Origin of the sequence: Aliiroseovarius sp. PTFE2010, assembly GCF_049943335.1 — a bacterium.
Taxonomy (GTDB): domain Bacteria; phylum Pseudomonadota; class Alphaproteobacteria; order Rhodobacterales; family Rhodobacteraceae; genus JBNFVY01.
Genome location: NZ_JBNFVY010000003.1, coordinates 225,908 through 280,905, shown reverse-complemented (window position 1 = coordinate 280,905; position 54,998 = coordinate 225,908). Strand labels below are relative to the sequence as shown.

General features: G+C 58.2%; 62 protein-coding genes (2 of these 62 running past the window's edge). 39 read left to right on the top strand and 23 right to left on the bottom strand.

What is annotated here, in order from left to right:
- The 8 genes from ACP2AV_RS07400 to ACP2AV_RS07365 form a co-directional block, all read right to left on the bottom strand.
- Positions 1–4: the beginning of a hypothetical protein gene (locus tag ACP2AV_RS07400; RefSeq protein WP_426372058.1), read on the bottom strand. Its footprint begins 257 nt before the window's first position; only the first 4 of its 261 coding nucleotides appear in the window; the start codon lies at positions 2–4; the stop codon falls past the left edge of the window.
- A 233-nt stretch (positions 5–237) separates the two neighbouring features.
- Positions 238–519, bottom strand: a complete 282-nt coding sequence (locus ACP2AV_RS07395; protein ID WP_426372057.1) for a hypothetical protein — start codon at positions 517–519, stop codon at positions 238–240.
- The gene (locus ACP2AV_RS07390) at positions 516–764 is read right to left on the bottom strand and encodes a hypothetical protein (protein ID WP_426372056.1); all 249 of its coding nucleotides are present in this window, start codon (positions 762–764) and stop codon (positions 516–518) included. The genes ACP2AV_RS07395 and ACP2AV_RS07390 overlap by 4 nt, the downstream gene beginning before the upstream one ends.
- Before the next feature lie 15 nt (positions 765–779).
- The gene (locus ACP2AV_RS07385; protein ID WP_426372055.1) at positions 780–2,387 is read right to left on the bottom strand and encodes a type IV secretory system conjugative DNA transfer family protein; all 1,608 of its coding nucleotides are present in this window, start codon (positions 2,385–2,387) and stop codon (positions 780–782) included.
- On the bottom strand, positions 2,387–2,674 hold the full coding sequence (locus ACP2AV_RS07380; protein ID WP_426372054.1) for a hypothetical protein: 288 nt from the start codon (positions 2,672–2,674) through the stop codon (positions 2,387–2,389). Before ACP2AV_RS07380 ends, ACP2AV_RS07385 begins: the two co-directional genes overlap by 1 nt.
- 9 nt (positions 2,675–2,683) lie before the next feature.
- Positions 2,684–2,854 (bottom strand): hypothetical protein, encoded by a 171-nt coding sequence (locus tag ACP2AV_RS07375; protein WP_426372053.1) that lies wholly within the window; start codon positions 2,852–2,854, stop codon positions 2,684–2,686.
- A gap of 25 nt (positions 2,855–2,879) precedes the next feature.
- On the bottom strand, positions 2,880–3,011 hold the full coding sequence (locus tag ACP2AV_RS07370; protein WP_426372052.1) for a hypothetical protein: 132 nt from the start codon (positions 3,009–3,011) through the stop codon (positions 2,880–2,882).
- A 21-nt stretch (positions 3,012–3,032) separates the two neighbouring features.
- Positions 3,033–3,380: a hypothetical protein gene (locus tag ACP2AV_RS07365; protein WP_426372051.1), complete on the bottom strand. Its 348-nt coding sequence runs from the start codon at positions 3,378–3,380 to the stop codon at positions 3,033–3,035.
- Between the two features lie 127 nt (positions 3,381–3,507).
- Here ACP2AV_RS07365 and ACP2AV_RS07360 point away from each other — a divergent pair, with 127 nt between their 5' ends.
- Positions 3,508–4,005 carry a hypothetical protein gene (locus ACP2AV_RS07360; protein WP_426372050.1) on the top strand — a complete coding sequence of 166 codons (498 nt, stop codon included), beginning with the start codon at positions 3,508–3,510 and terminating at the stop codon, positions 4,003–4,005.
- 2 nt (positions 4,006–4,007) lie between these two features.
- On the opposite strand, the gene ACP2AV_RS07355 is transcribed toward ACP2AV_RS07360, so the two are convergent.
- A complete protein-coding gene (locus tag ACP2AV_RS07355) occupies positions 4,008–4,454 on the bottom strand; it encodes a hypothetical protein (protein ID WP_426372049.1) in 447 nt (148 codons plus the stop codon).
- A gap of 101 nt (positions 4,455–4,555) precedes the next feature.
- Here ACP2AV_RS07355 and ACP2AV_RS07350 point away from each other — a divergent pair, with 101 nt between their 5' ends.
- The 8 genes from ACP2AV_RS07350 (at position 4,556) to ACP2AV_RS07315 (ending at position 16,453) form a co-directional block, all read left to right on the top strand.
- On the top strand, positions 4,556–5,122 hold the full coding sequence (locus ACP2AV_RS07350; RefSeq protein ID WP_426372048.1) for a helix-turn-helix domain-containing protein: 567 nt from the start codon (positions 4,556–4,558) through the stop codon (positions 5,120–5,122).
- 556 nt (positions 5,123–5,678) lie between these two features.
- Positions 5,679–5,864 carry a plasmid-related protein gene (locus tag ACP2AV_RS07345; protein WP_300424421.1) on the top strand — a complete coding sequence of 62 codons (186 nt, stop codon included), beginning with the start codon at positions 5,679–5,681 and terminating at the stop codon, positions 5,862–5,864.
- Positions 5,851–8,628, top strand: a complete 2,778-nt coding sequence (locus ACP2AV_RS07340; RefSeq protein WP_426372047.1) for a class I SAM-dependent DNA methyltransferase — start codon at positions 5,851–5,853, stop codon at positions 8,626–8,628. The genes ACP2AV_RS07345 and ACP2AV_RS07340 overlap by 14 nt, the downstream gene beginning before the upstream one ends.
- A gap of 3 nt (positions 8,629–8,631) precedes the next feature.
- On the top strand, positions 8,632–10,689 hold the full coding sequence (locus tag ACP2AV_RS07335) for a pseudomurein-binding repeat-containing protein (protein ID WP_426372046.1): 2,058 nt from the start codon (positions 8,632–8,634) through the stop codon (positions 10,687–10,689).
- On the top strand, positions 10,682–11,875 hold the full coding sequence (locus ACP2AV_RS07330) for a GIY-YIG nuclease family protein (RefSeq protein WP_426372045.1): 1,194 nt from the start codon (positions 10,682–10,684) through the stop codon (positions 11,873–11,875). The genes ACP2AV_RS07335 and ACP2AV_RS07330 overlap by 8 nt, the downstream gene beginning before the upstream one ends.
- A 3-nt stretch (positions 11,876–11,878) precedes the next feature.
- Positions 11,879–13,153, top strand: coding sequence for an SIR2 family protein (locus tag ACP2AV_RS07325; RefSeq protein ID WP_426372044.1), 1,275 nt, complete (start codon positions 11,879–11,881; stop codon positions 13,151–13,153).
- Positions 13,140–15,191: an ATP-binding protein gene (locus ACP2AV_RS07320; RefSeq protein WP_426372043.1), complete on the top strand. Its 2,052-nt coding sequence runs from the start codon at positions 13,140–13,142 to the stop codon at positions 15,189–15,191. The genes ACP2AV_RS07325 and ACP2AV_RS07320 overlap by 14 nt, the downstream gene beginning before the upstream one ends.
- Positions 15,192–15,553: 362 nt before the next feature.
- Positions 15,554–16,453, top strand: a complete 900-nt coding sequence (locus tag ACP2AV_RS07315; protein ID WP_426372042.1) for an ArdC family protein — start codon at positions 15,554–15,556, stop codon at positions 16,451–16,453.
- Between the two features lie 50 nt (positions 16,454–16,503).
- Here ACP2AV_RS07315 and ACP2AV_RS07310 read toward each other — a convergent pair whose 3' ends face one another.
- The gene (locus ACP2AV_RS07310) at positions 16,504–16,683 is read right to left on the bottom strand and encodes a hypothetical protein (RefSeq protein ID WP_008891788.1); all 180 of its coding nucleotides are present in this window, start codon (positions 16,681–16,683) and stop codon (positions 16,504–16,506) included.
- Between the two features lie 371 nt (positions 16,684–17,054).
- Between ACP2AV_RS07310 and ACP2AV_RS07305 the strand changes: the two genes are divergently transcribed.
- Both ACP2AV_RS07305 and ACP2AV_RS07300 read left to right on the top strand, forming a co-directional pair.
- Positions 17,055–17,303 carry a hypothetical protein gene (locus tag ACP2AV_RS07305; RefSeq protein ID WP_426372041.1) on the top strand — a complete coding sequence of 83 codons (249 nt, stop codon included), beginning with the start codon at positions 17,055–17,057 and terminating at the stop codon, positions 17,301–17,303.
- Positions 17,300–17,584: a hypothetical protein gene (locus ACP2AV_RS07300; protein WP_293958875.1), complete on the top strand. Its 285-nt coding sequence runs from the start codon at positions 17,300–17,302 to the stop codon at positions 17,582–17,584. The genes ACP2AV_RS07305 and ACP2AV_RS07300 overlap by 4 nt, the downstream gene beginning before the upstream one ends.
- A 6-nt stretch (positions 17,585–17,590) precedes the next feature.
- On the opposite strand, the gene ACP2AV_RS07295 is transcribed toward ACP2AV_RS07300, so the two are convergent.
- Complete coding sequence (locus ACP2AV_RS07295; RefSeq protein WP_426372040.1) at positions 17,591–19,018, bottom strand: relaxase/mobilization nuclease domain-containing protein; 1,428 nt, start codon at positions 19,016–19,018, stop codon at positions 17,591–17,593.
- Positions 19,015–19,398 carry a plasmid mobilization relaxosome protein MobC gene (gene mobC / locus ACP2AV_RS07290; RefSeq protein WP_426372039.1) on the bottom strand — a complete coding sequence of 128 codons (384 nt, stop codon included), beginning with the start codon at positions 19,396–19,398 and terminating at the stop codon, positions 19,015–19,017. Before mobC ends, ACP2AV_RS07295 begins: the two co-directional genes overlap by 4 nt.
- A 358-nt stretch (positions 19,399–19,756) precedes the next feature.
- On the opposite strand from mobC, the gene zrgA reads away from it, so the two are divergent.
- From zrgA to ACP2AV_RS07260, 6 genes are all read left to right on the top strand, one after another.
- A complete protein-coding gene (gene zrgA / locus ACP2AV_RS07285; RefSeq protein WP_426372038.1) occupies positions 19,757–20,467 on the top strand; it encodes a zinc uptake protein ZrgA in 711 nt (236 codons plus the stop codon).
- Between the two features lie 13 nt (positions 20,468–20,480).
- Positions 20,481–21,182 carry an ABC transporter ATP-binding protein gene (locus tag ACP2AV_RS07280; RefSeq protein WP_426372037.1) on the top strand — a complete coding sequence of 234 codons (702 nt, stop codon included), beginning with the start codon at positions 20,481–20,483 and terminating at the stop codon, positions 21,180–21,182.
- On the top strand, positions 21,179–22,429 hold the full coding sequence (locus tag ACP2AV_RS07275) for an ABC transporter permease (RefSeq protein ID WP_426372036.1): 1,251 nt from the start codon (positions 21,179–21,181) through the stop codon (positions 22,427–22,429). Before ACP2AV_RS07280 ends, ACP2AV_RS07275 begins: the two co-directional genes overlap by 4 nt.
- Positions 22,430–22,434: 5 nt before the next feature.
- Complete coding sequence (locus ACP2AV_RS07270) at positions 22,435–22,950, top strand: DUF3299 domain-containing protein (RefSeq protein ID WP_426372035.1); 516 nt, start codon at positions 22,435–22,437, stop codon at positions 22,948–22,950.
- A gap of 2 nt (positions 22,951–22,952) precedes the next feature.
- The gene (locus ACP2AV_RS07265; protein WP_426372034.1) at positions 22,953–23,453 is read left to right on the top strand and encodes a DUF3299 domain-containing protein; all 501 of its coding nucleotides are present in this window, start codon (positions 22,953–22,955) and stop codon (positions 23,451–23,453) included.
- Between the two features lie 151 nt (positions 23,454–23,604).
- Positions 23,605–24,525 carry a glycosyltransferase gene (locus ACP2AV_RS07260; RefSeq protein WP_426372033.1) on the top strand — a complete coding sequence of 307 codons (921 nt, stop codon included), beginning with the start codon at positions 23,605–23,607 and terminating at the stop codon, positions 24,523–24,525.
- Between the two features lie 20 nt (positions 24,526–24,545).
- Here ACP2AV_RS07260 and ACP2AV_RS07255 read toward each other — a convergent pair whose 3' ends face one another.
- Positions 24,546–25,115 carry a YcbK family protein gene (locus tag ACP2AV_RS07255; protein ID WP_426372032.1) on the bottom strand — a complete coding sequence of 190 codons (570 nt, stop codon included), beginning with the start codon at positions 25,113–25,115 and terminating at the stop codon, positions 24,546–24,548.
- A 378-nt stretch (positions 25,116–25,493) separates the two neighbouring features.
- Here ACP2AV_RS07255 and ACP2AV_RS07250 point away from each other — a divergent pair, with 378 nt between their 5' ends.
- The 4 genes from ACP2AV_RS07250 to ACP2AV_RS07235 are packed head-to-tail and all read left to right on the top strand — an operon-like array spanning position 25,494 to position 29,752.
- On the top strand, positions 25,494–27,098 hold the full coding sequence (locus tag ACP2AV_RS07250; RefSeq protein ID WP_426372031.1) for a L,D-transpeptidase family protein: 1,605 nt from the start codon (positions 25,494–25,496) through the stop codon (positions 27,096–27,098).
- A 48-nt stretch (positions 27,099–27,146) separates the two neighbouring features.
- On the top strand, positions 27,147–28,244 hold the full coding sequence (locus ACP2AV_RS07245) for a UDP-3-O-(3-hydroxymyristoyl)glucosamine N-acyltransferase (protein ID WP_426372030.1): 1,098 nt from the start codon (positions 27,147–27,149) through the stop codon (positions 28,242–28,244).
- Between the two features lie 33 nt (positions 28,245–28,277).
- Entirely contained in the window at positions 28,278–28,544 is a 267-nt protein-coding gene (locus ACP2AV_RS07240) for an acyl carrier protein (RefSeq protein ID WP_426372029.1), read from the top strand.
- The gene (locus ACP2AV_RS07235) at positions 28,541–29,752 is read left to right on the top strand and encodes a beta-ketoacyl-[acyl-carrier-protein] synthase family protein (RefSeq protein ID WP_426372028.1); all 1,212 of its coding nucleotides are present in this window, start codon (positions 28,541–28,543) and stop codon (positions 29,750–29,752) included. The genes ACP2AV_RS07240 and ACP2AV_RS07235 overlap by 4 nt, the downstream gene beginning before the upstream one ends.
- Positions 29,753–29,807: 55 nt before the next feature.
- Here the strand turns inward: ACP2AV_RS07235 and ACP2AV_RS07230 are convergent, their stop codons facing one another.
- Positions 29,808–30,440: an invasion associated locus B family protein gene (locus ACP2AV_RS07230; protein ID WP_426372027.1), complete on the bottom strand. Its 633-nt coding sequence runs from the start codon at positions 30,438–30,440 to the stop codon at positions 29,808–29,810.
- Between the two features lie 454 nt (positions 30,441–30,894).
- Here ACP2AV_RS07230 and ACP2AV_RS07225 point away from each other — a divergent pair, with 454 nt between their 5' ends.
- Positions 30,895–32,421 carry a helicase HerA-like domain-containing protein gene (locus tag ACP2AV_RS07225; RefSeq protein ID WP_426372026.1) on the top strand — a complete coding sequence of 509 codons (1,527 nt, stop codon included), beginning with the start codon at positions 30,895–30,897 and terminating at the stop codon, positions 32,419–32,421.
- A gap of 173 nt (positions 32,422–32,594) precedes the next feature.
- On the opposite strand, the gene ACP2AV_RS07220 is transcribed toward ACP2AV_RS07225, so the two are convergent.
- Genes ACP2AV_RS07220 through ACP2AV_RS07205 form a run of 4 tightly spaced genes read right to left on the bottom strand, consistent with a single transcriptional unit; the run spans position 32,595 to position 36,535 of the window.
- Positions 32,595–33,896 (bottom strand): HlyC/CorC family transporter, encoded by a 1,302-nt coding sequence (locus ACP2AV_RS07220; RefSeq protein ID WP_426372025.1) that lies wholly within the window; start codon positions 33,894–33,896, stop codon positions 32,595–32,597.
- Positions 33,893–34,870, bottom strand: a complete 978-nt coding sequence (locus tag ACP2AV_RS07215; protein ID WP_426372024.1) for a tyrosine recombinase — start codon at positions 34,868–34,870, stop codon at positions 33,893–33,895. Before ACP2AV_RS07215 ends, ACP2AV_RS07220 begins: the two co-directional genes overlap by 4 nt.
- Positions 34,867–36,348: a hypothetical protein gene (locus tag ACP2AV_RS07210; protein WP_426372023.1), complete on the bottom strand. Its 1,482-nt coding sequence runs from the start codon at positions 36,346–36,348 to the stop codon at positions 34,867–34,869. Before ACP2AV_RS07210 ends, ACP2AV_RS07215 begins: the two co-directional genes overlap by 4 nt.
- Before the next feature lie 52 nt (positions 36,349–36,400).
- Positions 36,401–36,535 carry a hypothetical protein gene (locus tag ACP2AV_RS07205; protein ID WP_426372022.1) on the bottom strand — a complete coding sequence of 45 codons (135 nt, stop codon included), beginning with the start codon at positions 36,533–36,535 and terminating at the stop codon, positions 36,401–36,403.
- A gap of 135 nt (positions 36,536–36,670) precedes the next feature.
- On the opposite strand from ACP2AV_RS07205, the gene ACP2AV_RS07200 reads away from it, so the two are divergent.
- Positions 36,671–37,219: a shikimate kinase gene (locus ACP2AV_RS07200; protein ID WP_426372021.1), complete on the top strand. Its 549-nt coding sequence runs from the start codon at positions 36,671–36,673 to the stop codon at positions 37,217–37,219.
- Positions 37,216–38,334, top strand: coding sequence for a 3-dehydroquinate synthase (gene aroB, locus ACP2AV_RS07195; protein ID WP_426372020.1), 1,119 nt, complete (start codon positions 37,216–37,218; stop codon positions 38,332–38,334). Before ACP2AV_RS07200 ends, aroB begins: the two co-directional genes overlap by 4 nt.
- Here the strand turns inward: aroB and ACP2AV_RS07190 are convergent, their stop codons facing one another.
- Positions 38,335–38,874, bottom strand: a complete 540-nt coding sequence (locus ACP2AV_RS07190; protein ID WP_426372019.1) for a GNAT family N-acetyltransferase — start codon at positions 38,872–38,874, stop codon at positions 38,335–38,337. It lies immediately after the preceding gene.
- A gap of 73 nt (positions 38,875–38,947) precedes the next feature.
- Positions 38,948–39,457 carry a single-stranded DNA-binding protein gene (gene ssb / locus ACP2AV_RS07185; protein ID WP_426372018.1) on the bottom strand — a complete coding sequence of 170 codons (510 nt, stop codon included), beginning with the start codon at positions 39,455–39,457 and terminating at the stop codon, positions 38,948–38,950.
- Positions 39,458–39,613: 156 nt separating this feature from the next.
- Here ssb and ACP2AV_RS07180 point away from each other — a divergent pair, with 156 nt between their 5' ends.
- Positions 39,614–40,201, top strand: coding sequence for a lytic transglycosylase domain-containing protein (locus tag ACP2AV_RS07180; RefSeq protein WP_426372017.1), 588 nt, complete (start codon positions 39,614–39,616; stop codon positions 40,199–40,201).
- Positions 40,202–40,300: 99 nt separating this feature from the next.
- Positions 40,301–40,822 carry a hypothetical protein gene (locus ACP2AV_RS07175; RefSeq protein ID WP_426372016.1) on the top strand — a complete coding sequence of 174 codons (522 nt, stop codon included), beginning with the start codon at positions 40,301–40,303 and terminating at the stop codon, positions 40,820–40,822.
- An 82-nt stretch (positions 40,823–40,904) separates the two neighbouring features.
- Here the strand turns inward: ACP2AV_RS07175 and ACP2AV_RS07170 are convergent, their stop codons facing one another.
- Positions 40,905–41,702, bottom strand: coding sequence for an AraC family transcriptional regulator (locus ACP2AV_RS07170; RefSeq protein WP_426372015.1), 798 nt, complete (start codon positions 41,700–41,702; stop codon positions 40,905–40,907).
- Between the two features lie 124 nt (positions 41,703–41,826).
- Positions 41,827–42,720: a tRNA (adenosine(37)-N6)-dimethylallyltransferase MiaA gene (miaA, locus tag ACP2AV_RS07165; RefSeq protein ID WP_426372014.1), complete on the bottom strand. Its 894-nt coding sequence runs from the start codon at positions 42,718–42,720 to the stop codon at positions 41,827–41,829.
- A gap of 76 nt (positions 42,721–42,796) precedes the next feature.
- On the opposite strand from miaA, the gene pyrH reads away from it, so the two are divergent.
- The 13 genes from pyrH to lpxB all read left to right on the top strand — a co-directional run bounded on the left by pyrH (position 42,797) and on the right by lpxB (position 54,781).
- Positions 42,797–43,531 (top strand): UMP kinase, encoded by a 735-nt coding sequence (gene pyrH, locus ACP2AV_RS07160; RefSeq protein ID WP_426372013.1) that lies wholly within the window; start codon positions 42,797–42,799, stop codon positions 43,529–43,531.
- A gap of 111 nt (positions 43,532–43,642) precedes the next feature.
- Positions 43,643–44,203 (top strand): ribosome recycling factor, encoded by a 561-nt coding sequence (gene frr, locus ACP2AV_RS07155; protein WP_426372012.1) that lies wholly within the window; start codon positions 43,643–43,645, stop codon positions 44,201–44,203.
- A gap of 37 nt (positions 44,204–44,240) precedes the next feature.
- Complete coding sequence (gene uppS / locus ACP2AV_RS07150) at positions 44,241–44,960, top strand: polyprenyl diphosphate synthase (protein WP_426372011.1); 720 nt, start codon at positions 44,241–44,243, stop codon at positions 44,958–44,960.
- Positions 44,957–45,631: a phosphatidate cytidylyltransferase gene (locus tag ACP2AV_RS07145; protein WP_426372010.1), complete on the top strand. Its 675-nt coding sequence runs from the start codon at positions 44,957–44,959 to the stop codon at positions 45,629–45,631. The genes uppS and ACP2AV_RS07145 overlap by 4 nt, the downstream gene beginning before the upstream one ends.
- 3 nt (positions 45,632–45,634) lie before the next feature.
- Positions 45,635–46,810 carry a 1-deoxy-D-xylulose-5-phosphate reductoisomerase gene (dxr, locus tag ACP2AV_RS07140; RefSeq protein WP_426372009.1) on the top strand — a complete coding sequence of 392 codons (1,176 nt, stop codon included), beginning with the start codon at positions 45,635–45,637 and terminating at the stop codon, positions 46,808–46,810.
- A gap of 9 nt (positions 46,811–46,819) precedes the next feature.
- Positions 46,820–48,154, top strand: a complete 1,335-nt coding sequence (gene rseP / locus ACP2AV_RS07135) for an RIP metalloprotease RseP (RefSeq protein ID WP_426372008.1) — start codon at positions 46,820–46,822, stop codon at positions 48,152–48,154.
- A 137-nt stretch (positions 48,155–48,291) separates the two neighbouring features.
- Positions 48,292–48,423 carry a hypothetical protein gene (locus ACP2AV_RS07130; RefSeq protein WP_426372007.1) on the top strand — a complete coding sequence of 44 codons (132 nt, stop codon included), beginning with the start codon at positions 48,292–48,294 and terminating at the stop codon, positions 48,421–48,423.
- A gap of 298 nt (positions 48,424–48,721) precedes the next feature.
- Positions 48,722–50,947 (top strand): outer membrane protein assembly factor BamA, encoded by a 2,226-nt coding sequence (gene bamA, locus ACP2AV_RS07125; protein ID WP_426372006.1) that lies wholly within the window; start codon positions 48,722–48,724, stop codon positions 50,945–50,947.
- On the top strand, positions 50,947–51,501 hold the full coding sequence (locus ACP2AV_RS07120; protein ID WP_426372005.1) for an OmpH family outer membrane protein: 555 nt from the start codon (positions 50,947–50,949) through the stop codon (positions 51,499–51,501). The genes bamA and ACP2AV_RS07120 overlap by 1 nt, the downstream gene beginning before the upstream one ends.
- Positions 51,502–51,571: 70 nt before the next feature.
- On the top strand, positions 51,572–52,030 hold the full coding sequence (gene fabZ / locus ACP2AV_RS07115; RefSeq protein WP_426372004.1) for a 3-hydroxyacyl-ACP dehydratase FabZ: 459 nt from the start codon (positions 51,572–51,574) through the stop codon (positions 52,028–52,030).
- 5 nt (positions 52,031–52,035) lie between these two features.
- Positions 52,036–52,833, top strand: coding sequence for an acyl-ACP--UDP-N-acetylglucosamine O-acyltransferase (lpxA, locus tag ACP2AV_RS07110; RefSeq protein ID WP_426372173.1), 798 nt, complete (start codon positions 52,036–52,038; stop codon positions 52,831–52,833).
- Complete coding sequence (locus ACP2AV_RS07105) at positions 52,830–53,633, top strand: LpxI family protein (protein WP_426372003.1); 804 nt, start codon at positions 52,830–52,832, stop codon at positions 53,631–53,633. The genes lpxA and ACP2AV_RS07105 overlap by 4 nt, the downstream gene beginning before the upstream one ends.
- Positions 53,633–54,781: a lipid-A-disaccharide synthase gene (gene lpxB, locus ACP2AV_RS07100; protein ID WP_426372002.1), complete on the top strand. Its 1,149-nt coding sequence runs from the start codon at positions 53,633–53,635 to the stop codon at positions 54,779–54,781. The genes ACP2AV_RS07105 and lpxB overlap by 1 nt, the downstream gene beginning before the upstream one ends.
- A gap of 104 nt (positions 54,782–54,885) precedes the next feature.
- Here the strand turns inward: lpxB and mnmA are convergent, their stop codons facing one another.
- On the bottom strand, positions 54,886–54,998 hold the 3' end of the coding sequence (gene mnmA, locus ACP2AV_RS07095; protein ID WP_426372001.1) for a tRNA 2-thiouridine(34) synthase MnmA. 1,030 nt of this gene lie beyond the right edge of the window; 113 of the gene's 1,143 nt are visible here — the last part of the coding sequence; its start codon lies off the right edge, out of view; the stop codon is at positions 54,886–54,888.

The following is a 54,998-nucleotide window of genomic DNA, read 5'->3' as shown; positions in this document are numbered from 1 at the left end:
TCATGAGGGCAAACTCCTCCCTCTTCAGCAATGCCGAGCATGCTGATCATGTTGATGTCATGTTTGGATAATAAAGCACTGCGTCACCCAAGCCGGGTGATTAAGGCGATAATTCGCTACAGCAATGCTGCATATCTATATACTTAAATTATACCTTAGAAAAACTCTGAAACGCAAACTCACAGCGGCTTTCCGAGCTATTTGTATGGTCGGTTATTGACCCTGCCAGTGATTTATTCAGCGTTCTTTTGAAAACCGCGCCACAGCAAAACCATTCAATCGCGCAAAGCTATGCTGCACCTCAACGGCGTCATGCGCAGAGCTGAGCGAGGTCCGCAACAGAGCGATGCGGCGGTCTATTTCCTCGTCTGAATTTTTCCGAACCGATTGCACGTTGATGCCGCTCGGCGATAGATGCGCCTGAGCTGAAGGCTTGGTCCGCTCACGGAGCCTTTGCAACAATTCCGCTTTAGTGGCGATTGCGGGATTAACGTTATCTTCCCGATTGGCATTGCTCACCGATCTCGCTCGTCTCTTTCGCGCCTGCGCGGCTTCTCGCTCTTGGCATCGTCCAAACGTTCCTTCGGCGTCCGCAAGACGATACGGCCATCGACCGGCACAGCGTCCAATTCAATTGTGTGGCCTTCACCGTCCTTATGCGGAAAAGCTGCGCCGACGCGGTTGAAGTAGGATTTATCATCCGCTCCGTCCTTCACATGGAAGGCGGTATAGCTGGGACGGTTTTTCTCATTACGGTCAGTCATGGATTTCTTCTCCGATTAGGTCGGGCGATAGCCCTCGACATAGGACCAAGTGCCGGTGGCGTATTGGGGGTAATGCGCAAACTGCGACGGCACTTTTTCCGTGATGATCCTCGCATGGCGCTGCCCCCATCTTGAGGGGATAGAGACGGAATCGTGCGGCGGGTGGAATGGATTGGCTAAGAACCGACCCGCAAAATCACTGTGCGTGTAGTAGGGATGCTTTTCAGCATAGATGGGCTTGAGGTCTTTGCCCGATACGAACAGGATTTGCCGATCCTCAGGCATCGCCAGCACTTCTTCAGGCATCATCAGTGCACGGGCTTGCTTGGTCCGGTGATCCTCAGCGAAGGCGTGGTACTTCATATCGGCATAGGCAGAAAATGGATCGCCGCCGTTCATGATGCTCATTGCCGCTTGGCGTTTCTGACGACGCGCATCTGCTTGCCGCAGACCGTCATCGTATTCGAGGGTTTCAGTGCCAAGCATCGAGGATACCATTTGCGCGGTTTGGTAATCGCGCACGCCAAAGAACTGACGTAATGCTGCGGAACCCATAAAGCCTTGCAGGGCCGGTGCGCCGAAGTTGCGCACAATCTGGCCAACGTCCTGAAACAGCGCCCAGGTGCGCACGCCCGCCCCGCGACCAAACGTAAATGCGCGCAGCAAAGCTTCGAAGTTCCCGAGCTGTCCGGCTTCATCGACGATCATGTTGATCGGCGGCGCGGAAGGCGCGCGAGATTTATAAAGCATCTGAACCGTGAACATGGTCCGCAGAATCGGCGACCAGAGTTGCACATACTCAATCGGTACATTGATCATCCAGCTTGAGGCTTGGTGCGGATTGCACGTATCGGCAAGGCTGGCATCCGCCCGCTCAAGGGAGGATTGCAGCATCGGATCGTCGAGGAAGTTCAGATACGCATAAAGCTCGCCGATGATGCTGCCGAACTCCTTCTCGCTCTCTTGCTGCTTGGTCAGCATTTCACTTGCGGTGCGGCGGACACTGTCCATTGACGAGCGCAGCATAAATTCAAGACAGTCCGCCCATCGAGACGAATCTGATTCAATCCAGTTGATCACGCGGTACAAGGCAGGAAACGTGACGCCGCCGTCGCGCTCGACCAGCATCTTGAGAAGATTCTCGACCCACTCGCGGGCACGAAGCTCGAAGTAGCGACCGCTTGATGAGCCGGAGGCCGGGATCAGGCTCTCGGCAATAAATTTACAGTCCGCATGAAAATGGGGATCGTCGAGCTTGAGGATATCGAGCGGGTTTATCCGGTGCTGCGGTAGGCCGCGCATACCGGTCGGATTCCAGCAGTACAGAAAGCTCCGCGCCATGACGAAATTGACCATCGTTACCGAGGCAATTTCACCGCGCGGATCGAGGATGAAGTTGCGATTGCCCGCGTTGCGGGCGATTGCCAATGCGAGAAGATCGCGCATCTTGCCCGAACCCGCGCCAGCAATCGTGATGATCGGCGCATCGGTCTCAAGGCAGATTGGCTTATTGCCGGAGTAGCCGACCTGAAGGCCGTTCTCGCTAAGCAATCCGGCGCGAGCCAGGTTTCGTTGATCGGACCAGGCTGCTGAGCCGTAGCGGTTCTCTTCATTGCTGAACATCAGCGGGCTCCTTTGAAGATACGATCATGCTGCGCCATGATCGCGGTTTTCTCAGGCACGGTGAGAACGTGCTCATGTCCATCGGGGTGAAAACTCTTGATGAAATGCGCCCGTATCTGGCGTGGCTTAACGGTCGGATGAAAGGCGTTGATCATCCATATCCAGACACACACCTTCACGTCCGATGCGATGTCGGATTTGGGCGATCCAGGCGCAAAGTGCTGTTTGAACCGCTCAAAGATCGGCTGCATTTCTGGCTCGACGAAATCTATTTGAAGTGACTGCACTGGCCGCTCCTATGAACCGAATAGCCACATGGCGACCCAGATGAATGGCACAGCCATTATGATCCCCCCGATGACTTCCAGAAGGGGATGAAGCCGCCTTTCAGCTTCACTGCGTAGCTCCTCGAATTCATCTTTCAGAACTAGATATCCGCGATAAAGCACACCTAGAAATTCATCCATTCTACTGCTCCTATTGGTTGCTGGTTTATCCGAAATATACCTGCGCCAATCCGACGAAAATCTTTCCCCAGATCATCGCCCCAAGGCTGCAAATGAGGACGATCTTGAGGTTCTCGAATGTGAGGCGACCTTTGGGGCGTTCGTTTTTTTGATCCATGATCGGGTGTCCTTTTGTTGTTCAGAGAAAGCGGGTCGCAACGGCAAGGCCGCCCATGACCAGCGCGGTTGAGATTGAAGCGCGTGAAATGAAGAAGACCAGAGCGGCGCAGACGAGGCCCCAGACAATGGCCGTAGCGTCTTCGACACCGTAGCCGTAATGGCTGACGGCGAAGGCCTGAATCCAGCCAACCGATTTGCTGTAAAGCGGCGGTGCGCCGAAAAAGGTGACGACAATCGCCAGCGTGTTCGCGAGGCCTCGTATGGACGACATGAAAATCGACCGGCCCGCATCTTGGTGTTTTCTGATGAGTGACATGCGTAGACCTTTGGTATTGCCGTCGAGCTTGAATGCCGACGACTGAACCATGCCAAACTCACGATCCCGAGCTGGGGGGATTACGCCCAGAATCTTTTGAACAGCAGAGTTGCAACTATCGCCGTCAGGCTTGCCAACCGGCGGTGAGAACGGCGATCATGACCACCGGAGGCACGGCATGGATGTGAATTTTTTAGAAAGCGAAGACGAGCGGAGCCCGCTCGATTTCGAAAGCATCAGCAAGGCTGAGATCGAAGTTTTAGGACTGATCCCCGAGCTGTGTCCGAGGCTCAATAGTGCCTACTGCCGTTACATGCGCATGGTTGGCTACATTTCTTGCAGCGATGAAGCCGAAGAACGACAGAAGGCGGCGGACAAGGAAAAGTTCTCGCCAACGCTAAAGGACTGGCCTGACGCCGACCCGGCTCATAATGCAAATTTGTGCGCTCTATTCATGCACAACTTTTGTGACCTCCCCTTCGATCAAGCTTATGCATGGCATCGCCGCGTGGAAGCACAGGAATGGCGACAGGGCTTAAAGCGCGTTAACGGCGTGACGGTATCTGAGCAATACGCGGCGCGAATGGAGGCTGAAACCAATAAGCTGACGACAGCGGCGCTGGTTAAAGAGGATGGGACAACCACTAGGATCGATGCCGTTGATGTTCCGTTTTAGCGTCATTTTCGGATGACGGGTGGACGGTTGTCGTTTGCGGCACGGATACCCCACATGCTGGCTTCGAACGGAAAGCGTGTGGACAGTATGGTCGCCAGAACGCGGATGCGCTCGCGTGACTCTTCGCGCAGGCGCGGACGAACCCCGGTAGGAACAGGCGAACAAACATAGTCGCGCATCCATTCACGAATGCTGTCCAAGTCAAACGCTTCGGTGTCGAGGTACACCTCATGCCCTTTTTCTGTGATCCGGCCCCGATAGTCGCGGTAGAGATCGATCAAGTAGTCGAGCCAGTGATCGGGGCTGATATTCAGGCTTGCCGTGAAGGCTCGCAGATCGACCAGAAAATCCGGATTCTCCATCCTCTTATCAGAAATGAGGGTGGTTACTTCCTTACGGCAGAATCCAAGCACGAAGCAGTTCGCACAGAGATGCATGTTGACCTCCATAACTTAGCGGTTGCCCTTGGCGCTTGTGCACCTTGGCGATGTCCGCGAAGCTAGGAGACGAGGCCGGAAGCGGAGTTCCGGAAAGTTACGGAATCTGAGTGATGAGCTTTGGGCAAATTTTCGGGAATCTGGTCAAAACCAGACGAGGCATTGAAGGTCTGACACAGCAAGCACTCGCTGTAATGGCCTTCGGCGAAGAGAGCTATAAGACCCGGATATCAGAGCTTGAGAATGGCCGTATCGCTAAGCCTCACCCCAAGACAGTAGACGCGCTCGCAGTCGCATTGAATATCACTGACGAAACGATCAGCGGGCTGTTGAACCAGCAGCCGCATCCGTTGATCTACGACAATATGTGCGACTTCTTTGGGCTCGACGGGAATCGCAGCATGGAGTTTGAACTTGCGTTCGCTGAAGGACATGACAAGGCGGTGCTATTTCATGATCGACGGCTTCGGGTCGATATCAAGCGATCAGAGTATTTCGTGGAGGAACAAGCATTGGTGTTTCTCGCATCAGACGGTCGGAGACGTCCGGTAGGTATGGAAATCGATCCCAAAATGGCGTCGTTGGCATCGCAGTGCCGAAGGGTTGTTTTGATCCATCTATCCGAAGGCAAGCACGAAAAACTGAGCGAAGTTGAATACCCATTAAAAATCGTTCGCTAGCAATACTTTAAGCTGATACCGCCATAAGTCCGACCCGCAAGATGTGCGGTGTACTACACCGCAATCTTGGCAAGGGAGCCCGCTGCGCGCTCCCGTTGCATCCCTCCGGCCTTGGCTCTTCCAGGGCATTGAACCCATCCAGAGCCATCAGAACGTTTCGCCGTTCCATCACTCGCGGGAGACTTCGCTCTCCCTGCACCCATCGATCAAAGGGGCTATCGCGCCTCCTTTGAAATCCACTCGTCAGGGTAATGGCCCCCGACACCTGCCAATCAGGGGAGCGTTCCTGCTCCCACCGATACCCCCATGACCATTTCATGGAGACCAACCCTGCGCGGTTTGGATGCCGATCAGGTCTGTCGCGACCCGATACCTACGACCAAGAGCCTACCCGTGCTCTTTGGATACATGGGCCAGCCTTGCGCAGGTTGGATATGCGCCAGCATTTCGCCGCTGGACTACGACCAAGGAGACGCCCTTGGATGCGGGTGTGGTCTGTGGAGGAATCCTCGAAATACCGTTGGCACATTGTGTATCCAACGGCTACACTCATCACATGAAAGACTCAGGACTGCGCATCAGGGTCGAGCGTCAGCTCCGCGAGAAGTTCCTCGAACTTTGCCGCGAGCAGGACAGGCCCGCATCCCAAGTGATCCGAGAGTTCATGCGTGAGTATATCGAGCGCAACGAGCAGACCATAGCCAACGATAAAAACAAAGGACGAAACCTTGAACGCCGTTGAGATCGAAGAGGCCATATCCAAGCTTGCCGAGCAGCCGTTCGACGCCGAGGAGTTCCCCTTCGCGTTCTTGGAGGCGTTCGGCAACAAGGCTACGACGATCAAACGCCTACGTTCCGGCACGTCCAACAAGTCGGATGTTGGCGGCGTTCTTCAGACCAACAACATCCACCTCAAGGTCGCTGAAGATGGCACGGTTGCAGATGCCCTTGCGGCCCTGAAGAGTAGCCCCGCCACGACGAAGGCCCGCGCAAAATTCATCCTCGCCACCGATGGGAAGAACTTTCAAGCGGAAGACCTGAACAGCGGCGAGGTCATCGTCTGCGATTACCCAGACTTTCCCGACCATTTCGGATTTTTCCTTCCGCTCGCGGGCATCAGCACCGTCAAGCAAATCCGCGAGAGCGCCTTCGACATCAAGGCGACGGGCCGTCTCAACCGTCTCTATGTCGAGCTTCTGAAGGACAACCCTGACTGGGGCACAGCGGATCGCCGACACGACATGAACCACTTCATGGCGCGGCTGATCTTCTGCTTCTTCGCGGAGGACACAGACATCTTCACGGAGGCTGATCAGTTCACGGCCACCATCGAACGGATGAGCGAGAAAGACAGCTCGAACACGCATGAGATTATCAGCGAGCTGTTCCGATCCATGAACACAAAATTTGCAGACCGCGAGAAGGAAGGTATCGCCCGCTGGGCCAACAGCTTCCCCTACGTGAACGGCGGGCTTTTCTCCGAAAGCGTTGACGTACCTCGCTTCAGCAAGATCGCACGGTCTTACCTTCTGCATATCGGCAATCTCGACTGGAAAAAGATCAATCCTGACATCTTCGGATCAATGATCCAGGCCGTCGCCGATGATGAGGAACGCGGGGCGCTTGGTATGCACTACACCAGCGTTCCGAACATCCTAAAGGTACTCAACCCACTCTTTCTCGATGACCTTCGTGAGAAGCTTGAAGAGGCGGGTGACAATGCCCGCAAGCTTCTCAATCTTCGCAACCGCATGGCCAAGATCAGGGTCTTCGATCCCGCTTGCGGATCAGGCAACTTTCTCGTCATTGCGTACAAGGAGATGCGCGCCATAGAGGCCGAGATCAACGAACGACGCAATGAGTTGGATCAACGTTCCGAAATCCCGCTGACAAATTTCCGAGGGATTGAGCTACGCGATTTCCCTGCCGAAATCGCGCGGCTGGCACTCATCATTGCTGAGTATCAGTGCGATGTTCTCTATCGAGGCCAGCGCGAAGCACTTCGTGACTTCCTCCCGCTCGACGCCATGAACTGGATTACGTGTGGGAACGCCCTGCGGATCGACTGGCTGAGCATCTGCCCGCCTACCGGAACGGGGGTGAAGATGCAGGGGGATGACTTGTTCAGTACGCCGCTTGATCAAGCTGAAATCGACTTCGAGAATGAAGGTGGAGAAACCTATCTCTGCGGCAATCCACCTTACGCAGGAAGCTCGAAGCAAACGGCTGAGCAAAAAAGTGACGTCAGTCATGTGTTCGAATCCAGTACTCGCACTTGGCGATCTCTTGATGTTGTTGCTTGTTGGTTCAAATTGGCGACGGACTTTCTGCGACACACTCCTGGTTCATTTGCCTTTGTGAGCACGAACTCCATCTGCCAAGGCGAGCAAGTTCCGATTCTTTGGCCAATGATATACCAATCTGGCATGGACATAGACTTTGCCCACACTTCATTCAAATGGGCTAATCTAGCGAGCCATAATGCAGGTGTAACTGTCATCATTGTGGGGGTTGCACAAAAGAATACCTCCCAGAAGAAACTATTCTACGAGAGCAATACTGGTCAAACTGAGGTGCGCATTGTTGATAATATAAACGCCTATTTGATTGCAGGAAAAAGAGTTATTGTTTCTGCAGTCTCAAAGGCTGCCGACGAGCGAGGCTTCATGATCCGTGGAAATATGCCAACTGACGGCGGCAATCTTTTGTTGAGCGAAACTGAAAAAGAGTCTCTCGAAGAAAATCATCCCGATGCATCATGTTTTATCAAGAAGTTCATCGGTGCCCAGGAACTCATAAGTGGGCTATCACGGTATTGCATCTGGATAGAGGATCAGGAAGTGGAGTTTGCTAACTCCATTCCTGCGATCGCAAGCAGAATCGATAAAGTTCGGGAGATGCGGCTGAAGAGCTCGGCATCTACCACACGTGATTATGCAATCTACCCCCACAAATTCCGGCAGATACAAGGCATTTGCGAACAAGACTCAATAGTTGTTCCGCGAGTCACGTCTGAAAGCAGAGAGTACCTTACTGCAGGATACTTTGATTCTAACACTATTGTTGGCGATAGAAACTTTACAATTTGTGACTCGCCTCTTTGGAACTTTTCTCTTATTTCATCGAGATTACATTGGGTTTGGATGGGCGCAATATCGGCCCGTTTGGAGATGCGCCTCTCGTATGCAAACACCTTAGGTTGGAACACTTTTCCTGTCCCGACACTGACTTTGAAGAACAAAGAAGACCTGACCCGCAGCGCGGAGGACATTCTATTAGCCCGTGAAGCGCACTTCCCTGCGACAATCGCCGACCTCTACGATCCTGAAAAGATGCCATCTGATCTTCGCGCGGCGCACGAACGCAATGACGAAGTGCTTGAGCGAATCTATATCGGTCGCCGCTTCAAGAACGACACGGAGCGATTGGAGAAGCTGTTCGAACTCTACACCAAGATGACGGCTGCGAATGATTTGAAGAAAACGAATACACGAATGAAAGCATAACCGATGAGCAGCAAGGAAACCGCCCCCTCCGTATCCGTTACCTACGCCCAGAATGGCAATTCGACCAAATCGAACGAGCTGGGTATGCGACCGATGCAGGAGCGCGCCTACGAGAAGCGCGGCGAGCAGTATCTGCTGATCAAGTCACCGCCTGCATCAGGCAAGAGTCGTGCGCTGATGTTCGTGGCGCTGGACAAGTTGCATAATCAAGGACTGCGCAAGGCCATCATCACCGTTCCCGAGAAATCCATCGGGTCGAGCTTTGCCGACGAGCCGCTATCCAAGTTTGGTTTTTGGGCCGACTGGCATGTCGAGCCGAAATGGAACCTTTGCAACGCGCCAGGATCAGACGGCAGCAAGGCTGACTCGGTTGGTTCATTCCTCAAGGGCGAGGATCAAGTGCTCGTCTGTCCCCATGCGACGTTCCGAAACGCCGTCGAAAAGTTCGGCATCGAGGCGTTCGACGATTGCCTCGTCGCCGTGGACGAGTTCCACCACGTTTCCGCCAACCCCGAAAACAAGCTTGGCGCACAGCTCGGGGAGTTGATCGGGAGGGACAAAGTTCACATCGTAGCCATGACGGGATCATACTTTCGAGGCGATGCGGAACCCGTCCTTATGCCGGACGACGAAGCAAAATTCAGGGAAGGCACAGTCACATACACTTACTATGAGCAGCTCAACGGCTACAAATATCTGAAGCAGCTCGACATCGGCTATTTCTTCTATTCGGGCGCGTATGCGGATGACATTGTCAAGGTTCTCGACCCGCACGAGAAGACCATCATCCACATCCCGAGTGTCAATTCGCGCGAAAGCACGAAGGACAAACACAGGGAAGTCGAGCACATCATCGATGAGTTAGGCGACTGGCAAGGCACGGACCCCGCGACGGGCTTCCAGTTGGTCAAGACATCGGACGGGCGCATCCTGCGCATTGCCGATCTGGTCGATGACGAAGCCGCCAAGAGGGACAAGGTTTCGGCGGCGCTTAAAGACCCCGCCCAGAAGAACAACCGCGACCACGTTGATATCATCATCGCCCTTGGCATGGCCAAAGAGGGCTTTGATTGGGTCTGGTGCGAACACGCGCTGACGGTCGGGTATCGCGCCAGCCTAACCGAGATCGTTCAGATCATCGGACGCGCAACACGCGACGCGCCAGGAAAGAGCCGCGCCCGCTTCACAAACCTGATTGCCGAACCCGACGCATCGGAAGATGCCGTTACCGAAGCTGTAAACGATACGCTCAAGGCCATCGCGGCAAGCCTGCTAATGGAGCAGGTTCTCGCGCCTCGCTTCAACTTCACCCCGAAGCGCCCTGACAGCGGTCCTGTCGAGGGCTTCGACTATGGCGAAGGTGGCTACAAGGAAGGCGAATGCAATGTCGGCTTCAACGAAGAGAGCGGCCAGTTCCAGATCGAGATCAAAGGTCTGACTGAGCCGAAGAGCGAAGAGGCCGAGCGCATCTGTCAGGAGGACCTGAATGAAGTGATTGCCGCCTTCGTGCAGGACAAGCCGACTGTGGAGCGCGGTATGTTCGACGAAGAGCTTGTGCCCGAAGAGCTGACGCAAGTCCGAATGGGCAAGATCATCAAGGACAAATACCCCGAGCTGGATGACGAAGATCAGGAAGCCGTCCGCCAGCACGCCATCGCCGCTCTCAACTTGACCCAGAAGGCCAAAGAGGCGGCGCTCAAGGATGACGACGGCGAGGATAAAGCCAACACGGCTCTGATCGACGGTGTGCGGAAGTTCGCGATGGATGTTCGTGAACTCGACATCGACCTGATCGACCGCATCAATCCGTTCAGTGAAGCCTACGCGATCCTGGCCAAGACGATGAGCGAGGAAAGCCTCAAACAGGTCGCGGCCATCATCTCCGCGAAGAAGGTCCAACTTACGCCTGAAGAGGCGCGTGATCTGGCCAAGCGAGCGCTAAAATTCAAACAGGAGCGCGGCAGGCTGCCGTCAATCACCTCGCCAGATGCGTGGGAGAAGCGCATGGCCGAAGGTGTAGCCTATTTGGCTCGCATGAAATCCGAGGCTGCTGATGGCTAAGCAGTTCACTGAAGAAGACGATGCGCTGCTTGCCGAACTCGGGGTCGAGGTCGAGGCCAAGAAGGTTACTGCGAGAACGCCGCAGGAAGAACGTGTCATCGCGGGGTTTGAAGAAATCCAACGCTTCGTCGAAGAGCACGGTCATCCACCGCAGCACGGTGAAGACAAGGACATCTTCGAACGGCTTTGCGCGGTTCGTCTTGATCGGTTGAAAGAGCTTGGCGAGTTCAGGCAGCTTCTCGAACCGATTGACGCACACGGATTGCTGGACGCTAGCGGTCCAGTCGTCGCTTCTATCGACGACGATATAGATGACGAAGCGCTTCTGGCCGAACTCGGCGTCGAGGCTGAAACTTCGGACATCACCGAACTGCGTCATGTGAGGTCCAGCGCCGAAAAGAAGGCGGCGGAAGAGATTGCCAATCGCCAGAAGTGTGAAGACTTCGAGAGGTTCAAACCGTTGTTCGAGCAGGTTCAGAACGAACTTGATACAGGCATGCGAACAACACGGCCCTTTGAGCGCAAGGCCGAGATCGCGCCAGGACGTTTCTTCATTGTAGGAGGACAAAAGGCCTATGTTGCCGAAATGGACGAAGCGTTCCTGACGGCGCAAGGCATGACGGATGCGCGTTTGCGCGTGATCTTCGACAACGGAACCGAGAGCAATATGCTGATGCGCTCGCTACAGAGGGCGCTTCACAAAGATGATGCAGGCCGTCGGATTACAGACTCATCCGCAGGACCGCTCTTCGCCGACCATACGGCTGATGGGGATGAGGCTAGCGGCACGATCTATGTACTCCGCAGCAAGTCTGATCTTCCGATAGTGAAGGAGCATCGCAACGTGCTTCACAAGATCGGCGTAACAAGTGGAAAGGTCGAGCGGCGCATCGCCAATGCAAAGATTGACGCCACGTTCTTGCTCGCTGATGTCGAGGTCGTTGCGACCTATGAACTCTACAATATCAACCGAACGAAGCTCGAAAACCTGATTCACCGCATCTTCGATCCGGCCCGTCTCGACATCGAGATCAAGGATCGCTTTGGCAATCCTGTTGTCCCTCGCGAGTGGTTTCTTGTCCCATTGGCAGCCATCGACGAAGCCGTCGAAAAGATCAAGGACGGGTCCATTACCACCTTCAAATACGATCCCAACTCCGCAACCCTAGTAAAGAGAGCGGGGTGAAAGATGAAGTTTCGCAAGGGAAGCCGCAATGAATTCGAAAAACTCAAGGACGAGAGTTCTTGGGAAGACAAAGCTGAAATCATCCAGCGGCAAATGGCGGAAGTCTTCGGTTCCAAGAATCTCTCCTTCCTGATGGGGTCAGGTTGTTCGTCTTTGCGACATGAGGACGACGATCTGGGGATTCCTACGATGAAATTCCTGGCAGAAGAATTTCAAGCGCTACTCGCCGCTGACGATGAAGCAGGGCAGGCTTTCGTCAACGCGGCGCAAAAGGCAGAACTCTACGAAAAGCTCGGAATCGACCTTTCCTCTGACGACGTGAAGGGCAATTTGGAGCAAATGATGGCTGTCTTGATGAATGCCCATCAGTTCTGCCAGACAAGTGATAAGGATGAGCTGAATACCGTCGCTGCTCTAGTGGAAAGTATCATTGTCGGCATCAAGAAGTTCGTTCTTCACAAATGCACTACAGGGCCTTTCTCCAACGGTAACGATAGCGTCGTCGCGCTCTATCGTAGGTTCTACCAGTCTTTGACGACTCGCGCGCGGGGCCTCGCGCCTCCTTGGGTCTTCACTACCAACTACGATCTATTCAATGAACGTGCGATGGACCGTTCAGGCATCCCTTACTCGAACGGATTTTCGGGAACGGTCGAACGTCGTTTCAACCCTGCCACCTACCGGCTGGCGCTAGCGGAACAGTTGGACATCACCTCCCGCCGCTGGGCTGCCGTTGATGGTTTCGTGCACTTCTGCAAGCTGCATGGCTCCGTCAACTGGACTGAAGAGGATACTGGGCTCTTTCCCATCCGCGAGTCGCATGCGCCACTCGATCCTTCCAAGGATCGAGTCATGATCTATCCCACGCCATCGAAACAAACGGCAAGCTTCGGCTCACCGTACGCGGATATGTTTCGCGAATTCCAACGACAGGTCGTGCAAGACCAGAGCGTCTTGATGATCTTGGGCTACAGCTTTGGAGATGAGCACGTTAACAACATCATCTTCCAAGGCCTTACCTTACCTGGTTTCAGAGTCATCGCCCTTATGGACCCCGAGACGAATGACATCACACGTGAACTTGCAGCGCTCGGCGACCCGCGCATCTGGTTCATTTGGGGCGACGGAAAAGAAGCAGGAACAAAGGCGCATTACTTCGATGGCGTTGTTAATCATCTCATGCCCACCAGCGCCGATCAGAAGATCGACCAGACGATAGAGAAGGCGTTGCAAACGCTTCTTGCCAAGCCGCAGGATACTGAAGATGGCCAGGGATGATGCAAGTCGCGCCATCGGGAAGATCGTCAGCGTCTCTGCTGACCGTTTGGTTGTCGAGCTGCACGGCGGTAGTGACAACTTCACTATCGTAGGCTTTGACGATATCCACTACGTGGCAACCCTCGGCTCATATCTCACGGTTCCGATGCAAGCTGAATATGTGGTTTTGGAGGTCGTCGGCCTTCGCGAAAAGGATAGTGCACAGCCCCACGCATCTCAGACTGAATTGGACAAGGCTTCTTCCGCCAAATTCCTTGACGTGATTCCGATAGGCTCGATGCCGATACAGGGAGGGAGTTTTCGCTTCGGCGTTTCCACATTTCCTCCGCTTTATGCGGATGCCCTTTACGCGCGGGACGAAGACCTCGACCGTATATTCAACGTCGAACTCCCATCTGAAACCGAGACGAAAACGGACGCAGCGGGCGTCGAGCAACAAGGCAATGTTCCGCATAATATTGAAATTGGCACGTCGGCTGTCTTCAAGGGCTATCCTGTCAAATCACGCCTTGATGAGCTGTTCGGCGGTCATGTAGCGGTGCTTGGCAACACGGGAAGCGGAAAGTCCTGTACCGTTGCGTCTATCTTTCAGTCTGTTTTCATGAAGCCCGAAGCGTTTGCACCGCTGGGCGCGGCGTTCGTGATTTTTGACGTGAATGGGGAATATCGTCGAGCGCTTGATAACGTCCCTGCCTGGATCAAGTCATGTTATCTCAAGGCGACTGAGCCGGACATGCCGATCCTTGACCCTTCTGAGAAGAGGCAGGAGGCGGAGATCAAAGACAGATTCAAGTTGCCGCACTGGTTCATGAGCGTCGATGAATGGGCTTTGCTTTTGCGCGCGAGTGAAAAGTCGCAACTGCCCGCTTTGCGGACAGCACTCGGTTTGACGACCCTTTTTCAGGAGACGCCTGAACAGGAAGTGGTTGATGGTGCGGGAGCCGGGAATGATCTCAATGCAATTCGGAATCACGTCTTAGCAAAGATCATTCTGTCTATCTTGCACAGCGACTCCAGCTCTCCGAGTAAAGCAGACCGCATCCAAGCGCTGCTGAATACGTTCTCGACAGATGAGATTTCGAAAGAAACAGTCTCGTTAGGTCTGACTGTCTACTACGGGCAATTTCGCGATGGGCAGCATCAGGAAACGACAGCCAACTATGATGCGCTCCTAGAACTTCTCAAAGGGCATGAACAAGATGAACCCGTGCTTCCAGGTTACGGGAATACGCCGTTTTCCTTCGAGCGGCTTCAAGCCGCGCTCGACCTTGCGCTGTTCTATGAGGAAGCGAATGGAAACAAGCAAATTCGCGAATATTGCTCGCAGTTGGTTACACGGCTGAAATCTGTGATCGATAACCCCGACTATGAGTTTCTACGAGCTGACGTGGGCGCGTTGCAAGATCATGACCGTGAGCCCACCCACTATGTGAATCGTCTGCTAGGGATCGAAGTCGATGATGGGCGCTATAAGAAGGAACGTCAGATTTGCATCATCGATCTCAACGACGCATCGGACGAAATTGTCGAGCTTGCCTCAGCCGTTGTTGCCCGTCTGATTTTTGATCGTATGCGCCGTGCTGATCCCCGTAACGCCATGCCTGTTCATCTGATATTGGAAGAAGCGCACCGATATATTTCGGAGAAACCAAGTCGCTTCGCTATTGATGCGGGCATTACGTTCCAAAGGATTGCCAAAGAGGGCAGAAAATACGGTGCTTTCTTGATCGTGGCCTCTCAGAGACCAAGCGAGCTTTCGAAAACGGTTCTCTCCCAGTGCAACAATTTTATTATCCACCGCATTCAGAACCCTGACGATCTCTCCCAGATCAGGCAAATGACCCCTTTCATTTCGGAGACAGTACTGAGGCGACTACCTTCCTTACCAAAGCAGCATGCACTCATTTTTGGCAACTCAGTCAATATTCCTACTACGTTCCGTGTGCGCGATGCAGATCCGACACCTTACAGCAACGACACGCAGGTCAGGGACATCTGGTATGTGCCGACCGATCCAGAAGTCAGTTGGACGGCGTAGGTCTTTCAAAGCCGTTGGGATACAGGTCGCTCAATTTTTTCCAATACGCATCCTAACGGATCGGGCTCTCGTGAACCGAGCCAGCCGACTGTCTCGGCCATTCGGCTTCGATCCCTTGCGCAACATCTGACAGCCCTCGCGGGCTGACCTCTTCCTTTTGGTTTCGAGGGCCTGCGGCCCCGTCCTCCGTCAAGACCAAGCCCTTCGCTATGGCTTCGGGCGAAAGCCATGGCCCGTGGCTCGGCTGCGCCTGCGCCCGCACCTCTTCCATGGCTTTCGGTCTGGACGGCCGTCCCCCCGCTCATTGGCGCGGGCCTAGTCCGGTTGCATGCGCAACCGACTACCCAAGAAAGGGGACAAAGATGAAAACCGACATTTATGAAAGGGTTACCAACAAGATCATTGCCGACCTTGAGCAAGGCGAGCTGACATGGCTGAAGCCATGGAGCGCGGGCAACATGGAAGGCAAGATCACCAAGCCGCTACGCCATAACGGCGTGCCCTATAGCGGCATCAACATACTGATGCTTTGGGGAGCCAGCATCGAGGCGGGCTATTTCTCACCGTACTGGATGACCTTCAAACAGGCGAAAGAGCTTGGCGCTCACGTAAAGAAAGGCGAGCGGGGCAATCTCGTTGTCTATGCGAACACGATCACCAAAACCGAAGAGCAGGACGACGGCAGCGAGGAGGAGCGTAAAACCCCCTTCATGAAGGGATACAACGTCTTCAATGTCGACCAGATCGAAGGCTTGCCCGAGCACTACTACACCAAGCCGAAAGTGATCATCGATCCCGCGCGGCGTATCCAGCATGCGGAGGAATTCTTTACAAGCACGGGCGCGGACATTCGCCACGGTGGCAACTCGGCCCACTACAGCGGCGGCAGTGACCATGTGCAAATGCCGTACTTCGAGACCTTCAGAAGCCCGCAAAGCTACTATGCGACCTTGGCGCACGAGCTGACCCACTGGACCAAGCACCCCAAGCGCCTTGACCGTGAATTCGGGCGCAAGCGTTGGGGCGATGAAAGCTATGCGCGCGAAGAGCTTGTTGCCGAGCTTGGTGCAGCATTTCTATGCGCTGACCTTGAACTCGCGCCCGAACCGCGCGCCGATCATGCGGCCTACATACAGAGCTGGCTCAAGGTTTTGCAAAACGACAAGCGCGCGATCTTCAGCGCCGCCGCCCATGCGCAGCGTGCCGCCGATTTCCTGCACGGGCTTCAGCCTGTCATCGAACAAGTGAGCAACGTCGCGTGACCATCGGGAAAAATTCGCGGCTGGCCTTCGGGCCAGCCGCGTTGATGGCCTTAAAGACCTGGCGGGCGGACCGCCAGTTCGGCCTCAATATTGTGCAGCGATGCCAGCGCATTGCTGCGTTCAATCGATCCGCGAGGAGCGGAAGCAAAGGCGTTGAAAGCCTCGCGTAAAAGAGCATGCAGCTCGGCTGTGCTGCGCGATGCTGCATCGAAGCGTGTGATGAGTCTCATCGTCACCTCCTGCTGATTGTCAGGAGGCCCCGAACCGTTCAGGGCCTTTCGGCCCTCGCACCCATCATCCTCGGCCAAGAGAAGGCGCTGATGGATCGGGGTAACGCACTAGAAATCAATCGGAAGGTGGCGCTGAAAAACGCGTGAACAGGCATTCGGTATCGGCAGTCAGCGCAGCATGAACGGACCTTTGCCCGCGCATGGCTTGCAGCAATTCGCCTTTCCCCTGACCGAATGCGGATCGCGCATCAATATCCTGCCCGCACCAGCTCGGCGGTGGCCTCACCCGTGTTGGACATGACGCGGCGATCCTTTGCCTTCGGTCTTATCGGGGGGCGTTAGCAAGCCAACCCGAACAAAGGAGATCAATCATGGCACGCAACAACACCCAAACCGCGCAGGAGCGCACACGCGAGTTCCGTGTACCGGAGTTTCTGGCGTGGCACGTTACCCAGAAAGGCGACAAATCCTTCTGGAATAAAGTCGGCGCAGCCTGGATGCACAAGGACGCTAAAGGCTACACACTTCAGCTCGAATCCCTGCCTGTCGGCGGTCGCATCGTCTTGCGCGAGCCGCTGGAAGACAAGGCTTCACCTGCAAACGACGAGGGGCGCTCATGAGCGCCCCAGTCACCAGTCAGATCGACTGGCGCGGTGTCGTGATAAGCATCAGCTATCATCGGCATCAGTGGTCGACGTTCGACCACATCGAAGTCAACGTCATCGGCGATGGGATAATCCCCATCACCGAGACAGGCTATCGCTCTCACTATCTGCATAGCGATGTCACAGACGAGTATGGCGGTGCCGTTGCCTACGTGCTCGCGTGGCTTGAGCACGAAGCGCAGACCCCGCAATGGAAGAAGCGCGAAGAAGCCGCGCGTCAGCTTTCATTGTTCTAGCGATGGTTATCGGTCGAGATCAGGACCGTCATAGGACGGTCCTTCTCTTTTTTGCTCGCGCAGTTTGCGCAAGCGGTCCTGAGCCGACGTTGTGGAACGCGTCTGACACTCGGACTTGCGCTCTTTGAGCTTGTCGAAGCGTGGACGCTCGGGCTGCTTTTTCGGTTCGGCCCGCAGCGTGTCCAAGCGCTCGAAGACGGTCTTTGCCTTGGGCTCTTCACCACGACGCATCAGGCGATAGTTGGAAGCATCGTGATGCAGGGCGCGCAGGGCTTGGGCATGTTTGGTGCGCGCAGCATTTACTTCCTTTTGCAGATCACCGCGCTCGTGCAGTTGCGCATTGATCGTCATTTGCCGCTGATCCTGATCGCGGCGCAGCGCCCACATCACTTCAAGCTGGTTCTGCTTTTCTAGCTGAGCCCGCTTGCCTGTCAGACGATCCCACAGGCCCATCATGCCTTTGCGGAAGCGATCCGCTCTTGTGCGGGCTTCAGCTTCAAACCGCGCCTTCTGGCGTGCGTCCAGCTTGGCGCGTTCATTAGCGTGCGCCTTCGCCATCTCCACTCGGCGCGCATTCAGTTGATCGATTTCGGCACGGGCGGACGCGCGCGCTTCATCAACATGCGATTTGATGCGCGGAAGAATATCTTCGGCAATGCGCTTGCGGGTCTCCTCAACGCTGTTCAATGCGTCGGGCTTTCCAAGACGGGCGTGCAACTCTTTCGCTTTCTTGCCCGTCGCCCGTGAGATCGAAATGACTTCACCTTCGAAGGTGACAGCCACATGGCCGCGCCGATCCCCGCGCGCCAAATAGAAGCCGCGCTCTTCGAGAGCGTGCGCGAAGGTACGAGCTGAATCCGAAGTCGCCCAGGCTTCCTGTATCAGTTCTTTCAGTTCGCCCGCATGGCGTCCGATCCGCTTGGCCTGCTGCCATTCATCAAGCGAGAAGTTGCGTGGGTCGCGGTCCTTCGGATCGATCAGGCCGCGCGGCATTTGCCAGCCGTTCTCAAGATAGAGCTGGCGCGAGACTTCCCGAAGCTTGTTCTTGTAGAACGACATCGGCTTGGCGGTCATCTTCTCGGGGTCGATCCGGCTCCATACCGCATGACAGTGCCGCCGTCCTTCCTTCTCGTGAAAGACGACGACGCGCGGCTGGCCCGTCAGGCCGTTTTTCTCTTCGATGGCTTCCAGTGCTTTTTCGAAGGTGCGAACGTGGACACGCTCGTTCTCGGGCGGATTCAGAGACACCGAAAACATGAACTGTCGGCACTTTGTGCCCTTTGCGATGGCTTCGGCCTCGCGGAGCGCGCCAACGACATCATCGGACATGAAGCCGCGAATATCGTGCAGCTCGACATGCTCGTTTTCTTCGGTCTTGAGGAGATGCAGGCCGAGCTGCTTTGCGCCGCTTCGTTGTGATCCTTTCAGGATCATGACGGCTCCACATCGGTACGATGGCCGAGCGCGCGAAGAAGCTCCCGCCGCATCAGCGCCACGTCGGCGCATGCGCGCCGAATGTCGCGTTCCGTATCGGGGAGAACGGGAAGCGTACCGAGATTTGCCATCTTGGCGAGCTGGTTCAGATTATTGGCGATCCTCGATTGGCCAAGCATGGCCAGTACCTGCGCCAGCTTCTGCTCATCCTTGATCGGGCGGCGAGACCGAGCCCGTGCACGTTTCTTCTTGAGCCCCTGACCGTCGAAGACCTTGCGGCGGATATACGCCCCAAACGGCATGTCGCCAGCCAGCTCTTCAAGCCTAGCGCGTTCTTCAAAAGTCAGTCTGAGGGAAAAGGGAGGTGTCTTTGTCGTCATCGCGCCACCCTGCAAATGTCCCGTTCGGGGGCATTTGCAGGGATTTGGATTGCGCTAAGCACCTGATTCCATTGAGCGAGAATATCGAACAAGGTGTTCGAACTTTCTCCTCCTAGGTGCGCCATTCCCTCTCGTATGGCAAACTTCGACAGCGTTCAGGCTTTTGCAACGCCGGGCCGCGGGGCCGGTGGTGTCGATTTCCGCTTGCTGGATGTTATGTGATAAAATAACATTATAGGGCGTGACTGATCCGGGGCCGCAAACCGGCCGATGGCGCTTGAGCATCATTTCGATCACCAACATCGATGCTTCGGATCGCATGAATCGAACCTGAAAATTTTTAAAAGCCGAGATGAGAATGAAACACACGATTTTTCTGGTCGCCGCCCTGAGCGCCACGCCGCTCGTCGCCCAAGAGACCCGCGAAATGGCAGCCCATGAGCACGGGGTGAGCAAGTTGCAGGTCGCAATTGATCACCAAACAGTCGAAATGACTTTCCTTGCCCCCGGGGCGGATATCGTCGGCTTTGAATATGAGGCCAGCACTGACGCTGACAAGGACTCCATCGATGCGGCCATTCGTGTGCTGGCGGCCCCGGAAAACCTGGTGACTCTGCCCGGATCAGCGGCTTGCCGCCTGTCCGAAGTGGTGGCGCAATTGCTAACCGGAGACGCGCATCACGATGACGACGACGAAGATGACCACGCTCACCATGACGATCATGCGCATGACGAAGATGATCACGCCGACCATGACGATCATGCCCATGACGAAGATGATCACGCCGATCATGACGATCATGCACATGATGAAGAGGATGGCCATTCGCATGATGAAGAAGATGACCACGCGGACTCCGGGCACGACACTGGGCACGACACTGGGCACAGCGAATTCCGCGCTCGGTATGTTTTTAATTGCGAACACCCAGACGAACTTTCGAGCATCGACTTGCCGTTTTTCACAAAGTTTGAAAATGCGCGGGAAATCGAAGCAGAATATGTTACGCAGGCCGGCGCAGGCAGGGCTGAGATTGACCGGTCCAAGCCGACCCTTGAATTCAAGTGAGGCCTTCTGAGGTTTGAAATCGTCCGATCAGATCCTGACACTCGATAAGGTCCGGTTCCGATGGCCGGGGCGGGCCACGTTTTCTCTGTCGATTCCGGATTTTTCCCTGGGGCGCGGCGAAAAGGTCTTGCTCTTGGGGCAAAGCGGAGCGGGCAAGACGACGCTATTGTCATTGATATGCGGGATTGTGGTGCCGGACATGGGACGGATTGTGCTGGACGGGGTCGATTTGGCGGGCCTGTCCGGCGCGAAAAGGGACCGTCTGCGCGCCGAGCAGATCGGCGTCATATTCCAGCAATTCAACCTGCTGCCCTTCGGCACAGTCGCGGACAATATCCTATTGCCCTTGCGATTTGCGCCGCAGCGCAAGAAACGGGCCGGCGACGGGCGCGCGACGGCTGAGGGGCTGTGCCGCGCGCTTGGTTTGCCAGATGATGTCATGGGGCAGCGCGCCGCGTCGCTCAGTGTTGGCCAACAGCAGAGGGTCGCAGTGGCCCGGGCGTTGATCGGTCACCCCCCGCTTGTGGTGGCCGATGAACCCACATCATCACTGGACGCTGATAGCCAACAGGCGTTTCTGGACCTCATGTTCGGCCAGATGGCGGGCACGGGGGCGTCCTTGTTGATGGTCAGTCACGATCCGCAGTTGGCGAGCCGGTTCGACCGTGTCGTCAATCTGACCGACATCGCCACTGCCCAGCGAGAGCCGGCATGATCGTGCGCTTGGCATTGGCATCGCTCTGGGCGCGTGCGCTGACGGTTGGAATGACCGTTTTGGCCATTGCGCTGTCCGTGGCCCTGTTTGTAGGCGTGGAAAAAGTGCGGACCGGGGCCAAGGCCAGTTTCGCCGATACCATTTCCGGGACCGATCTGATCGTCGGGGCGCGATCGGGATCGGTTCAGTTGCTGCTGTATTCGGTGTTTCGGATCGGCAATGCGACGAACAACGTGACCTGGCAAAGTTACCGCGATATCGCAACCCGGCCCGAGGTGGATTGGATCGTCCCGATTTCACTTGGGGATAGTCACCGGCAATTCCGGGTGATGGGAACGACGACCGCGTTCTTTGATCACTACAAATACCGAAACAAAAGGTCGCTGGCCTTGGCAGACGGCGCTGTCATGGCGGACCTTTTCGACGCGGTGATCGGGGCGGATGTGGCCAGCACACTGGGCTATTCGGTCGGTGATCCGATCGTCGTCGCACATGGCATCGCGTCATTCTCGACGCATGACGACCAGCCGTTTCGCGTGTCCGGGGTGCTGGAAAAGACCGGTACGCCGGTTGACCGGACCGTGATTGTCAGCTTGGAGGCCATCGAGGCAATTCACGTTGATTGGCAAGGCGGGGCCAAACGGCCTGGCGCCGCAACCCCCGTCGAGCAGATAAGGCAGATGGACCTGACCCCAAAGGCCATCACCGCAGCTCTGGTCGGGGTCAAAAGCCCGCTTCAGACCTTTGGCTTGCAGCGGGCGATCAATAACTACGACGAAGAGCCGCTCCTGGCGATCTTGCCCGGGGTCGCCCTGCAAGAGCTTTGGGGTATTGTCGGTCTTGCTGAAACGGCCCTGTTGGCCGTGTCGGCGATGGTGGTTGTCACGGCGTTGATCGGGATGATGGCCACAGTCTTTTCCAGCCTGAATGAACGGCGCCGCGAGATGGCGATTTTTCGGGCCATGGGGGCCAGCCCGGTGACCGTGTTCGCATTGCTGATCCTTGAGGCGGTTTTCATGGCCGCGTTCGGTGCGCTCTTTGGGCTCGGTTTGCTTTACGTGGGGTTGGTGATCGCTCAGCCAGTGCTGGACAGCGCGCTCGGGCTGTGGTTGCCGATTGAGCCGCCATCATGGCGCGAAGCATGGATCCTTTTGGGGGTGGTCGTTGCTGGCGCCATTGTGAGCCTTGTTCCCGCCTTTCGTGCCTATCGGATGTCACTGAGCGACGGTATGATGGTGCGGACATGACACCGATGAAACTGACACGACCCACACTGACACGGCGCAAATTGATCGCAGCGGCATGCCTTTGGCCCGTGGCGCAACCCCTGCGCGCCGCCGAGGCCCGCCAGATCATGTGGGAGGATCTGATCCCCCCAGGCGTGCCCTATTCCGAAATCATCGGCGAAGGCGACATGGACGTCGTCAACGACACCTGGAATCCGATTTACGATGACAATGGGGTGAAGCTGAATGACGCCTTGCACGGCGTCTATATCAAGATGCCGGGGTTCATCGTCCCGTTTGAACTGGATGCCAGGGGTGTGACAGATTTCGTGCTGGTGCCTTATCAGGGGGCCTGTATCCACACCCCGCCGCCGCCTGCAAACCAGTTGGTGCTGGTGAAATCCGACCAGCCGTGGCCCGTAGACAACCTTTGGGACGCGGTTTGGGTGACCGGGCGGCTCAGCACCCAGTTGCAATCAACGTCATTGGGGCAGACGGGCTACGCCATGCGCGCCGACAAGATCGAGATCTACGAATGGTAGGGATGGCGTCGCGCCGTGGGTTTCTGACAGGGCTGGTTTGTCTTTCCGTGGCCCCATCCGTAGCGGCGGCGGAGGACGAGGTAATCCAGTTGGATTGGCCCGATTTGCTGCCAAAAGATGCACCGCCTTCCCCCCCTGTCTTCGGGGGGCTGATCGATCACGATCAACCCGCCATGAGCGTTCAGCAACCCCCATCCAGCGGGTTGAGGGCTGACTGGAATGGCAAGATCGTACGCTTGCCGGGCTTTGTAGTTCCGCTGGACCACAAGGGATCAGGGGTTGTTGCCTTTCTGCTGGTGCCGTTCGTGGGGGCCTGTGTGCATGTGCCGCCACCCCCGGCCAATCAGCTGGTTCTGGTTACCAGCGCCGTTCCATATGAGGCAAAGGGCATGTTCGACCCGGTCTTTGTGACAGGTATGTTCGGGGCCGCGTCAACGAATACACAGCTGGCACAGGTCGGCTACGCCCTGTCTGCGGACAAGATTGAACCGTATCACGAATAGAGAATTTGCGCGGTTGCGCGCTGCCTTGCGGTGCAACGCAGGGTGGTCAAGCTGCGCCTTGCGTGGCACAACCGATGGCGAAACGGTCTGAACCAAACCTACGGAACGCCCCTTGCCGACTGATCCCAACACGCCGGTTGTCCTTGTTCTCATGGCGACGTTAAACGGGGCGGACTGGATCGGCGCGCAAATCAGATCGATCCTTGCGTCCCAAGGGGTCTCGGTTCGGATCGTGATATCCGATGACGGATCCCGTGACGACACTCTGGAACGCGCGCAAGAGGCCGGGGCAGGGGCCGTGAGCGTGCTACCATCGCCCGGCGGTCTTGGGGCCGCCCAGAACTTCCTCCACCTGATCCGACACGCCGATCTGTCCGGCGCCGACTATGTTGCCTTGTCCGATCAGGACGATATCTGGAAACCGGAAAAACTGGCGCGGGCCATATCCAAATTGGGGGCCGCCGATGCCTATTCCTGCGATGTTACTGCGGTCTGGCCAGATGGCCGCGAGAAATACATCCGCAAGAGTTATCCGCAAAAGCGGTACGATCACCTGTTTGAATATGGCAGCGCGGGCAGCACATTCGTCTTTCCGATAAAGTCAGCGCTCCGGTTGCGTGCGCTGCTTGACGACATGGCCCCGCGCGACTTGGCCCGTGTCGATTCCCACGATTGGTTGCTCTATGCCGCGCTGCGCCAGGATGGGCTACGCTGGGTCATCGATCCGTGGTCCGGGGTTCAGTATCGCCAACATGGCAGCAACCATAGGGGGGCCTGGGATGGGGTGGCGGCGCTGCGCGAGCGGGTTGAGCGCGCAAGAAACGGCTGGTTTCGTTGCCAGGTCCTGTCGATTGCAAGCCTGACCCACGCGGATTGCCCTGTGGTGGACTATATGCGCACGCCGAAATTATCAAAGATCGGCGTACCCATGCGATATTTTCTGGCCTGCCGAAGACGGCCTCGCGATGGGTGGGTGCTTTTGCTGCTCTTACTTCTGGCGGGGATGTTTCCGCGCATGGCAACGCGCACCTACGTGCAAAACGAAACGCCCGCCAAAGGCGGGCGCGCATAGAGCCAGTCTGGAGAAGGGGATCAGCCGTTCCAGCTGCGCACGGCGCCACAATCCATGTGGACAAAGTTGGACCCGCGATAGGTGCCCACGCCGCCAGCATGACAGGCTTTGGCCGCCTTTGACATCTGGTGGATCGACCGGGAATTAAGCCGCAGGTCAGCCGCTTGCCCCTGCAAGTGCAGCGAATTCTTGGCAACTCCGCGCGAGCGCGAGCGTAGCATCGCATTGGTCTTGGGCGAACGATAACCGGACAGCAACAAATACGGCTCATCGGTGTCCATCATTGCGTGGCTTGCGGCCATGATGTCGATCGTGCGCGCATCCATCGACTTGGTATCGCCGGTGCGCCAGTCACGCATGAAATAGTTTACCTCGCGCAGCGCATCCTTGATGTATTTGCCTTCGACCCAATAGATCGTGTCGATACTTTCACCGGTTCGTCCGGAATACATCTTGATGCGGCGCACATCGCCCCCGCCACGGAGAAAACCGGCGGCATTTGCAAATGTCGGAGCTGCGGAAACGGCGGTCGCTGCGAATGCTGCAAGAACGCCCCGGCGTGTCATGGAGAAACTGTTGTGATCTGTCATGTTTCTACTGAAAGTGTCCCGTTGTTGCCTGCCTTGGAACCGCTTGAACGCGGTTTCGTGGTCACCTCATCCCCTAGGTGCGAATAATCTATTGCATATGAGTGGTTTTGGTCCAAGCCCTGCCTCCACGCTCCGTGATCAATCACATCTATTTGAGCGATTTATTGCTTATTTTTGGTTATGGTCGGGTAAACGATGGCAGAAAAATGGCGAAAAAGGTGCCGATTTGCAGCTGCCGCCCTGCGATATGTGGGAAATACGTTGCAGAAGAGAAAGAAATGTGGCGGGGGCCCTGTCGTCGCTGCATCGTTTTAGTAGGACAATTTCAACGAACACGGTCTACATCAATAAAAAGGCCAACAGACGCACGAGGTTTTCATGTTTCGCAATAAGCTGTTTTCGATCATCACGATGGTCGCGCTGATCGCCGGTGTCTTTGCGGCGCCGGGTGCGCAGGCGCAGACCCAGGTGACGGCATTCATGCAGTCCGTGGCGGCCGCTGCTGCGTCGGATCGGGATGTCGCCGCCTTTTATAAGGCCAACGGATACAAGCCGATCTGGACCGGATCTGGTGGCCGCGACAGGGCGCGGCGACAGGCCCTTTTGCGTGAAATCGCGAAGGCTGACGATTTTGGCCTGCCTGGGCAGTCATACGAAACCGACCTTCTGAAGGCCAATATGCGCGCCGTGTCGTCCGAGCGTGACTTGGCCCTCATCGAGGTTGAACTGTCCAAGTTGTTCCTGCGCTATGCGCGCGACATGCAAACCGGGGTGCTGGTTCCTTCGCGTATCGATAGTGGACTGGTGCGCAAGGTTCCTTATCGCGACCGGGCGCAGTTGCTTGCCAATTTCGCGAAATCTTCGCCGGCCAGCTATTTGAAATCGTTGCATCCGCAAGCGCCTGAATTCCGGCGCTTGCTGAAAGGCAAGATGGATCTTGAAAAGACATTGGCCCGCGGTGGCTGGGGCCCCAAGGTTCCGAGCAAGAAACTGGAACTGGGTCAATCTGGCCCGGCTGTTGTCGCGTTGCGCAATCGCTTGATGGCGATGGGCTACATGCGCCGCTCGGTGACACAAACGTATGACGCGGATATTCAGAAGGCAGTGCAGCAGTTTCAACTGAACCACGGCCTGAACCCCGATGGTATCGCCGGACCGGGCACGCTACGCGAAATTAATGTTGACCCGGCCAAGCGGCTGGCTGGCGTTCTCGTCGCCCTTGAACGCGAACGGTGGATGAACATGCCGCTTGGCGAGCGACATGTGCGGGTGAATCTGGCCGATTTTTCCGCCAAGATCATCGACAATGATAAAGTGACGTTTGAGACCCGTGCCGTCGTCGGGGCCACCGACAGCGATCGTCGAAGCCCCGAGTTTTCGGATGAAATGGAGCACATGGTCATTAATCCGACGTGGAATGTGCCCCGCTCGATTGCCGTCAAGGAATACCTTCCGTTGATGCAAAAGAACCCCTACGCGGCCGGGCATCTGCGGGTTATTGACCGTCGCGGCCGGTCCGTGTCACGCGATGCAGTTGATTTCACCCAGTTCACAACGGCCAACTTTCCCTTTGATCTCAAGCAGCCACCATCGGATGGCAACGCATTAGGTTTGGTCAAGTTCATGTTCCCGAACCGCTACAACATCTATTTGCATGACACCCCTTCCAAATCGTTGTTCGGACGCGAAACACGGGCATTCAGTCATGGCTGTATCCGGCTTCAGCAGCCGTTTGAATTCGCATACGAACTGCTGTCGAAACAGACCCGGGATCCCAAGGGCGTGTTCCATACGCATCTGAACTCGGGTCGTGAATCTGTCGTTGAACTGGACGAATATGTGCCCGTGCACATCGACTACCGCACTGCGATCGGACTGCCGAAAGGTGGGCTGGAATACCGCCGCGATATCTATGGACGCGACGCCAAGATTTTCGCCGCATTGCAAAAAGCCGGGGTGGTACTGCGCGCCGTGGACAGCTAACACGTGGGATGCCGGGGTCTGTCCCGGCAGAACGGTCGGGACGCTGACATGAGTTACACCATCGCTGACATTGCCCGGGCGCTCGGGGCCGAGATTGCCGGGGACACGTCGCTTCGTATCGATGCGGCGCGCGAGCCTGCGGATGCCGGCCCGGATGACCTGGCGCTCGCGATGGATCCGAAGTACGCCGAAAAATTAGGGCAGGGGCGGGCGCGATGTGCATTGCTCTGGCCCGGCGCCGACTGGCAGTCGATGGGGCTGGAGGCAGCGGTTTTTGTCGGGCGGCCACGGATGGCCATGGCCGGGGTAACGGCTCTGCTGGACCCCGGTCCGGTGATCGAAAAAGGGATCCATCCCACGGCGGTGGTCGATCCAAGCGCGCGGATCGGGGCGAACGCCGCAATTGGCCCATTGTGCGTGATCGAAGCGGACGTGATCATCGGGAACAACGCGCGTATCGGCCCCGGGTGTCACCTGGCCAGGGGCGGATGTTTCGGGGATGATCTGTTGCTCTATGGCCGTGCGCATTTCGGCGCAAACGTGCAGGTCGGTCATCGGTTTGTTGGTCAGGTTGGCTGTGTCATCGGATCAGATGGCTTGGCATTCACGACGGCAGAAAAGAACGCCGTGGAAAAAGCCCGAGAGAGCCTCGGCCAAGCTGAAGTTGGCGATGACGCTGGACAAAGCTGGGTGCGCCTTCATTCGCTGGGCCGTGTCGAAATCGGGGACGATGTTGAAATCGGGGCCAATTCCTGTGTGGATCGGGGCACAATCCGCGCCACGCGGATCGGGTCGGGTACCAAGGTTGATAATCTGGTACATATCGCCCACAACGTCGAAATAGGACGCGATTGCCTGTTCGCGGCTCAGGTTGGAATTGCCGGATCAACGCGGATCGGCAATCATGTGGTTTTTGGTGGTCAGGTTGGGGTCGGTGACAACATCACCGTGGGCGACGGGGTCGTTGCGGGCGGGGCAACCAAGATCCTGAGCAAGGTGCCAGCGGGCCGTACGATTTTGGGGTATCCGGCGGTTCGAATGGATCAGCATCTTGCCATGTACAAAGCTCTCCGCCGGCTTCCGCGCGTACTGGGTGATTTGGCTGCGCGGGAAAAACATGTTTCAAACGGTGACGATAAGGACTAAATCACCGCTCAAAACGGGCAAAGGGTTGGGGCCATGGTGCAAAGCGTGAAAGATCAAGTCATCGCAATTCTGGCGGAACAGGCCGTGCTCGACCCGTCGGATGTCACCGTGGATCAGACGCTGGAAGACATTGGTATCGACAGCATGGGTGTTGTCGAAAGCATTTTCGCGATCGAAGAGACATTCGATATTTCCGTTCCGTTCAACGCCAACGAACCCGAGGCCGGAGAATTCGACATCTCATCGGTCGGGTCGATCGTGGCGGCGGTGGAAAAAATGGTGGCAGACCAGTCCTCATGAAACGTGTCGTGATCACCGGCGCCGGTACGGTCAACGCGCTTGGGCTTGACGTCACATCGACGCTTGAGGCGATGCGTGAGGGACGGTGCGGTATCGGTCCGTTGGAATTTCGCGATGTAGACCGATTGGCCATCAAAATTGGCGGTCAGATCAAGAACTGGGATGCCGAGCACCGGTTCAATCGCCAGCAGATGGCGCTCTATGATCGGTTTACCCAGTTTACGCTGGTCGCTGCGAAACAGGCGATCACGCAATCGGGTCTGGAATTTGTGGGCGAACTCGCGGTGCGCTCAGGTGTTGTTTTGGGGACATCGGGCGGCGGGCTGACGACGCAAGACGAAAATTATCGGATGGTGTACGAAGAGGGTAAAAACCGGGTTCACCCGTTCGTCGTGCCCAAGTTAATGAACAACGCTGCGTGCAGCCACGTGTCGATGGAATGGAACCTCAAGGGGCCGTCCTTCACAGTCGCGACGGCCTGTGCGTCTTCGAACCATGCGATGGGGCAAGCTTTCAACATGATCCGCTCGGGCATGGCCACGACGATGGTGACGGGCGGGTCGGAATCGATGCTGTGCTTTGGCGGGGTCAAAGCGTGGGAAGGGCTGCGCGTGATGTCCAAGGATGCCTGCCGCCCATTCAGCATGAACCGCAGCGGGATGGTTCAGGGCGAAGGCGCAGCGGTGTTTGTATTCGAAGACTACGATCATGCAAAGAAACGTGGCGCCGAAATCCTGGCCGAGGTTGTGGGTTTCGCGATGACGTCGGACGCATCCGATATCGTGATGCCGTCCAAGCAAGGCGCAGCCCGGGCCATTTCCGGCGCCCTGATGGACGGTCGGCTGAGCGCCGATGACGTCGGTTACATCAACGCGCATGGCACCGGGACGGCCGCAAACGACAAGACCGAATGCGCGGCGGTTGCCGATGCACTGGGCGCACATGCGGACAAGGTCATGATATCGTCCACCAAATCGATGCACGGTCACTTGATCGGCGGAACAGGCGCCGTTGAACTGCTGGCATGCATCATGGCGGTGCGCGACGGGATCATCGCCCCGACCATCAACTACGAAGAACCCGATCCGGAATGCGCCCTGGATGTCGTTCCCAATGAAGCGCGGGAGGCTGGCGTGGACGTGGTTCTTTCAAATGCCTTTGCATTTGGCGGATTGAACGCGGTTCTTGCGTTGCGCAAAGCGGCCTAGTGCACACAAAACGCGCCCGGTGAAGGGCGCGTTCAACTTGATTGGTGTATGTCGACTATTCGGCCGCGTTAGCCTTGCCAACCGCTTCATATCCAGCCGTAAACCCGGTGAGCGAAATTTTCAGCTGCACTTTCTGATCTGGCGCCGCGACGGGAACGATCGCCAAAGTCGCGGCTTTCCCACGTTTGAAGGCAGAAATATCTTCGGCCGTCAGCCCGACACGGGCAAAACACCCGATCTGCGTGCAAAAGCTGAACGGATAACGCTTGGCCTTGCCGCTATCGACCTGCAGAACCACTTGTTCGGTCAGCATGGTTTCCAGCGGTGTGATGATGGTCGCACCGGCGACAGCCTGACCGCTGGCAGGTAGCGGAAACAGCGAAATCTCGGCAACATCGTTGCCTGCGTCATTCTTGAGCAATTGGTAAAGGTTGCAGGGATCTTTCTGACCCTCGGGCGCGTGCACACAGTTCACTGTCCAGTCGCCGTGTTCTTCGACGATATAAGACTGGCCCACCTGCGACTCATCGGTCACTTCTTCGCCAAGGGCCAAGCCATCGGCTATTGCGCCTTCGCTCTGTTCTTCAGCGGGTTGCGCGCCGGGGACGTCCGTCTCCTGAGCGGTCGCAGCAGTGGCCAACAGCGCGATCATGGAGGCCGCGGTGATCCGAGAAATAAACGTGTGCATGGTCGTCCTGCAAATTGGCTTCTTTGATTGCGCCGGGTCTATCATGCGCCCTTCAAGGTGTCAGGTCGAAAATAGGTGATGAGCGTGTGATTGCCCGTGTTCAAACGCGCTGGCGTCCAGAAACCCGGATTGGTCGAAACTGAAAAAGGGTCCCGGCGTACGGAACCCTTTTCCAATTTTTCCCTGTCGGACCGGCCGACTTATTAGCTATGACGCTATGTCGCGATTCGGATTACGTCAACGCAAAATCGTGCGTTTTTGCCGGCGATTGACCAGCCCAAGCGGGGATGAAAAAAACCGCGCCCGAACTTTGGGCGCGGCCAGTCTAACAGGGAGGAAGTCAATGACCGGATCGAAGAGGACATGATCCGGACATGCCAACACTGGCATGGGAACATTAATTAAGTATTGTTGCCGGGATTCTATTTGATGAGCGGTTGCAGGAGAACGCGCAGTGACGGACAGCATTTTTGTAGGCGGCGGCGGCGAAGGCTACGCGCAGGCGCAAGAGCTCTTGTTGAAATACGGAAACCGCCACGGCCTGATTGCAGGCGCAACCGGCACCGGCAAAACCGTAACGCTGCAAATCCTGGCCGAAGGATTTTCAAATATGGGCGTGCCGGTGTTCCTGTCGGACGTCAAAGGCGATCTGTCGGGCCTTGCCAAATCGGGAAGCGAGGGATTCAAGCTGCATGATGCTTTCATGAAGCGCGCTGCGCAGATCAATTTCGATGACTACACTTATCAGGATTTCCCTGTCACCTTTTGGGATTTGTTCGGTGATCAGGGCCATCCGATCCGCACCACGGTCGCAGAAATGGGGCCGCTGTTGTTGTCACGGCTGATGGGGTTGACCGAGGCGCAAGAAGGCGTTCTGAACATCGCATTCCGTATTTCCGATGACGAAGGCTTGCCGCTGTTGGATCTCAAGGATCTGCGGTCACTCTTGGTGCATATCGGCGAAAATGACAAGGCGATCAGCCTGCAGTATGGGAACGTATCAAAACGCTCGATCGGAGCGATCCAACGCCAGTTGCTTGTTCTGGAAAACCAGGGTGGCGATGCCTTTTTCGGCGAGCCGGCATTAGAGCTCGCCGACATCATAGCCACTGACGCCGATGGGCGCGGACGGGTTTCAATATTGGCGGCCGACAAACTGATGGGATCCCCGCGCCTTTATGCGACGTTCCTGTTGTGGTTGTTGTCTGAACTGTTCGAAGAGTTGCCCGAAATTGGCAATCCAGACAAACCCAAGCTGGTGTTCTTTTTCGATGAAGCGCATTTGCTCTTTGACGATGCCCCCAAAGCCTTGGTCGACAAGGTCGAACAGGTTGCGCGGTTGATCCGGTCCAAGGGCGTCGGCGTGTATTTCGTGACGCAAAACCCAGACGATGTGCCCGAAGATATCTTGTCGCAACTGGGCAACCGGGTGCAGCATGGCTTGCGCGCCTTTACCGCGCGTGACCAGAAGGCGTTGCGCCTGGCTGCTGAAACATACCGCGCCAATCCGCGCTTTTCCGTGGAAGAGGCGATCAAAGATGTCGGCACAGGCGAGGCGGTGACATCTTTCCTGATCGACAAAGGCGCGCCCGGAATCGCCGAGCGGACATTGATCCGCCCGCCGTCGTCGCAACTGGGCCCGATCAGCACGCTTGAACGCAAGGGCGTGATTGCCATGAGTGCGGTCGCAGGCAAATACGAAGAGCGGCTTGATCGCGAAAGTGCGTTCGAACGCTTGCAAGCGCGTGCGGATGCAGCGGCCAAGGCGGCCGAGGACATCGAAGCGGCCGAAGCGCAAAAGGCCGAGCAAGAACGAGAGTTTGAACGGGCCAAGCGGTATGAAAAAACCACCCGCAAACGCGCCAGTGCAGAGACGTCGGTAGGCGCCGAAATCGCAAAGGTCGTGATCAAGGAACTCAAAGGCACCACGGGCCGACGGATTGTGCGCGGAATCCTTGGGGGGCTGTTCAAAGCGCGGTGACGCTCGCCACGTTGTCAGGCGGCACCGTACGCCAAACATTCGCTAGCGTATGTCGGACGCTGACCTTTTCTGGTGCCATGTCGCCCATACGCCAATCCACAAACCGGATTGTTTATCAGTGGGCCATACGCGCAGCGGGGCGGGATCTGTACAGGATTGCTTTTTGCAGCGCGTCAGAGCGCTCGGATCTTGAGGCGGGTCAGTCGATTGTCTTTGCGTGCGAGCACTTCAAAGCGATACCCGTGAAAAGAGAAAACCTGCCCCTGTTCCGGGATGGTCTGGGCTTCGTGGATGACCAGACCGGCGACGGTGTTGGCGTCATCGTCGGGTAGGGACCAGTCATTGGCACGGTTCAAATCGCGAATTGTCATTGCCCCGTCGACCAGAAAATCGCCGTTGGCGGACTGTTTTACGGGGTGCTCTTCGTCAACATCGAATTCATCCGTGATCTCGCCCACAATTTCTTCAAGGATGTCTTCCAGCGTGATCAACCCCTGCAAGGCCCCGTATTCATCGACCACCAGCGCAAAATGGGTCGCGCGGCGCAGAAATTCACGCATCTGATCGTCCAGCGTGGTTGTTTCGGGGATGAAATAGGGCTTCATCGCCACGCTGAGCACATCGAACCCGGTGAATATGTCATCTGATTGAATGTCGCGCGCCGCATACATTGCGCGCAGCAGATCCTTGGCATGGATTACCCCGACGATGTTTTCCTGGTCGCCGCGAAACAGTGGCAGCCGCGTGTGCGGCGATTTCAGGCAGAGTTCCAGGATTTCGCGCGCCGGTAGGGTGGCGTCGATCATTTCGATTTTCGAGCGGTGCAGCATGATTTCTTCGACGGTGCGATCGCCAAGGTCCAGCGCGCCAAGCAGCCGGTCGCGGTCTTCTTTTTCCACCGCACCTTCGGAATGGCCAAGCGAAATGGCCCCCACGATTTCATCGCGCAGCGCAAGGATTTGGCTGTCAGGGTCGGTCTGAACCCCAAAAAGGCGCAAGATGCCGCGCACCAGAACACGCACCGCACTGACAACCGGGGCAAAGACCCGGACGATCATCGCAATAGGGCCCGCCACGCGCGCGGCGGCGGTTTCCGGGTTGGTGATGGCGTAGGTCTTGGGCAGAACCTCGGCAAATATCAAGACCAGCAACGTCATGATCAGCGTTGCCAAAGCCACGCCGCCGTCCCCGAACAACCGTGTGAACAACGCGGTTGCCAGTGATGTCGCCAGGATATTGACCAGGTTGTTGCCCAGAAGAACCGACCCGATCAGCCGTTCATTGTCTTCGGTGATCTGCAGCGCCTGTTCGGCCCCACGTGACCCTTTGTCGGCGTCGGCATGCAGCTTGCCGCGTGATGCGGCGGTCAGGGCGGTTTCCGAACCTGAAAAGAAGGCCGACGCCAGCAAGAGCACCAGGATCGCAGCCGAAGTTAGCCAAAAGGCGCCGTCGATTAGGGAAAGTGTCTCTGTCATGGCTCGCGCAGGGTTCCGTTATGTTTGTTATGGGCCGCGCCGTGGTCCCGGGCAAGGGGGTGGTGCGTTTCGACAAGGTCGCGCAGACGTTCGTCCAGCACGTGGGTATAGATTTCCGTGGTCGACAGGTCGGCATGGCCCAGCAGTGTCTGGATCGCGCGCAGATCGGCTCCGTGTGCCAGCAGGTGCGTCGCAAACGCATGGCGCAGCGTATGGGGCGATACCGTTTCAGGCGGCACGCCCGCCGCGACGGCCATGTCCTTGATCAGTTTGAAAAACGAAACGCGGGTCAGATGCCCCGACTTGCCGCGTGAGGGAAAGAGAAACGCCGAAGGTTTGGCACCTTTTTCCTTCGCCGCGATTTGTTCCGCTTCGTCGCGCAGTGCCAGCCATTTGGACAGGGCCGCGCGCGATGGTTCGGACAGCGGCACCAAGCGTTCCTTGCCGCCTTTGCCGCGCACCAACAGCATCTGCGGATCCCCCCGGGCGGCAGACACCGGCAAAGAGACCAATTCGCTGACACGCATCCCGGTCGCATAGAGCAATTCCATCAGGCAGGTGTTGCGGGCCCGGCTGTTCGCGTCGCGCCCCATCGTTCGCGCGGCATCCAGCAGCCAGTCGACCTCGGTCTCGCTCAGGGATTTTGGAAGCGCCTTGGTGCGCCCCGGCCCGGCGACCCGAATGGCCGGGTTGTCTTGCCGCCAGCCTTCGTCGAACGCAAAACGAAAGAGCTGTTTGACGGCCGACAACCGGCGCGCGCGGGTCGATTGGGCCAGCCCTTCGGCCTCGCATGCGACCATGAAGGCTTCGACATCTGCCTGGGTTGTGTGGGCAAAGTTGCGCCCCTGCAGAAAGCTATCAAACGCAATCAGATCCCGCCCATAGGCAAGCTGCGTGTTCTGTGCGGCACCAAGTTCGGCGGCATGGGCGGCCAGAAAGGCCGAAATCCACCGCGAGTTCGGGATGTCTGTCATCCGCGCCGTTCCAGCAGCATGAGTTGCAAGGCGACCTTGCGGCTGGTGTCTTCCAGCCCGGCGTTGCGCAAAAAGGCGATGCCGGCCACAAGATCGTCCAGATTGCCCTGGGCGCCGTTGCCGATCAATTCGACTGCGGTCAGAATCGCTTCACCAAGACGATTTTCGCCGGCCATATCTGCCAGGTCGTCAGGCATGTCGTCTGCGACGAACCCTTCGACAATGGCGCGGGCGAATGCGCTGACCGGTTTGGCTGGCGGGGCTTGTCCGCGCGCGATTGCACCCAGCAATGGGTGCACATCGGGATCGGTCGCGATGGATTCGTAGTCTGGTGACAACAGCCCGATCCGCAGTGCCAAATCGCGCGCATCCCCGTCCAGCGGCAGCGCGGCGAGCTCGGCGCCATGCAACTGCGCGACGGCGATTTCCAGTTCCGCTTCTTCCATAAGCGCCCAGAAAGTCGGCAGCACCTTGGCCACGGCTGCCGGATTGTTCCGCTCCAGTCCTGACAGCAACTGCTGGTAAGCCTCGACCCGGTTCCAAGGCGCGCCGGATGCGGCTGGGCGGTGTTCGGTATAGATCGTTTGCAGGTCATCGGGGGCGATCGATCCGACACGGGCCAGACGTTCGGCGGCCTTGATGCGGGGTTTCCAGCCGATGTTGTCGCGCAAGTCTGCTTGCGCGAATGCCAGTGGCAATGATCCGGTCGCCAACGGTTCGCCAATGGCTTCGTAAAGGCGAAACGTCAGGGGCGTGACATTGGTTGCCGGCAGCAGTGTCGGCGCATCATCGCCAAGTTCCACATGCAAGAAACGCGCCAGCAACTCATCTTCGGTGTCCAACAACATCCCAAGCGCTTCGGCCGTTTCCAGCGTCAAGGCCGCCGCGTCCCAGTCACCCGAACGCGCAAGGCAGAATATTCGCGCCGGGAAGGTCGGGGAAAGATCGGGCGTCACCCGCAGTTTTGCGCATGCATCATTGCCCGACCCCAGCAATAGACGCAGATCGAACCAGCGGCGAAACACGTCCGCCCGCGGGGTTCCTGCGCGATTGATCAAGGCTTCGGCTTCGAACAACGCACCCTGATCCATCAGCGTGTCGAGCCGGGCCAGAAACAGCGCGGCATCCGGGCTGGTATCCACAGGGGGATCTAGTTCGGCCAACAAGATGGTGCGCACCAGATCGCGCAGCGCCGGCAACATCGTGCCCAGATCCAGCCGCGACAGCTGCGCGGCGATGGACGTTGCAGGGGACTGCCCCCAAAGATCTGCAGGCAGGCCGGACTGCTCTGGCGACAGCAGCCCCACCGCGTCGGGGCTGGGGGCATCCAGCGGCAGCACGGTGACATTGGGTGGCAGAGCAGTGCCCGCCACATCCGGCGCAAGCGAATCGTTTTCCAATGGCAGAGCAACCGGTCTGGCGACGCTATTTGACAGCCAGTCGATCACCGACAGCGGACGGCCTGCGTCCTGTGCCATCGCGCCAGACGCGGACAGCCCGCACATCAGGGCCAGACCCGCGGATAGAGATCTAATCCACATCGAGCGTGACAGGTGCGCTCACATCGGCGCTATCGGGGGATAAATCGCCCAGATAGGCGTAGCCCACCAGCCCGATGAACCCCAGGACAAACAAAATAACCAGTACCTTGAGCAATCTGAGCATGGAACCCGCCCTTGAATTTCGTGCCTCGGTGTCGTCTATGCCGCATCTACGGCGGCTTACTGAATTATATATGGCATTTTTGCGCTGATCACGCCATTGAGAAAGCCGGAATTTTTTTGGGCGGGGTTTTGCCAAGTGGCCTGGCGGCTGACAAAAACGATTGTACTGGTTGGAATGATGGGGTCGGGGAAATCGGCGGTCGGGGCGGCGTTGGCCCGTCTCGTTGATGCTCCGTTTCTCGACTCTGACGCGGAAATTGAAAAAGCGGCCAACATGACGATCGCGGAAGTGTTCGAACGCGACGGCGAGCCGTTTTTCCGCGAAAAGGAAAGTCAGGTCATCGCGCGGCTGTTGAAGACGCAGCGCTGTATCCTGTCCACTGGTGGCGGCGCGTTTCTGGCGCAAGAGAACCAAGACCGGATTGCGGCCGACGGGCTTTCGGTGTGGCTGCGCACCGATCTCGATTTGTTGTGGTCGCGGGTCCGCCACAAGAATACTCGCCCGTTGTTGCGGACCGCAAATCCACGCGAGACTCTGAAAGAACTTTGCGCGCTGCGCGAGCCGGAATATGCCAAGGCGCAACTGGTCGTGGATGCAGAACCGGGTCTGGAAATCGAAGACATGGCGAAAAAGGTACTGCGGGCGATCGTCGAAGATGGCACCGCGGTCGAGGAGGTCCAATGAACACCCCGCAAATCGTGCACGTCGATCTGGGTGCGCGCGCCTATGATGTCGTGATCGGCGAAGGTTTGATCGCGGGGGCCGCAGATCAGATTGCGCCGCTGCTGGCGCGCAACAAGGTCGCGATCCTGACGGACGAAAACGTCGCCGCCCGACATTTAGAGCCATTGGTCCAAGCCTTGCAGGGTGCCGGGATCGCCAGCAGCCATCTGGCCCTGCCACCCGGCGAAGGGACCAAGGCCTGGCCCCAGTTCGAACGGGCCGTTGAATGGCTGCTGGCGGAAAAGGTCGAACGGCGCGATGTGGTCATTGCCTTGGGCGGCGGGGTGATCGGCGATCTTGCCGGGTTCGCTGCAGCGGTGCTGAGGCGCGGCGTGCGGTTCGTGCAGATCCCCACAACATTACTGGCCCAGGTCGACAGTTCCGTCGGCGGCAAGACAGGGATCAACGCGCCGCAGGGCAAGAACCTGATCGGCGCATTTCACCAACCCAGCCGGGTCCTGGCTGATATTTCGGCGCTTGGCACATTGAGCGCGCGCGATTTTCTGGCCGGCTACGGCGAAGTGGTGAAATACGGGCTGCTCGGGGATGCGGCGTTTTTCGACTGGCTGGAACAGAACGCCCCGGCGATGGCGGCGGGCGACGTGGCCGCGCGCATTCACGCGGTGCGCCGCTCGGTCGAAATGAAGGCCGAGATTGTGGTGCGCGACGAAACCGAGCAGGGCGATCGCGCGCTGCTCAACCTTGGGCATACATTTTGTCACGCGCTAGAAGCTGCGACGGGGTTTGGTGACCGGTTGCTCCACGGCGAAGGGGTCGCCATCGGCTGCGCGCTGGCCTTTGAAACCTCGGCCCGTCTGGGCCTGTGCAGTCAAGAAGATCCCAGTCGCGTCCGTGCGCACCTGCGCGAGATGGGCATGAAGGTCGATCTGGCGGACATACCAGGGGACCTGCCGGATGCCGACGGGTTGCTGGAACTGATGGCCCAGGACAAGAAGGTTTTGGACGGGCAGTTGCGGTTCATCCTTGCGCGCGGAATCGGCCAGGCTTTCGTCACCTCGGACGTCTCGCGCGATGTGGTCAGGGGCGTATTGCAAGACGCGCTGGCCGCGCGCTGATCACCAGAACACCGGGTCGGCTAGGGCCGCGGCGCAGCTTGACGAGCCCGCCAGTGGTCTGAGCGGCGCATCGTTCAGCGATTGGCCCAACCAGCCGTGTGGCTGGCTCAGCGGGTAGGGCGGCGCGGCGATGGCGGCAGAAATCGGCCCAAAGCCGACTTTTTTGTAAAATGCCGGATCGCCATAGGTGATGGCCGCATCCGCGCCGCGCGCACGTAGGTCGTTCAATGCCTGCGCCAACATGGCTTGGCCGACTCCCGTTCCCTGATGATCCGGGTGCACCGCCACGGGCGACAAAAGCCACACCACACGGGGGTCTTGTGCAAACCGCAGCCGGGTCAAAAGGCACCCGCCCATGATTGCGTTCGCGCTGGTTGCGGCAACGGCAATCATGTCGGTTTCCGGTGTACTGGCGAGCAACCGGCTTGCAAGATCACGGATCACTTGGCCCTCTTGCGGGCCCTCGGACGCGGTGAATGCCGCATCGAACACGTCGCAGAAGGGCGTTTTGCGGCCCTGAATGTTGGTTTCGATCCGCACTGGCCTACCCCCTCAAACGGCAAAGGGCCGCCTTGCGGCGACCCCCTTTGGGTTCATGCCATTGATCAAACGATCAAAACGGGATTTCGTCGTCCATGTCTGACCGGCCACCGCCGCCACCGCTACCTTTTGACGGGCCGCTGTCGAAGCCGCCACCCGATCCGCCCTGATCGTAGCCGCCACCATAATCGCCGCCGCCGCCCGAATACCCAGTCCCGCTGCCGCTTTCGCTGCGGCTGTCGAGCAGCGTCAACTCCCCGCGATAAGGGCGCAGCACAACTTCGGTGGAATACCGATCATTGCCTGACTGATCCTGCCATTTGCGGGTTTCCAGTTGGCCTTCGATATAAACCTTGGACCCCTTGCGCAGATATTGCTCGGCGATCCGGGCCAGCGGTTCGGAAAAAATCGCGACCGAATGCCATTCGGTTTTTTCGCGACGCTCGCCGGTGTTGCGGTCCTTCCAGTTTTCCGACGTTGCGATGCGCAGATTGCACACCTTGCCGCCATTCTGGAAAGTTCGTACCTCGGGGTCGCGACCCAGATTGCCCACCAGGATCACCTTGTTTACCGAACCGGCCATATCGCTCCTCCAGAATCTCAACTGCAACGTCGGCGAAACTTACATCAGGTTGCAAGGCCAAGGGAAAGGGCAAAATCGTTTCGACACGCCGGGACTTGGCCCCACAGCCCAAAATGGTTAAGGTCCGCCCGAGACGTTTGAGGGATACAGACAACAATGATCCGCAGACCCGCCCTTTTGGCTTTGCTATGCCTGAGCCTGACTGCGCCGCAGGTGATGGCCGAGACGCTGTTTTCATCGAAATCCCGGTCTACGCTTTTCAATTCGCAACTGGATGTGATCGACCGGCGCGCCGCCGTGCAGTATTCCAGTTCGTCACGCCTGCAACCCAAACCCAACATTGCCGACTATGGCGTCAGCCCAAGCTACAGCGGCAAATATCGTGGCGAATTCCTGCCCTTGGCCCGCGCTGCGGCCGAGCGGAACGGGGTGCCGTCGGACCTGTTCGCGCGCCTGATCCAGCAGGAAAGCAACTGGAACCCGCGGGCGCGGTCCCACAAGGGGGCCATCGGTCTGGCGCAACTGATGCCGGGAACGGCCGCCAAACTGCGCGTGAACCCGCATGATCCCATACAAAACCTTGAAGGCGGCGCGCGCTATCTGCGCATGATGTACGACAAGTTTGGCAGCTGGCGCCTTGCGCTGGCAGCCTATAATGCGGGCCCCGGTGCGGTTGAACGATATTCCGGCGTGCCGCCTTATCGCGAAACCCGCAATTACGTGCGCAAAATCTGGGGCAGTTGATCCCGCGCGCGGTGAACCGATGGAACTTATCGGCGCCGCATTCGTTCTCCTTCCAATCACCGGATGAAAGATGCATCCGCGAATGAAGGGAGTAACATCATGAGAAATATCGTAAAAATTGCTACCGCAACCGCCTTTTCCGTGGCCTTAGCCATACCGGTTGCGGCCCAAGAACTTGTCATTTCTGAAATTGCTGTGGACGCAGATTTCCAGGCAGCAAACGCCAATGCTTTGGACTTCTACCCCGAGCTTTCGGCCGATCTGCAGGCCAAGCTGATTGAAGTGTTGGCGCCGCAACTGGGTGAAAGCCCCTTCCGCGTCCAGGTCAATATCCATGAGGTCAGTCTGGACGGCGACACGTTTTTGCCGGACGACGGTGAATTCAATACCCTGGATGGCACGATCAACGTGTTTCAGCGCGGCGAAGTCACCCCGGACGAAAAATTCCTGGTCGAGCTGAGCGCCTACACCGGCGATGGCGTTGCACCTGAGGGGGCTTTTGTCCTACCACCGGATCGCGAGGACTTCTATCAAGCGCTGATCGATGCCTTTGCGCTGAATGCCAAGGCGAAACTGATGGACGTCGATACCACTGGTGAAACCATCGATAGCGAACGCTGATCCGGATTGGTTGATCCGGGGTGCCGGATCACTTTGCAGCGCTCAGGATTACCCAATGGGCCTTCGCGGTAACGCGGGGGCCTTATTGTTTCGTGCGGAAATCTGATGGGGTTACGCCGGTGGTCTTGTGAAAGGCGCGTGTGAAGTAGGCGGCTGATGTAAAGCCAAGCTCTTGTGCGATGTCCTTCACCGGTTTTTCGGTTTCGGCCAACAGCCGGCGCGCCTCGTAGTGGATGCGGTCCGATAGCAAGGCCGATGCCGGGCGCCCACAGGCGATATTGCACGCACGGCTAAGGTGGGTCGGCGTGACCCCCAGGGCGGCTGCATAATCGGCAACGGATTTTCCGGTCATAAATTCTTCTTCGACCAAGGCGGTGAAAGCCGCAGCCAAACGGCGCGAGGCGTCTGGGTGCGGGTCATAATCGGGCATCATGGCCATTTGCCGTTCAAGCCACACCGACAATAGCCCCGCATGCAGCATCAGCGCCCGTTCGCGGCCGGGCAAATCGGCCGAAATCTCGCGCCCCAACCCGTCAATCAATGCGGTCAATTCGCCCTGCTGGGCGGCATCGCGAAACCGAAGGTGCAACGCCTCTTCCGGCCACATCAGAGAGGGATCGTCCTTGAGATGCAGGATCTGTCCAAAGCTCTGACCGATCGTGTCGAACCCGTGCATCGTGCCGGCGGGCAGGAATATCATGTTGTGAGCGCCATAGCCGCGCGTGACGCCGGAAATCGTGAACCGGCCTTGGCCGCGGGTGAACCACACCAGAACGGGTTGGCGGTAAGATCGCATGGCTTCTGTGCGCCATTTCCCCCCCTGAACAAAGCGGGTCAGCGGGGTGATGCGAAAGTCGGACTGCGCCTGAGGGACGTCCATGATCATGATACTCTGCCTATGTTCGTTTTGTGCAAGTCTAGGCAGGACGCACGGTTTTTCCTAGAAAATTTGGCAACAATTTCATGGCACAAGCCGATTGTTGCCCGTCTGCAATCAGTCGCCGTCAGGGTAACAATATCTTGTGCCAGTCCCGCATTCTGCCCCGAAACCAGGTACGTTGACGTTTGGCAAATTGGCGGGTTGCGGCCTGCGCACGGCTGCGCGCGGTGTCCAAATCAATCTCGCCCCGCAGAAAACTGACCAATTCGGGCGCACCGATAGCTTTTGAAGACAGTCTTGCCGCGTCCCAGTCGGGCAGGTTTGCGCGCGCCTCGTCCAGTGCTCCTTCGTCCAGCATCTGGTCGAACCGCCGGTCGATCCGTTCGGCCAGCCAATCCCGGTCCGCGTCCAGAAGAATGGGAAAACACGCGTTCAGGGGCAGATCCGGGGCAGGGGTGTCGGTCTGCCACGCGGCCAGACCCCGCCCGGTGGTTTGCAAAACCTCCCAGGCGCGCTGCACCCGCATCGGGTTCAGCGGATCTACCTTGTTTGCGGTCTGTGTATCCAGTTCGGCCAGAAGGGCTGCATGACCCTCGGTGCGTACACGCGCGTCGGCCTCGGCCCGGATTCGGGGCGGCGTCGGCGGGATGTCGACCAGGCCTTCGGTCAGGGCCGTGAAATAGAGCCCCGTCCCCCCCACAATAATCGGGCGGCCCGTTCCAAGTAGCGCGCGGGTATCGCGCAGCCAATGTCCAACGGAATATTCAGTTCCGCCCGGCACATGACCATAGAGTTCATGGCGCGCGCGGGTTTCGTCGTCTGGGGTCGGCCGGGCGGTCAGGATGCGCCAGTTGTCATAGACCTGCAGCGCGTCGGCATTCACGATCACACCGCCCTGGGATTCGGCGATCCGAAGCGCCAGCGCCGACTTCCCACTGGCCGTGGGGCCGGCGATCAGCACCGGCAATTCGGCAGAAATCCGTTCAATTACACTGTCCACAGCTCTACCCGCCGTCATTTGGTTTTCGCGCATTGAACCTGCGCCGGTTTTCGATCATTTTGCCCGCACCATACCCGAACATCGGAGCGAAGATATGACCGAGCAGCCCGCAGGCCAACCCTCGACGAAATACAAGCGCGTGTTGCTCAAAATTTCGGGGGAAGCGTTGATGGGAGACCAGGGGTACGGTCTGCATCCGCCCACGGTCGAACGCATCGCCCGCGAGGTCAAGACAGTCCATGATATGGGCGTCGAAATTTGCATGGTCATCGGCGGCGGCAACATCTTTCGCGGGCTGCAGGGCAGCGCGCAAGGGGTAGAGCGCACGACGGCCGATTATATGGGCATGTTGGCCACGGTTATGAACGCGCTGGCGATGCAGGGCGCCCTGGAAACCATCGGCATCCACACCCGCGTGATCAGCGCCATCACCATGAACGAGGTGGCCGAACCCTATATCCGCCGCCGGGCTGTCCGCCACCTGGAGAAAAAACGCGTCTGCATTTTCGCCGCCGGCACCGGGAACCCCTATTTCACCACCGATACCGCCGCCACGCTGCGCGCCAATGAAATGTCCTGCGAGGCGATATTCAAGGGCACCAAGGTCGATGGGGTCTATGACAAAGACCCTGCCAAACATGATGACGCGGTGCGCTATGATCGTATCACCTATGATGATGTGCTGGCGAAACACCTTGGGGTCATGGACGCATCGGCCATTGCGCTGGCGCGCGACAACGACCTGCCGATCATCGTCTTTTCGCTGGACGAACCGGGCGGTTTCAAGACGATCCTGGCCGGGCAGGGCACCTACACAATTGTGTCCTGAGGCGGCGAAATGGCGCTTTTGCGGCCCCAAACCGTGAAACGACGGCTATACATCGGGCATTTTTGGCACTAGGAACATGTCGCAACGAACAACTGTCGAGCGACCAAGAGCATGTCTGAAGAATTCCTACTCGATGTCGATGATCTGACCCGCCGTATGGACGGGGCCATCGCGAACCTGCGCACTGAATTTGCATCGCTGCGGACGGGCCGCGCGTCGTCTTCGATGCTCGAACCGGTGATGGTCGATGCATATGGTGCGCCCACGCCAATCAATCAGGTCGGCACCGTCAACGTCCCTGAACCGCGCATGGTGACCGTGAACGTCTGGGACAAAGGGCTTGTGGGCAAGGTTGAAAAAGCGATCCGTGAAAGCGGGTTGGGAATCAACCCGCAAACGAACGGCACCATCATCATGCTGCCGATCCCCGAGCTGAATGAAGAACGTCGCCGCGAGTTGACCAAAGTCGCCGCGCAATATGCTGAACACGCACGTGTGTCGGTGCGCAACGTGCGCCGTGACGGGATGGACCAGATCAAGAAGGGCAAGGACAACATGTCCGAGGACGACCAGAAGATCTGGGAAGGCGAAGTGCAAGATCTGACTGACAAGTACATCGCCATCGTCGATTCCATGCTTGAAACAAAGCAGGAAGAGATCATGCAGGTTTGACAGGCCGGCTGTATCGGTAATTGTTGCGGGAAGGTTCATGAAGGACACGCCAATCACGGGCCCAGAGCATGTCGCTATCATCATGGATGGCAACGGGCGGTGGGCGACAGCACGCGGACGACCGCGGCTGTTCGGTCACCAGGCGGGGGCCAAGCGCGTGCGCCAGATTGCCGAGGTTTGCCCGAAGCTGGGCGTCAAATATCTGACGGTCTTCGCCTTTTCGACCGAAAACTGGAAACGCACCCAAGACGAAGTCGCGGGGCTGATGTCGCTGTTCAAGCGCTACATCCAGTCGGAAACGCGGGAACTGATTGCCCGCGGCGCGCGCGTGCGGTTCATCGGTGATCGTGTTCGTCTGGATCCAGGGCTGGTCGAATTGATGGGCCAACTGGAACGGTTGACCGAAGGAAATGACGGGCTGCACCTGACCGTGGCTTTGAACTATGGCGGCCGGGATGAGCTTGTGCGCGCTTCCAAGCGCCTGGCCCGCGACGTGGCAGCGGGGCGTCTGGACGTCGATACGGTGGATGAAGAAACGCAGGCAAGTTATTTGGATACCGGCGATTTACCAGATCCGGATCTGGTGATCCGCACCAGTGGCGAAGCGCGAATTTCGAACTTTCTGTTGTGGCAATCCGCGTACTCAGAATATGAATTCGTGGATACGCTTTGGCCCGATTTCACGCCCGAGATTTTCGCCGGGATCGTGCGCAACTTTGCCGCCCGCGAGCGCCGGTTCGGGGCCGTGAAAGCTTGAGCCGTATTCGCCAGACATGGTCGGACCTTGGGCCGCGTGTGATCACCGCGGGCGTTTTGCTCGGGGTCGGGATCTTGGCGGTCTGGGCGGGGTCGGCGGTGTTTTCTGCACTGGTGGTCGTGGTCGCCGCGATCATGATCGGTGAATTGACGGTGATGCTGCGGCGCGGGTTTGAACGAAAGCGTGATTGGGCGCTTGGCGGGTTCTATTTCCTTGTCATTATTTGCGGCGCGCTTGGGCTCATGGCGCTGGCAGACGAAGGCCGGGTGCAACTGCTGTTCTACATCGGGATTGTCGTGGTGACCGACACCATGGGTTACTTTGTCGGGCGCGCAGTTGGGGGGCCGAAATTCTGGCCCGCGATCAGCCCGAAGAAAACCTGGTCTGGCGTGATCGGCGGATGGGCCGGTTCCGCTGTTCTTGCGGTCCTGTGCCAGCCGATCTTGCCGCTGGCCCCGGAAAACGTGGGTATCTTTGTGCTTTTGGCGGTGGCGGTCAGCTTTGCCTCGCAGTTGTCAGACATCATCGAAAGTGCGCTCAAACGGCGGGCCGGGGTCAAGGACAGCTCGCACCTGCTGCCGGGGCACGGCGGCTTTATGGATCGGTTCGATGCACTGGTGGGCGTCGGGGCGCTATACTATGTTGTGTCGCTCTTGGATGCGTTGGTCTGAACGATGGTTCGCCGCGTCAGCATTTTTGGGGCCACGGGTTCGATCGGGCAATCAACCATCGACCTGATCCGGCGAAATCGCGACGCATATCAGATTGTTGCCCTGACCGGCGGGCAAAACATCGACCGGCTGGCGCGCGATGCCATCGACTTGAACGCACAGGCAGCGGTCACTTCTGACCCTGCGCGGCTGGAAGATCTGCGCGCGGCCGTGTCGGGCCATCAGATTGACGTGTCAGCCGGGGCCGACGCCCTCATCACAGCGGCGCAGCGCCCTGCCGATTGGGTCATGTCGGCCATTGTTGGGGCGGCGGGTCTGGCACCGGGGATTGAGGCGCTTAAGCACGGCACGACTTTGGCTTTGGCAAACAAGGAATCCTTGGTGACCGCCGGACCCCTTTTGATGGCCGAGGCCCGGGCCCACGGGGCGCGAATCCTGCCCGTCGACAGTGAACATTCGGCGGTGTTTCAGGCGCTGGTCGGCGAAGATATCGCTGCCGTGGAAAAGGTGATCATCACCGCGTCGGGCGGCGCGTTTCGCGACTGGTCGTTGGACAGGATCGCCACGGCGACGCCCGAACAAGCCGCCACTCATCCGAATTGGGACATGGGTCAGCGCATTACGATCGATAGCGCGTCCATGTTCAACAAAGCGCTTGAGCTGATTGAAACAAAAGAGTTTTTCGGTATTGATCCCGCTCAGATCGATGTTCTGGTCCATCCGCAAAGTCTGGTTCATGCGCTGGTCGGGTTCCGCGACGGGGCGGTGATGGCCCATCTGGGCGCCCCCGACATGCGTCACGCCATCGGCTATGCGCTGCACTGGCCAGACCGGCGCGACTTGCCGGTGGAACGGATCGATCTGGCCCGGATCGGGCAACTGCAATTCGCCGCGCCGGACGATACACGTTTCCCCGCCTTGCGTCTTGCGCGCGATGTCATGGACACCGGTGGGCTGAGCGGCGCGATTTTCAACGCGGCCAAGGAAGCTGCGCTGGACGATTTCATCGCGCGAAGGATTGCGTTCTTGGATATGGCGCGCGTGGTTGAACAGGTCCTCACGGACTTGTCAGGCGACAGGCGCCTTATAAATGCCGCGTTCACTCTTGATAACGTGGCCAATGCAGACCAGATTGCGCGTGTCAAAGCCCATGAAGTGGCCGCACGTCTGAACGGATGAGGTAAGAGCATGGATCTGGGCGGACTGCTCCCGCAATTCGGCAACCTGTTGTATACGCTTGTGGCGTTTATCGTGGCGCTGTCGGTCATCGTGACCGTGCATGAGCTGGGCCATTATCTAGTCGGGCGCTGGTCGGGCATTAAATCTGACGTGTTTTCACTGGGCTTCGGGCCGGTACTGTTCAAGCGCAATGACAAGCACGGAACGCAGTGGCAGATTGCTGCCCTGCCGTTCGGGGGCTACGTCAAGTTCAAAGGCGACGGCGATGCGTCATCGGTTACGGTCGATGACAGCCTGCGCAACCTGTCCCCTGAAGAGCGCCGCCAGACCATGCACGGCGCACCGCTTTGGGCGCGCGCAGCCACTGCGGCCGCGGGGCCGGTGTTTAATTTCATCATGTCGGCCATCGTCTTTTCCCTGTTCCTTTTCGTGCAGGGCACCGCGTCAGATCCGCTGACAGTGGATGAATTGCAGGCGATGCCGGGCGTTCAGGAATTGCAGCCCGGGGATGAAATTCTTGCAATCGCCGGCGCGCAAACCCCAAAACTCGAAGAATTTGCCAACTACGTCGACAGTTTGCCTGACGAAAGCCCGTTGCCGTATACCGTACTGCGCGACGGCGCGGAAAAAACCGTCATGGCGCCCCATCCCATGCCCGCCATCGCCCGCGCGATTTCGCCCGACAGTGCTGCTATCGATGCCCGCATGCGCGAGGGCGACGTGATCACCGCGATCAACGGGCAGCCAGTGGGCACTTTTAACCAGCTGCGGGCCCGCGTGGCCGAAAGCGAGGGCGCGCCACTGGATCTGACAGTCTGGCGCAATGGCGATGAGCTGTCGCTGACCCTGACGCCCCGTCGCCGCGACCTGCCGCTGCCCGAAGGCGGGTTCGAAACCCGCTGGTTGATCGGCATTTCTGGCGGGTTCTTCTTTGATCCACAAACCGAAACGCCAGGATTGGTCCAGACAATTTCTTACGGTGTGGCGCAAACCGGACAGATCATCACCTCGTCGCTGTCGGGGCTCTATCACATGATCATCGGCTCGATCTCTACGTGCAATCTGCGCGGTCCCATCGGTATCGCCGAGACTTCGGGCGCCATGGCCAGTCAGGGGATCGGCAGCTTTATCTGGTTCATTGCGGTGCTGTCCACGGCGGTTGGTCTGCTCAACCTGTTTCCAATCCCGGTATTGGATGGCGGCCACCTGGTGTTTTATGCCTACGAGGCCGTGTTCCGCCGCCAACCGTCCGAGAAAGCCTACCGTATCCTGATGACCATGGGTCTGGCGCTGATCCTGTCGCTGATGGTGTTGGGTGTCACCAATGACCTGTTCTGCGAATGACGGTCTACGAAAAAGTCCTGGAATAGTCTGAGACGCGGGCGCGCGGCCAAATTCCTGACATAATTCTTCCCGATACTCATCAGGCAGAAGGGAACAGGATTCTCCTGACGGAAAATGTAGACTGAGGTGGACGCAGTATGGTTACGATTCTCAAGAATTACCGCAGCTTGTCGTTGCTGGCCGAACTTAACTGGGATCGTCTTCTCTATGGGCTGACGATCATCTTCGCACTGACGGCTGGTTCCTTTGTTGGAACGCTGTTCCGCTGACCCACATCTTTCCCGCGTTTTCATATTGTTGAGCAGGAATGCGCGCGCGCCCAATGGGCGCGTTTTGCTTTTCCCGGGCACGGGTCGGCCGTGTTCAAGTTCCGGGGCTTCGAAAAAGCGCCGATGGATTGGTTTGGGCTTTTGACAAGCGTAGGGGTTCAAGGTTATTCAGACCACAAAATGTGGGACATGAAGGGTGGACAGAATGCGGCGCGAAAACAACCCCCGGTCAGGAAACCTTCGGCATGGGACCGCGTTGCGGGTTTTAGCCGTCGCCGGGCTGCTGGGACTGGGCACAATGGCGCAGCCGCCTGCGGCCGTCGCCCAAAGCTACAGCTTCAATTCCGTGGTCATCGAAGGCAATAATCGCGTCGATGCTGCGACCATTCTGAGTTACGCGGGGATTTCACGCGGCCAGGCCGTCAGCGCCGCTGAACTGAACGATGCCTATCAGCGCATTGCAGGGGCGGGCCTGTTCGAAACGGTCGAGATCGTTCCGCAAGGGGGACGGCTGCTGATCAAGGTGACCGAATACCCGGTGATTGGCCGTATCAATATCGAAGGTAACCGGCGTCTCGACGATGACGAAATCAAAGCGTTGATCCGCTCGCAAGAGCTGCGCATCTATTCGCCCGCCACGGCCGAAGCCGACGCCGCCGCCATTACCCAAGCCTATCAGGACCGCTCGCGTCTGGCGGCGACGATCACGCCCAAGATCATCCGCCGGGGCGACAATTCCGTCGATCTGGTCTTTGAGGTGGCCGAAGGCAAAGTGGTCGAGATCGAGCGCTTGTCCTTCGTCGGCAACCGCAAGTTTACCGATGCGCGCCTGCGCCGTGTGCTTCAGACCAAGCAGGCCGGGTTGCTGCGGACGTTCGTACAGCGTGATAGTTATAACCCCGAACGGATCGCGTTCGACAGGCAGGTTCTGACCGATTTCTATCAATCGCGCGGTTATATCGACTTCCGCATTCTGGACGTGACCTCGGAATTTTCGCGCGAACGCAACGCGTTCTTTGTCACATTCCGTGTGCAAGAAGGGCAACAGTGGACCATTGCGAACACCTCTGTGCGGTCGGAATATCCTTCGCTGGACGCTGCAGCCTACCAGCAATTCCTGAAAATCGGGCAGAATGAAATCTATTCGCCCAATGCCATCGACGATGTGATCAACCGGATGGAGCGTCAAGCGACGCGCGACGGATTGAGTTTCTTGCGGGTTGAGCCGCGGATCACGCGCAATCCGCGCGATTTGTCGGTGAATGTGGAATTCGTGCTGACGCGCGGGCCGCGCGTCTTTGTCGAACGGATCGACATCGAAGGCAACGCCACCACGCTGGACCGCGTGGTGCGGCGCCAGTTCAAAGTGGTTGAAGGCGATCCGTTCAACCCGCGTGAAATCCGCGAAGCGGCCGAACGGGTGCGTGCGCTTGGCTTCTTTTCGGCCGCTGACGTCAATGCACGTCAAGGGTCCGCGCCTGATCAGGTGGTCGTCGATGTGAATCTCGAAGAATCCACCACGGGGTCGTTCAATTTCGGCCTGAATTATGGTGCGACCTCGGGCGCCGCCGTGGCATTCAACATCACGCAGCGCAATTTTCTGGGCCGTGGACAGTTGCTGGAATTCGATGCGGTGGTCGGGAACGAAGATGCGGAAGGTCGCTTTTTGCTGACCGAGCCGGCCTTTCTTGGCCGTGACCTCAGTTTCAGCATCGGCGGGAAATACACCGAAACGCAGTACACGTTTAATTCTTACGACACCCGCGAAATGGCGTTTCTGCTCGGTCTGGGATTCCCGATCGGAGAAACCACGCGCCTTGGACTGGAATACCGCTTTGAGAGCAACGAGCTATTCGATCCGGACAGTGGCGCGTCGGCTTTGATCCTCGCGGACGAAGCACGCGGCGCGGAATATGCATCAATTGTCGGGTACGATCTGTCCTACGATAACCGGCGGACGGGGCTGAATCCCGATGCCGGGATCGTTCTGCGATTCGGTCAGGATTTCGCCGGGCTGGGCGGCGACAACAAGTACATCAAATCCTCGGCCCTGGCCGGTGTGGAAACCCGCGTGGCCAACGATCAGGTCACGCTGCGCGCCGAAGTCGAAGGCGGCTATCTTTATTCGCTGGATGGGGACAGCCGGGCCTATGATCGGTTCTGGGCCGGCCCCCGTGTGATCCGCGGGTTTGCGCCGGGCGGAATCGGACCGCGCGACAGCGGCGATTTTCTTGGGGGCAACAGATACGTGGCGGCGCGTCTTGAGGCCGAGTTCCCGCTGGGCCTGCCCGAGGAATACGGCCTGTCGGGCGGCGTTTTCCTGGATGCCGGTTCGCTTTGGGATCTGGACAATAATCTGGGCGGCAGCATCGATGACAGCCTGATCTGGCGCAGTTCGGCAGGGGCGTCTTTGTTCTGGACCACACCTTTGGGTCCGCTGCGGTTCAACTTCTCGCGGGCGATCAACAAGGAAAGCTACGACGACGAACAGCGGTTCGACCTGACCATTTCGACACGGTTCTGATGACAATGCGGGGGCTGAGCGTTGCCCTGTGGCTGGCCATAGCCACGCCCGTTTTGGCACAGGATCCTGTCCAAACGGATGTGTTGGTCGTGGACACTGACACGGTGGCGGCAAATTCGCTCTACGGGGTGCGGCTGGAACAACGGTTCGAGGCGGCCGCCCAAGCCTTGGTGGCCGAAAACGATCGTATCGAGGCCGAATTGACCGCCGAGGAAAAAGCGCTGACCAAAGAACGCGCGACGCTGGCACCTGACGTATTTCGGCAAAAGGCCGATGCCTTCGATGAAAAGGTCATCCGCATTCGCGCCGAACAGGATGCCAAGGCCAGCGCCGTGCAGGCAATCCGCGAAGAGGGCCGCAGCGAATTTATTCAAGCGCTGACAGAAGTTCTGGCTGATATCGCGCGCGAGCGGGGCGCCGTCATCGTCCTGGAGCAGGGGCAGGTATTCTTGTCAGCGTCCAGTATTGATGTCACTGATCAGGCGATCCAGCGGCTGAATGAAGCCCTGTCTGACCCATCCGCGGCGCCGCAGGAGGACGCGGGCGCCGAATAGGCCGCGCTTGTCCCAAACGGCACCGCTTGCTAGGACAAAACCAACAAGACAAGAACGAAAGATCCGTGCCATGACCGAGCAGCTCCAGACCGCAGATATCGACTTGATCCAGCGGATCATTCCCCACCGTTACCCATTTCTTCTGGTAGACCGGTTGGTCGATATCGATGGGACCAAAAGCGCGACAGGGATCAAGAACGTCACCTTCAACGAGCCGCATTTCCAGGGCCATTTTCCCGGCGCGCCGATCATGCCAGGTGTCACGATCATCGAAGCGATGGCTCAGACCGCAGCGATCATGGTGGGTGTGGCGGAAGGTCTGGCCGACAAGGATTTTCTGGTCTACTTCATGGCGATCGAAAAGGCCAAGTTCCGCCGCAAGGTCGTGCCTGGCGACGTTTTGAAAATGCACGTTACGACCAAGCGCGGTGGCGGTAAGGTGTGGAAATTCGAAGGGCGCGCAGAGGTCGACGGCGAAGTTGCCTGCGATGCCGAATTCACCGCCATGCTCGACATGCCCAAGGAATGAGCCGCATGGGGATCGACCCGACAGCGCGTATCCACCCCTCAGCCGTCATTGAGGACGGCGCCATTATCGGTGCGGGGGCTCAGGTTGGGCCCTTTTGCGTGATCGGCGCACAGGCGCGCCTTGGCGCAGGGGTGGTGGTCAAATCGCATGCCGTCGTGACCGGCGATACGCTGGTCGGCGACGAAACCGAGATTTTCCCCTTCGCTTGCGTTGGCGAAGTGCCGCAGGATTTGAAATACAAGGGTGAAAAGACACGCCTGGTGATCGGCAAGCGCAACCGTATCCGCGAGGGCGCGACCTTGAACCTTGGGACCGAAGGCGGCGGCGGGCTGACACAGATCGGCGACGATTGCCTGCTGATGACCGGCGCGCATGTTGGCCACGATGCCCGTCTGGGTGATCGCGTCATTCTGGCAAATCAGGTCGCCATTGCCGGGCACTGCATTATTGAAGATGACGTGATCATCGGCGGACTGTCGGGCGTGCATCAATGGGTCCGGGTCGGGCAAGGCGCCATTATCGGCGCGGTCACCATGGTCACGAATGATGTGATTCCGCACGGATTGGTGCAGGGCCCGCGCGGCCAGCTTGACGGGTTGAACCTTGTGGGGCTGAAACGGCGTGGTGTGCCACGCGCGGATATCACCGCGTTGCGGGCGGCCTTTATGGCGCTCAGTCAGGGCGAGGGCAGTTTTGCCGAGCGCGCCGACCGGCTGGCCAAGGATCCGGGCAGCGAATACGTCCGCCAGATCACCGATTTCATCATGGGGGCGAGCGACCGGTCGTTCCTGACGCCCAAATGACCGCCCGCGCAGCCATTATTGCCGGGCGCGGCGATTTGCCGGGCGTCATGGCCGGGCCGTTGGACAACCCGCTTTTCGTCACCATCAAGGGCGAAGATGTCGCCGTCCCGCCCGGCGCAGAAAGCTACCAGGCCGACATCGCCAAGATCGGCAGTCTCTTTGCCAAGCTCAAGGCCTGCAATGTTACACATGTGGTCTTTGCTGGCGCTGTCTCGCGCCCCGCGCTGAACCCTGCAGAATTCGACGAGGTCATGCGCGGTTTCGCCCCGCGCCTGATACCCGCCCTGCAAAAAGGCGATGATGCCCTTTTGCGTGAGGTCTTGGATCTGTTTGAAGAACACGGGTTCGAAATCGTCGCGCCCCCCGAACTGGTGCCCGAACTTTGCCTGAGCGAAGGCGAAATGCTGGGCCGCGACATGACGCATGACGAAGCGGTGGATGCCGTGCGGGGGCACGGAATTCTCAACCATCTGGGGCATCTCGATCTGGGGCAGGCCTGTGTGGTGGCGGCGGGATTGTGTCTTGGGATTGAAACCCTGCAGGGCACCGATGCGATGCTGCGTTTTGTTGGCGAAACCCCTGATCACCTGCGCCGCGCCCCGGGCGTTTTGGTCAAGGCCCCCAAGCCCGGCCAGGACATGCGCATCGACATGCCGGTCATCGGCCCCGACACGGTGATCGCCGCCCACACTGCGGGCTTGTCCGGCATCGTTATACAGGCCGAAGGCGTCATGGTGCTCCATCGTGACAAGATCGAAGAGCAGCTGGCCGAAACCGGACTGTTCCTTGCGGCGCTGTGATGCGCGCGTTCCTGATCGCGGGCGAGCCTTCGGGTGACAAGCTGGGCGCTGCGCTGATCGCGGGGCTGCGCGAGCTCACACAAGTAGATCTGCAAGGGATCGCCGGGCCCCTGATGCAAGGGCAGGGGATGGACAGCCTTTTCCCCTTGGAGGAACTGTCGGTCATGGGCATCGCCGAGGTGTTGCCCAAGTACCGCCACCTCAAACGGCGCATCCGCGAAACCGCCGAGAAGGTGATCGACACGAAACCCGATGTGCTGATCACGATCGACAGCCCCGATTTCTGCCTGCGCGTTGCGCGTCTGGTCAAAGCGGCCAATCCCTCCCAGAGGATCGTTCACTATGTTGCGCCCACCGTTTGGGCTTGGCGCCCGAAACGCGCGCAGAAAATGGCCGAAACCGTGGACCAGGTACTGGCGCTTTTGCCGTTTGAGCCGCCCTATTTCGAAAAGGTCGGGCTGCAGTGCGATTTTGTCGGCCACCCTGTTGCCGTCGAACCCGTGCCCACCGACGCGCAAGTTGCGGCCTTTCGTCAGACCCACGGGCTGGGTGACGCACAGGTGATCCTTGCTTTGCCCGGATCGCGCCGCGCCGAGATCAGCCGTCTCGCTGACCCCTTTGGTCTGGCGCTGCGCGAATTGGTGCACACGCATCCGGATGCCCGCGTTGTCCTGCCGACGTTGCCGCACCTGCGCGAAGAGGTCACGCGCCTGACCGCTGACTGGCCGGCGCCCCTGATACTGACCCCCGATCCAGACGAAAAGCGCACGGCTTTTGCTGCTGCCGATATTGCGTTGGCGGCTTCGGGCACGGTGTCATTGGAACTGGCGGCGGTGGATACGCCCATGGTGGTCGCCTACGATATGAACTGGATCAGTTGGCAGATCATGTCCCGCATGGCGTTGATTGATACGGTCACGCTCGTGAACCTTGTGACAGGGCGAAAAACGGTGGCCGAATTCCTCGGACCAGATTGTCAGTCCGCGCCCATCGCTGCCGCCCTTGCAACGCTGCTCGACGAACCCTCGGCCCGGGCAACCCAGCGTCAGGCGATGGCTGACGCCATGGCTGCACTTGGCCGGGGACAGGAACGCCCCGGCCTGCGGGCCGCGCGGGCCATTCTGGCTGGCCTGCCGTCGGTTTCTTGAGAAATCCCCGCCAGGGGGGCTTTGGAAAGACGTGTTTTGGCTGTGCCAAACAAACCGCGCCTTCGCGCCATGGTTCTGCCGCGCCAAGGGTCTGATCAGGCTGGTCAGTAGCCGCGCCAGATCCAGCCGCCGCCAAAGATGCGCGGGCTGTCGGGGTCATAGAACACACAGGCCTGCCCCGGGGACACGCCTTCTTCAGCCACCACCAGTTCGACGT

Bases quoted from the DNA above. Each gene is read 5' to 3' on its own strand.
- ACP2AV_RS07375 (WP_426372053.1), bottom strand. From the start codon at position 2,854: ATGGATGAATTTCTAGGTGTGCTTTATCGCGGATATCTAGTTCTGAAA.
- ACP2AV_RS07330 (WP_426372045.1), top strand. From the start codon at position 10,682: ATGGCTAAGCAGTTCACTGAAGAAGACGATGCGCTGCTTGCCGAACTC.
- ACP2AV_RS07360 (WP_426372050.1), top strand. From the start codon at position 3,508: ATGGATGTGAATTTTTTAGAAAGCGAAGACGAGCGGAGCCCGCTCGAT.
- ACP2AV_RS07355 (WP_426372049.1), bottom strand. From the start codon at position 4,454: ATGGAGGTCAACATGCATCTCTGTGCGAACTGCTTCGTGCTTGGATTC.
- ACP2AV_RS07220 (WP_426372025.1), bottom strand. From the start codon at position 33,896: ATGACAGAGACACTTTCCCTAATCGACGGCGCCTTTTGGCTAACTTCG.
- dxr (WP_426372009.1), top strand. From the start codon at position 45,635: ATGGTTCGCCGCGTCAGCATTTTTGGGGCCACGGGTTCGATCGGGCAA.
- ACP2AV_RS07210 (WP_426372023.1), bottom strand. From the start codon at position 36,348: ATGGCACAGGACGCAGGCCGTCCGCTGTCGGTGATCGACTGGCTGTCA.
- ACP2AV_RS07130 (WP_426372007.1), top strand. From the start codon at position 48,292: ATGGTTACGATTCTCAAGAATTACCGCAGCTTGTCGTTGCTGGCCGAA.
- frr (WP_426372012.1), top strand. From the start codon at position 43,643: ATGTCTGAAGAATTCCTACTCGATGTCGATGATCTGACCCGCCGTATG.
- ACP2AV_RS07385 (WP_426372055.1), bottom strand. From the start codon at position 2,387: ATGTTCAGCAATGAAGAGAACCGCTACGGCTCAGCAGCCTGGTCCGAT.
- ACP2AV_RS07305 (WP_426372041.1), top strand. From the start codon at position 17,055: ATGGCACGCAACAACACCCAAACCGCGCAGGAGCGCACACGCGAGTTC.
- lpxA (WP_426372173.1), top strand. From the start codon at position 52,036: ATGGGGATCGACCCGACAGCGCGTATCCACCCCTCAGCCGTCATTGAG.
- ACP2AV_RS07120 (WP_426372005.1), top strand. From the start codon at position 50,947: ATGACAATGCGGGGGCTGAGCGTTGCCCTGTGGCTGGCCATAGCCACG.
- ACP2AV_RS07315 (WP_426372042.1), top strand. From the start codon at position 15,554: ATGAAAACCGACATTTATGAAAGGGTTACCAACAAGATCATTGCCGAC.
- ACP2AV_RS07170 (WP_426372015.1), bottom strand. From the start codon at position 41,702: ATGGACGTCCCTCAGGCGCAGTCCGACTTTCGCATCACCCCGCTGACC.
- mobC (WP_426372039.1), bottom strand. From the start codon at position 19,398: ATGACGACAAAGACACCTCCCTTTTCCCTCAGACTGACTTTTGAAGAA.
- ACP2AV_RS07105 (WP_426372003.1), top strand. From the start codon at position 52,830: ATGACCGCCCGCGCAGCCATTATTGCCGGGCGCGGCGATTTGCCGGGC.
- fabZ (WP_426372004.1), top strand. From the start codon at position 51,572: ATGACCGAGCAGCTCCAGACCGCAGATATCGACTTGATCCAGCGGATC.
- ssb (WP_426372018.1), bottom strand. From the start codon at position 39,457: ATGGCCGGTTCGGTAAACAAGGTGATCCTGGTGGGCAATCTGGGTCGC.
- ACP2AV_RS07390 (WP_426372056.1), bottom strand. From the start codon at position 764: ATGACTGACCGTAATGAGAAAAACCGTCCCAGCTATACCGCCTTCCAT.
- ACP2AV_RS07310 (WP_008891788.1), bottom strand. From the start codon at position 16,683: ATGAGACTCATCACACGCTTCGATGCAGCATCGCGCAGCACAGCCGAG.
- ACP2AV_RS07235 (WP_426372028.1), top strand. From the start codon at position 28,541: ATGAAACGTGTCGTGATCACCGGCGCCGGTACGGTCAACGCGCTTGGG.
- ACP2AV_RS07320 (WP_426372043.1), top strand. From the start codon at position 13,140: ATGGCCAGGGATGATGCAAGTCGCGCCATCGGGAAGATCGTCAGCGTC.
- lpxB (WP_426372002.1), top strand. From the start codon at position 53,633: ATGCGCGCGTTCCTGATCGCGGGCGAGCCTTCGGGTGACAAGCTGGGC.
- ACP2AV_RS07345 (WP_300424421.1), top strand. From the start codon at position 5,679: ATGAAAGACTCAGGACTGCGCATCAGGGTCGAGCGTCAGCTCCGCGAG.
- ACP2AV_RS07350 (WP_426372048.1), top strand. From the start codon at position 4,556: ATGAGCTTTGGGCAAATTTTCGGGAATCTGGTCAAAACCAGACGAGGC.
- ACP2AV_RS07325 (WP_426372044.1), top strand. From the start codon at position 11,879: ATGAAGTTTCGCAAGGGAAGCCGCAATGAATTCGAAAAACTCAAGGAC.
- ACP2AV_RS07240 (WP_426372029.1), top strand. From the start codon at position 28,278: ATGGTGCAAAGCGTGAAAGATCAAGTCATCGCAATTCTGGCGGAACAG.
- uppS (WP_426372011.1), top strand. From the start codon at position 44,241: ATGAAGGACACGCCAATCACGGGCCCAGAGCATGTCGCTATCATCATG.
- ACP2AV_RS07250 (WP_426372031.1), top strand. From the start codon at position 25,494: ATGTTTCGCAATAAGCTGTTTTCGATCATCACGATGGTCGCGCTGATC.
- ACP2AV_RS07270 (WP_426372035.1), top strand. From the start codon at position 22,435: ATGAAACTGACACGACCCACACTGACACGGCGCAAATTGATCGCAGCG.
- ACP2AV_RS07255 (WP_426372032.1), bottom strand. From the start codon at position 25,115: ATGACAGATCACAACAGTTTCTCCATGACACGCCGGGGCGTTCTTGCA.
- ACP2AV_RS07300 (WP_293958875.1), top strand. From the start codon at position 17,300: ATGAGCGCCCCAGTCACCAGTCAGATCGACTGGCGCGGTGTCGTGATA.
- ACP2AV_RS07245 (WP_426372030.1), top strand. From the start codon at position 27,147: ATGAGTTACACCATCGCTGACATTGCCCGGGCGCTCGGGGCCGAGATT.
- ACP2AV_RS07370 (WP_426372052.1), bottom strand. From the start codon at position 3,011: ATGGATCAAAAAAACGAACGCCCCAAAGGTCGCCTCACATTCGAGAAC.
- rseP (WP_426372008.1), top strand. From the start codon at position 46,820: ATGGATCTGGGCGGACTGCTCCCGCAATTCGGCAACCTGTTGTATACG.
- zrgA (WP_426372038.1), top strand. From the start codon at position 19,757: ATGAAACACACGATTTTTCTGGTCGCCGCCCTGAGCGCCACGCCGCTC.
- miaA (WP_426372014.1), bottom strand. From the start codon at position 42,720: ATGACGGCGGGTAGAGCTGTGGACAGTGTAATTGAACGGATTTCTGCC.
- ACP2AV_RS07180 (WP_426372017.1), top strand. From the start codon at position 39,614: ATGATCCGCAGACCCGCCCTTTTGGCTTTGCTATGCCTGAGCCTGACT.
- ACP2AV_RS07215 (WP_426372024.1), bottom strand. From the start codon at position 34,870: ATGACAGACATCCCGAACTCGCGGTGGATTTCGGCCTTTCTGGCCGCC.
- ACP2AV_RS07260 (WP_426372033.1), top strand. From the start codon at position 23,605: ATGGCGACGTTAAACGGGGCGGACTGGATCGGCGCGCAAATCAGATCG.
- ACP2AV_RS07205 (WP_426372022.1), bottom strand. From the start codon at position 36,535: ATGCTCAGATTGCTCAAGGTACTGGTTATTTTGTTTGTCCTGGGGTTC.
- ACP2AV_RS07175 (WP_426372016.1), top strand. From the start codon at position 40,301: ATGAGAAATATCGTAAAAATTGCTACCGCAACCGCCTTTTCCGTGGCC.
- ACP2AV_RS07275 (WP_426372036.1), top strand. From the start codon at position 21,179: ATGATCGTGCGCTTGGCATTGGCATCGCTCTGGGCGCGTGCGCTGACG.
- ACP2AV_RS07335 (WP_426372046.1), top strand. From the start codon at position 8,632: ATGAGCAGCAAGGAAACCGCCCCCTCCGTATCCGTTACCTACGCCCAG.
- ACP2AV_RS07265 (WP_426372034.1), top strand. From the start codon at position 22,953: ATGGCGTCGCGCCGTGGGTTTCTGACAGGGCTGGTTTGTCTTTCCGTG.
- ACP2AV_RS07365 (WP_426372051.1), bottom strand. From the start codon at position 3,380: ATGGTTCAGTCGTCGGCATTCAAGCTCGACGGCAATACCAAAGGTCTA.
- pyrH (WP_426372013.1), top strand. From the start codon at position 42,797: ATGACCGAGCAGCCCGCAGGCCAACCCTCGACGAAATACAAGCGCGTG.
- ACP2AV_RS07295 (WP_426372040.1), bottom strand. From the start codon at position 19,018: ATGATCCTGAAAGGATCACAACGAAGCGGCGCAAAGCAGCTCGGCCTG.
- aroB (WP_426372020.1), top strand. From the start codon at position 37,216: ATGAACACCCCGCAAATCGTGCACGTCGATCTGGGTGCGCGCGCCTAT.
- ACP2AV_RS07230 (WP_426372027.1), bottom strand. From the start codon at position 30,440: ATGCACACGTTTATTTCTCGGATCACCGCGGCCTCCATGATCGCGCTG.
- bamA (WP_426372006.1), top strand. From the start codon at position 48,722: ATGGCGCAGCCGCCTGCGGCCGTCGCCCAAAGCTACAGCTTCAATTCC.